This window comes from Desulfotruncus arcticus DSM 17038, from assembly GCF_900113335.1.
GTDB classification, from domain to species: Bacteria; Bacillota; Desulfotomaculia; order Desulfotomaculales; family Desulfallaceae; genus Desulfotruncus; species Desulfotruncus arcticus.
On the sequence record NZ_FOOX01000009.1, the window covers coordinates 1 to 57,671 of the forward strand.

46 protein-coding genes, 1 pseudogene and 1 riboswitch (1 of these 48 running past the window's edge) are annotated in these 57,671 nt (G+C 46.7%); of the genes and pseudogenes, 29 read left to right on the top strand and 18 right to left on the bottom strand.

Going from position 1 to position 57,671, the window contains the following annotated elements:
* From BM056_RS26645 to clpB, 5 genes and pseudogenes are all read left to right on the top strand, one after another.
* A pseudogene (locus BM056_RS26645) lies at window positions 1-260 on the top strand (IS1634 family transposase); the annotation flags it as partial.
* A 436-nt stretch (window positions 261-696) separates the two neighbouring features.
* Window positions 697-2,622 carry a molecular chaperone DnaK gene (dnaK, locus tag BM056_RS12555; protein WP_092471772.1) on the top strand — a complete coding sequence of 642 codons (1,926 nt, stop codon included), beginning with the start codon at window positions 697-699 and terminating at the stop codon, window positions 2,620-2,622.
* Between the two features lie 223 nt (window positions 2,623-2,845).
* Window positions 2,846-3,847 (top strand): DnaJ C-terminal domain-containing protein, encoded by a 1,002-nt coding sequence (locus BM056_RS12560; protein WP_092471773.1) that lies wholly within the window; start codon window positions 2,846-2,848, stop codon window positions 3,845-3,847.
* Window positions 3,848-3,878: 31 nt separating this feature from the next.
* On the top strand, window positions 3,879-4,139 hold the full coding sequence (locus BM056_RS12565) for a chaperone modulator CbpM (RefSeq protein ID WP_238456449.1): 261 nt from the start codon (window positions 3,879-3,881) through the stop codon (window positions 4,137-4,139).
* A gap of 7 nt (window positions 4,140-4,146) precedes the next feature.
* Entirely contained in the window at window positions 4,147-6,741 is a 2,595-nt protein-coding gene (gene clpB, locus BM056_RS12570) for an ATP-dependent chaperone ClpB (RefSeq protein WP_092471775.1), read from the top strand.
* 8 nt (window positions 6,742-6,749) lie between these two features.
* Here clpB and BM056_RS12575 read toward each other — a convergent pair whose 3' ends face one another.
* Together BM056_RS12575 and BM056_RS12585 are read right to left on the bottom strand one after the other, a co-directional pair.
* Entirely contained in the window at window positions 6,750-7,886 is a 1,137-nt protein-coding gene (locus BM056_RS12575; RefSeq protein ID WP_238456459.1) for a CapA family protein, read from the bottom strand.
* Window positions 7,887-8,346: 460 nt separating this feature from the next.
* Window positions 8,347-9,705: an acetyl-CoA hydrolase/transferase family protein gene (locus BM056_RS12585; RefSeq protein ID WP_092471778.1), complete on the bottom strand. Its 1,359-nt coding sequence runs from the start codon at window positions 9,703-9,705 to the stop codon at window positions 8,347-8,349.
* A 338-nt stretch (window positions 9,706-10,043) separates the two neighbouring features.
* On the opposite strand from BM056_RS12585, the gene BM056_RS12590 reads away from it, so the two are divergent.
* Window positions 10,044-11,093, top strand: coding sequence for an HD-GYP domain-containing protein (locus BM056_RS12590; RefSeq protein ID WP_131820761.1), 1,050 nt, complete (start codon window positions 10,044-10,046; stop codon window positions 11,091-11,093).
* Between the two features lie 11 nt (window positions 11,094-11,104).
* Here the strand turns inward: BM056_RS12590 and BM056_RS12595 are convergent, their stop codons facing one another.
* The gene (locus BM056_RS12595) at window positions 11,105-12,496 is read right to left on the bottom strand and encodes a sigma-54 interaction domain-containing protein (RefSeq protein WP_092471780.1); all 1,392 of its coding nucleotides are present in this window, start codon (window positions 12,494-12,496) and stop codon (window positions 11,105-11,107) included.
* 259 nt (window positions 12,497-12,755) lie between these two features.
* On the opposite strand from BM056_RS12595, the gene BM056_RS12600 reads away from it, so the two are divergent.
* The 4 genes from BM056_RS12600 to BM056_RS12615 all read left to right on the top strand — a co-directional run bounded on the left by BM056_RS12600 (window position 12,756) and on the right by BM056_RS12615 (window position 16,230).
* On the top strand, window positions 12,756-13,106 hold the full coding sequence (locus tag BM056_RS12600) for an Asp23/Gls24 family envelope stress response protein (RefSeq protein WP_092471781.1): 351 nt from the start codon (window positions 12,756-12,758) through the stop codon (window positions 13,104-13,106).
* Between the two features lie 95 nt (window positions 13,107-13,201).
* Entirely contained in the window at window positions 13,202-14,431 is a 1,230-nt protein-coding gene (locus BM056_RS12605; RefSeq protein ID WP_092471782.1) for a metallophosphoesterase, read from the top strand.
* 204 nt (window positions 14,432-14,635) lie between these two features.
* On the top strand, window positions 14,636-15,433 hold the full coding sequence (gene cbiQ, locus BM056_RS12610; protein WP_165613506.1) for a cobalt ECF transporter T component CbiQ: 798 nt from the start codon (window positions 14,636-14,638) through the stop codon (window positions 15,431-15,433).
* Window positions 15,412-16,230 carry an ATP-binding cassette domain-containing protein gene (locus BM056_RS12615; protein WP_092471784.1) on the top strand — a complete coding sequence of 273 codons (819 nt, stop codon included), beginning with the start codon at window positions 15,412-15,414 and terminating at the stop codon, window positions 16,228-16,230. Before cbiQ ends, BM056_RS12615 begins: the two co-directional genes overlap by 22 nt.
* 86 nt (window positions 16,231-16,316) lie before the next feature.
* Here BM056_RS12615 and BM056_RS12620 read toward each other — a convergent pair whose 3' ends face one another.
* Together BM056_RS12620 and BM056_RS12625 are read right to left on the bottom strand one after the other, a co-directional pair.
* Window positions 16,317-19,289 (bottom strand): ATP-binding protein, encoded by a 2,973-nt coding sequence (locus BM056_RS12620; protein WP_092471785.1) that lies wholly within the window; start codon window positions 19,287-19,289, stop codon window positions 16,317-16,319.
* 36 nt (window positions 19,290-19,325) lie between these two features.
* The gene (locus BM056_RS12625; protein WP_092471786.1) at window positions 19,326-20,858 is read right to left on the bottom strand and encodes a hybrid sensor histidine kinase/response regulator; all 1,533 of its coding nucleotides are present in this window, start codon (window positions 20,856-20,858) and stop codon (window positions 19,326-19,328) included.
* A 323-nt stretch (window positions 20,859-21,181) separates the two neighbouring features.
* Between BM056_RS12625 and BM056_RS12630 the strand changes: the two genes are divergently transcribed.
* On the top strand, window positions 21,182-21,793 hold the full coding sequence (locus BM056_RS12630; RefSeq protein ID WP_092471787.1) for a tetratricopeptide repeat protein: 612 nt from the start codon (window positions 21,182-21,184) through the stop codon (window positions 21,791-21,793).
* A gap of 39 nt (window positions 21,794-21,832) precedes the next feature.
* On the opposite strand, the gene BM056_RS12635 is transcribed toward BM056_RS12630, so the two are convergent.
* Window positions 21,833-22,930: a GerAB/ArcD/ProY family transporter gene (locus BM056_RS12635; protein WP_092471788.1), complete on the bottom strand. Its 1,098-nt coding sequence runs from the start codon at window positions 22,928-22,930 to the stop codon at window positions 21,833-21,835.
* A 269-nt stretch (window positions 22,931-23,199) separates the two neighbouring features.
* Here BM056_RS12635 and BM056_RS12640 point away from each other — a divergent pair, with 269 nt between their 5' ends.
* Complete coding sequence (locus tag BM056_RS12640) at window positions 23,200-25,116, top strand: PAS domain-containing sensor histidine kinase (protein ID WP_174549957.1); 1,917 nt, start codon at window positions 23,200-23,202, stop codon at window positions 25,114-25,116.
* Between the two features lie 101 nt (window positions 25,117-25,217).
* A riboswitch (cobalamin riboswitch) is annotated at window positions 25,218-25,409 on the top strand.
* A gap of 154 nt (window positions 25,410-25,563) precedes the next feature.
* Here BM056_RS12640 and BM056_RS12645 read toward each other — a convergent pair.
* Together BM056_RS12645 and malQ are read right to left on the bottom strand one after the other, a co-directional pair.
* The gene (locus BM056_RS12645; RefSeq protein WP_092471790.1) at window positions 25,564-27,996 is read right to left on the bottom strand and encodes a DUF3536 domain-containing protein; all 2,433 of its coding nucleotides are present in this window, start codon (window positions 27,994-27,996) and stop codon (window positions 25,564-25,566) included.
* A 2-nt stretch (window positions 27,997-27,998) separates the two neighbouring features.
* Window positions 27,999-30,080: a 4-alpha-glucanotransferase gene (gene malQ, locus BM056_RS12650; RefSeq protein WP_092471791.1), complete on the bottom strand. Its 2,082-nt coding sequence runs from the start codon at window positions 30,078-30,080 to the stop codon at window positions 27,999-28,001.
* Between the two features lie 454 nt (window positions 30,081-30,534).
* Between malQ and BM056_RS12655 the strand changes: the two genes are divergently transcribed.
* Together BM056_RS12655 and BM056_RS12660 are read left to right on the top strand one after the other, a co-directional pair.
* Window positions 30,535-30,930 (top strand): MerR family transcriptional regulator, encoded by a 396-nt coding sequence (locus BM056_RS12655; RefSeq protein ID WP_238456460.1) that lies wholly within the window; start codon window positions 30,535-30,537, stop codon window positions 30,928-30,930.
* Window positions 30,931-30,965: 35 nt separating this feature from the next.
* A complete protein-coding gene (locus BM056_RS12660; protein ID WP_092471793.1) occupies window positions 30,966-31,811 on the top strand; it encodes a zinc metalloprotease HtpX in 846 nt (281 codons plus the stop codon).
* 68 nt (window positions 31,812-31,879) lie between these two features.
* Here the strand turns inward: BM056_RS12660 and BM056_RS12665 are convergent, their stop codons facing one another.
* On the bottom strand, window positions 31,880-32,533 hold the full coding sequence (locus BM056_RS12665) for a ferredoxin-like domain-containing protein (protein WP_092471794.1): 654 nt from the start codon (window positions 32,531-32,533) through the stop codon (window positions 31,880-31,882).
* Window positions 32,534-32,755: 222 nt separating this feature from the next.
* Between BM056_RS12665 and BM056_RS12670 the strand changes: the two genes are divergently transcribed.
* A complete protein-coding gene (locus tag BM056_RS12670) occupies window positions 32,756-34,186 on the top strand; it encodes a vWA domain-containing protein (RefSeq protein ID WP_092471795.1) in 1,431 nt (476 codons plus the stop codon).
* Window positions 34,187-34,687: 501 nt separating this feature from the next.
* On the opposite strand, the gene BM056_RS12675 is transcribed toward BM056_RS12670, so the two are convergent.
* The 4 genes from BM056_RS12675 to BM056_RS12685 form a co-directional block, all read right to left on the bottom strand.
* Window positions 34,688-34,858: an aspartyl-phosphate phosphatase Spo0E family protein gene (locus BM056_RS12675; protein WP_092471796.1), complete on the bottom strand. Its 171-nt coding sequence runs from the start codon at window positions 34,856-34,858 to the stop codon at window positions 34,688-34,690.
* Between the two features lie 173 nt (window positions 34,859-35,031).
* A complete protein-coding gene (locus BM056_RS12680; protein WP_092471797.1) occupies window positions 35,032-35,232 on the bottom strand; it encodes a hypothetical protein in 201 nt (66 codons plus the stop codon).
* Between the two features lie 279 nt (window positions 35,233-35,511).
* On the bottom strand, window positions 35,512-35,685 hold the full coding sequence (locus BM056_RS26240) for a hypothetical protein (RefSeq protein WP_165613507.1): 174 nt from the start codon (window positions 35,683-35,685) through the stop codon (window positions 35,512-35,514).
* A gap of 527 nt (window positions 35,686-36,212) precedes the next feature.
* Complete coding sequence (locus BM056_RS12685; RefSeq protein WP_092471798.1) at window positions 36,213-37,361, bottom strand: mechanosensitive ion channel family protein; 1,149 nt, start codon at window positions 37,359-37,361, stop codon at window positions 36,213-36,215.
* 170 nt (window positions 37,362-37,531) lie between these two features.
* Here BM056_RS12685 and BM056_RS12690 point away from each other — a divergent pair, with 170 nt between their 5' ends.
* The 4 genes from BM056_RS12690 to BM056_RS12705 are packed head-to-tail and all read left to right on the top strand — an operon-like array spanning window position 37,532 to window position 41,912.
* A complete protein-coding gene (locus BM056_RS12690) occupies window positions 37,532-39,382 on the top strand; it encodes a spore germination protein (RefSeq protein WP_238456450.1) in 1,851 nt (616 codons plus the stop codon).
* Window positions 39,379-40,485, top strand: a complete 1,107-nt coding sequence (locus tag BM056_RS12695) for a GerAB/ArcD/ProY family transporter (RefSeq protein WP_165613508.1) — start codon at window positions 39,379-39,381, stop codon at window positions 40,483-40,485. The genes BM056_RS12690 and BM056_RS12695 overlap by 4 nt, the downstream gene beginning before the upstream one ends.
* Window positions 40,469-41,707, top strand: coding sequence for a Ger(x)C family spore germination protein (locus BM056_RS12700; RefSeq protein WP_165613509.1), 1,239 nt, complete (start codon window positions 40,469-40,471; stop codon window positions 41,705-41,707). The genes BM056_RS12695 and BM056_RS12700 overlap by 17 nt, the downstream gene beginning before the upstream one ends.
* A gap of 10 nt (window positions 41,708-41,717) precedes the next feature.
* A complete protein-coding gene (locus BM056_RS12705; RefSeq protein WP_092471802.1) occupies window positions 41,718-41,912 on the top strand; it encodes a hypothetical protein in 195 nt (64 codons plus the stop codon).
* A gap of 44 nt (window positions 41,913-41,956) precedes the next feature.
* Here the strand turns inward: BM056_RS12705 and BM056_RS12710 are convergent, their stop codons facing one another.
* From BM056_RS12710 to BM056_RS12720, 3 genes are all read right to left on the bottom strand, one after another.
* Window positions 41,957-43,099 (bottom strand): acyl-CoA dehydrogenase, encoded by a 1,143-nt coding sequence (locus BM056_RS12710; RefSeq protein WP_092471803.1) that lies wholly within the window; start codon window positions 43,097-43,099, stop codon window positions 41,957-41,959.
* A 29-nt stretch (window positions 43,100-43,128) separates the two neighbouring features.
* Window positions 43,129-44,310 (bottom strand): acetyl-CoA C-acetyltransferase, encoded by a 1,182-nt coding sequence (locus tag BM056_RS12715; protein WP_092471804.1) that lies wholly within the window; start codon window positions 44,308-44,310, stop codon window positions 43,129-43,131.
* A gap of 548 nt (window positions 44,311-44,858) precedes the next feature.
* Complete coding sequence (locus BM056_RS12720) at window positions 44,859-45,071, bottom strand: biotin/lipoyl-containing protein (protein WP_092471805.1); 213 nt, start codon at window positions 45,069-45,071, stop codon at window positions 44,859-44,861.
* A 538-nt stretch (window positions 45,072-45,609) separates the two neighbouring features.
* On the opposite strand from BM056_RS12720, the gene tig reads away from it, so the two are divergent.
* The 6 genes from tig (at window position 45,610) to yihA (ending at window position 53,997) form a co-directional block, all read left to right on the top strand.
* Entirely contained in the window at window positions 45,610-46,926 is a 1,317-nt protein-coding gene (gene tig / locus BM056_RS12725; protein ID WP_092471806.1) for a trigger factor, read from the top strand.
* Between the two features lie 72 nt (window positions 46,927-46,998).
* Window positions 46,999-47,592, top strand: coding sequence for an ATP-dependent Clp endopeptidase proteolytic subunit ClpP (gene clpP / locus BM056_RS12730; RefSeq protein ID WP_092471807.1), 594 nt, complete (start codon window positions 46,999-47,001; stop codon window positions 47,590-47,592).
* A gap of 14 nt (window positions 47,593-47,606) precedes the next feature.
* Window positions 47,607-48,857: an ATP-dependent Clp protease ATP-binding subunit ClpX gene (clpX, locus tag BM056_RS12735; RefSeq protein WP_092471808.1), complete on the top strand. Its 1,251-nt coding sequence runs from the start codon at window positions 47,607-47,609 to the stop codon at window positions 48,855-48,857.
* A gap of 199 nt (window positions 48,858-49,056) precedes the next feature.
* Window positions 49,057-50,772: an ATP-dependent protease LonB gene (lonB, locus tag BM056_RS12740; protein WP_238456451.1), complete on the top strand. Its 1,716-nt coding sequence runs from the start codon at window positions 49,057-49,059 to the stop codon at window positions 50,770-50,772.
* A 221-nt stretch (window positions 50,773-50,993) separates the two neighbouring features.
* A complete protein-coding gene (gene lon / locus BM056_RS12745; RefSeq protein WP_092471810.1) occupies window positions 50,994-53,420 on the top strand; it encodes an endopeptidase La in 2,427 nt (808 codons plus the stop codon).
* Window positions 53,401-53,997, top strand: a complete 597-nt coding sequence (gene yihA / locus BM056_RS12750; RefSeq protein ID WP_092471811.1) for a ribosome biogenesis GTP-binding protein YihA/YsxC — start codon at window positions 53,401-53,403, stop codon at window positions 53,995-53,997. Before lon ends, yihA begins: the two co-directional genes overlap by 20 nt.
* A 212-nt stretch (window positions 53,998-54,209) precedes the next feature.
* On the opposite strand, the gene BM056_RS12755 is transcribed toward yihA, so the two are convergent.
* Window positions 54,210-54,647 carry an Hsp20/alpha crystallin family protein gene (locus BM056_RS12755; RefSeq protein WP_092471812.1) on the bottom strand — a complete coding sequence of 146 codons (438 nt, stop codon included), beginning with the start codon at window positions 54,645-54,647 and terminating at the stop codon, window positions 54,210-54,212.
* Window positions 54,648-54,926: 279 nt separating this feature from the next.
* Between BM056_RS12755 and BM056_RS12760 the strand changes: the two genes are divergently transcribed.
* From BM056_RS12760 to BM056_RS12775, 4 genes are read left to right on the top strand one after another with little or no spacing between them, the layout of a single operon-like run.
* Entirely contained in the window at window positions 54,927-55,532 is a 606-nt protein-coding gene (locus BM056_RS12760) for an RNA polymerase sigma factor (RefSeq protein ID WP_092471813.1), read from the top strand.
* Window positions 55,468-55,962: an anti-sigma factor gene (locus tag BM056_RS12765; RefSeq protein ID WP_092471814.1), complete on the top strand. Its 495-nt coding sequence runs from the start codon at window positions 55,468-55,470 to the stop codon at window positions 55,960-55,962. The genes BM056_RS12760 and BM056_RS12765 overlap by 65 nt, the downstream gene beginning before the upstream one ends.
* Window positions 55,959-56,588 (top strand): B-box zinc finger protein, encoded by a 630-nt coding sequence (locus BM056_RS12770; protein ID WP_092471815.1) that lies wholly within the window; start codon window positions 55,959-55,961, stop codon window positions 56,586-56,588. Before BM056_RS12765 ends, BM056_RS12770 begins: the two co-directional genes overlap by 4 nt.
* The gene (locus tag BM056_RS12775) at window positions 56,566-57,651 is read left to right on the top strand and encodes a DUF4097 family beta strand repeat-containing protein (protein WP_092471816.1); all 1,086 of its coding nucleotides are present in this window, start codon (window positions 56,566-56,568) and stop codon (window positions 57,649-57,651) included. The genes BM056_RS12770 and BM056_RS12775 overlap by 23 nt, the downstream gene beginning before the upstream one ends.
* Here the strand turns inward: BM056_RS12775 and BM056_RS12780 are convergent, their stop codons facing one another.
* A protein-coding gene (locus BM056_RS12780; RefSeq protein WP_092471817.1) for an ABC transporter substrate-binding protein crosses the window boundary here: on the bottom strand, window positions 57,652-57,671 show its 3' end. It continues 1,054 nt past the right edge of the window; the window shows 20 of its 1,074 coding nt (coding positions 1,055-1,074); its start codon lies beyond the right edge, outside the window; the stop codon is at window positions 57,652-57,654.

Consider the following 57,671-nt stretch of genomic DNA (forward strand, 5'->3'; position numbering starts at 1 on the left):
CACATTTTACTACCTGCTTTATGTCCCTCATTATTTATCGATTATTGGAAAAGAAACTAGGAAATAAGTTTTCATGCAGTGAAATCATCAACGGATTGAAAGAAATGAATTTCTATGAGATTAAGGGAGAGGGGTATATACCGACCTATACAAGAACCGAATTTACTGATGCACTACATGAATCTTTTGGTTTTCGAACAGATTACGAGATTATAAAAAAGACACTGATGAAACAATTTTTTAGCATAACTAAAAAATAAAAAATATTACTCACTTTTTTAATAGTGCAAAAAAGCTTGAAGACCCTGCAAATACAGGGTCTTCAAGCTTTTTCATGGCTTATAACTGTCAAAGACAGGATTATAGCCTATAAATTCATTTCTTGTCAATACAAAAAAGTTTTGGCATATACTTACCTTGGTCATGGTATTTTTTTCTGGAAACAGGTTGACGGCATAAAAAATCTGGTATAGTATAAAAGTCAGAAAAGGTCAAAGTTAAAGTCAATAAGTTGCGGTCATTGCTTTAGTTTTAACAATTACATCTATGATGTAAAGTGTCCTGATGTAAAGATCAAATTGTTGACCTGGTTGCTGAGCTTGTGGTTGGCACTAACTGTGGCGGTATAATATCATCTGGTCTGATTCAAAATACTGGTAAAATAATTTAGTTTTTTCAAAAAGGAGGTTTCAAAATATGGGTAAGACAATAGGTATCGATCTTGGAACTACAAATTCTGTGGTATCTGTTATGGAAGGCGGAAAACCCGGGGTGATAGTGAATGCCGAGGGTTCCCGGACCACCCACTCTGTGGTGGCGTTTAAAGAGGACGGGGAAAGGCTTGTCGGCCAGGTAGCCAGGCGCCAGTCGGTATTAAACCCGTCCAATACACTATCCTCGGTTAAAAGGTTCATTGGACGTAAATATTCCGAAGTGTCAGGAGAGCGGGAGCTGGTGCCTTACAAGGTTGAGTCAGGTCCCAATGACGCGGTGAGGTTCAACATCAGGGGCAAGCAGTACGCCCCTGAAGAGGTATCAGCCATGGTATTGCGCAAGCTGGTGGATGACGCTTCCAAATACCTGGGCGAAAAAGTGACCGATGCTGTCATTACGGTACCGGCCTATTTCAACGACGCCCAGCGGCAGGCTACGAAAAACGCGGGCAAAATCGCCGGTCTTAACGTGCTGCGCATTATTAACGAGCCAACTGCGGCAGCTCTGGCATACGGGCTGGATAAAAAGGTTAACCAGACTGTTCTGGTCTTTGACTTGGGTGGTGGTACCTTTGACGTTTCAATTCTGGAAGTTGGCGACGGGGTGTTTGAAGTAAAATCAACCAACGGTGATACCCACCTGGGCGGCGACGATTTTGATAAAGCTGTTGTCGACTGGATGGCGGAAGAATTCAAAAAGGATTACGGTATTGACCTGCGCAACGACAAACAATCGCTGCAGCGCCTGACCGAGGCGGCTGAAAAAGCCAAGATTGAGTTGTCCACCACGCTGGAAACGCAAATCAGCCTGCCTTTTATCACTGCGGATGTGGCGGGCCCGAAACACCTGGAACTGAAGCTGGCCCGGGCCAAGTTTGACGACCTGACCCATCAGCTGGTTGAAAGATGTCGCGGTCCGGTTAAAGCGGCCCTGGCAGACGCCAAGCTTTCAGAAAAGGATATAGACGAAGTTATTCTGGTCGGCGGATCATCCCGGATTCCGGCGGTACAAAAGTTGGTCCGTGAAATGACCGGCGGCAAAGACCCGCACCAGGGGGTCAACCCCGACGAGGTAGTGGCCATTGGGGCCGCAATTCAGGGCGGAGTTTTAGCCGGTGAGGTAAAAGATGTGCTGCTGCTGGATGTTACCCCGCTGTCACTGGGTGTTGAGACTCTGGGCAGTGTCATGGCCAGGGTAATCGAACGCAATACTACCATTCCGGTGCGCCGCAGCCAGGTGTTCACCACCGCGGAAGATAACCAGCCTGCAGTGGATATACACGTGTTGCAGGGTGAAAGGGAAATGGCCAGGGATAACCGTTCTCTGGGGCAGTTTAAACTGGAGGGCATCCCCGCCGCGCACAGGGGCGTGCCGCAAATTGAGGTAACCTTTGATATCGATGCCAACGGGATCTTGAAAGTAAGCGCCCGCGACCAGGGAACGGGTAAAGAGCAGGCCGTCACGATCAGCGGGTCGACCAGCCTGGACCAGGCGGAAATCGACCGGATGGTGCGTGATGCCGAAGCCAATGCTGTTGAAGATAAAAAGCGCCGTGAGGAAGTGGAGGTCCGCAATGAGGCCGATACTCTGCTGTACCAGGTGGACCGGCAAATCAAAGATTTGGGAGATAAGGTTCCCGTACATGAAAAGGGCCGGATTGAGCAGCTGCTGGAAGAGCTAAGATCCGCGCTCAAAGAAAACGCTGCGGTAGATCGCATTCGTTCACTAAAGGATGATCTGCAGCAAGCAGCTTACTCACTGTCTCAGGCGGCTTACCAGCAGGTACAGACCGGCGCGGACACGGCCGATGGGGCTGGCTGCAGCGGTGGAACCTGCGGTGGCGGTCCCCAATATCACGGCGGTGACGACGTAATTGACGCCGAATATGAGGAACGGCCCAATGCCTAATCGCATTGCGGCACCCGGTTTCATCTCGTTAACCGCCGCTAAGACTCCCGCCTCGCATAAGGAAAGGGGACACACCTGCTGAAGCTTGGGTATTTCTCTGGGGACAGGAATGTCCCCAACTAATGGAGTTAAGCGGCGATAAACTCGAAATAAGTGCGACTAAGGTTCAGGTGGGGTCAAAACCCCACCTGAACCAAGTCTTCTTTACTGGGGGTGGTGATCTATGAGCGTTAAGTTTCAAGACTATTATCAGGTGCTTGGCGTCGGCCGCGACGCTACTGAAAAAGAAATTAAAACGGCCTATCGCAAGCTGGCCCGCAAATGGCATCCGGATTTGCACACCGGCAAAGAGAAGGAAGCGGCGGAAGAAAAGATCAAGCAGATTAATGAAGCTTACGAGGTGCTTAAAGACAAGGCAAAGCGGGCCAAATACGACAGGCTGGGCGCCAACTGGCAGGCGGGACAGGATTTTCGCCCGCCTCCCGATATGGATGGCTTTACTTTCCATACCAACTTTGGCGGCGGCGGGGAAAGCGCTTTCAGCGACTTTTTTGAAACGCTTTTCGGCGGCGGTGCCGGATTTCGTCGCGCCGCCCGCCCGTCCCGGCGCGGTCCGGCCCGCGGCAGAGATATTGAAGCGGAATTAGAGCTTTCCCTGGAAGAGCTTTACCGGGGAGGGGAAAAGAACCTGCAGCTTTCGACCCGCGAGCTTTGCGCCGCCTGCGGCGGAGCCGGACATGACGGCAAATCTTTTTGCAGCGTCTGCGGAGGCACCGGTGAAAAAAGCGGCGTTAAAACACTGACGGTGAAAATTCCTCCCGGCGTAAGCGAGGGCAGCCGCATCAGGCTGAAAAACCAGGGCGGTGCAGGCTTAAACGGAGGAGGCTCAGGTGACTTATATCTAAAAGTACGGTTGCTGCCGCATCCGGCTTTCAAGGTTTCCGGCCAAGACCTGGAAACTGAGATTACTTTGCGACCCGAGCAGGCCGTTCTGGGCGACAGGGTTTCTGTTCCCACTCTGGATGGCCCGGTTAACCTGAAGATACCTGCCGGCATCCGGGTGGGCAAACGCCTGCGTTTAAAAGGCAAGGGGTTACCGGTCCGGGGCGGCAGGGGGGATGAGTACGTGCGGGTAAAAATAGATCTTCCTGAAAACCTGTCGGCGGAAGAAGAAAATCTTTACCGTCAAATAGCCGAACTCAGGAAAGGGGTGCAGGGGCAATGAAGAAATATTATTTAGAACTGTATCCCATACTTTGCCCGTAACAGAAGATGAAACATTAGTCGATCTGGAGTCACTGGAATTGCACCCTGAAATTATTGAATTATTGGCCGAGTTCGGCGTTCTTGAATTGCACCGGGGAGGTATCCGGGCCGACCACGCGGCCAGGGCGGAAAAAATAATGAGATTACGCCGTAACCTGGGGGTTAACCTGTCGGGAGCAGCCATTATTCTGGAGCTTTTGGAGCGCATTGAGCAGTTGCAGGATCAAATTGAACATTTAAAGAGGAGGTGAATGCTCAATGGATATTAATCGCTATACGCAAAAATCAAGGGAAGCGCTGGCTGCCGCCCAGCAGCTGGCTGCTGAAAAACATCACCAGGAAGTTACCGGCAAACATTTGCTGGCTGTGCTGCTGGCACAGGAAGGCGGCATGGTTCCCCGGTTTGTGGAACATGCCGGAATGAACCCTGTTGATCTGGCCGGCAAGGTTGAGGCTTTATTAAAAAGAATTCCGGTGGTAACCGGCTACGAGGGTACGCTGCACCTGGGTTCCGGGCTGGCCAGAGTTTTGGCGCGGGCGGAAAAAGAGGCCCGGGATATGAAGGACGACTACGTGAGTGTCGAACACCTGCTTTTAGCACTGGTGGAAGAAGGCGAGCCGGAAACCGGGGAAGCCCTACGCCAGTCCGGGATAACCAGGGCTACACTGCTTAATTCCCTGCGCGCGGTCCGGGGGAACCAGCGGGTAACCGGGGAAAATCCCGAGGAAACCTATGAGGCGCTGGAGCGTTACGGCCGGGACCTGACCAAACTAGCGGCAGAAGGAAAACTGGACCCTGTTATCGGCAGAGATAATGAGATTCGCCGGGCTATTGAGATACTATCAAGGCGTACCAAAAATAATCCCGTATTAATCGGGGAGCCGGGCGTTGGTAAAACCGCTATCGTGGAAGGTCTTGCCAGGCGCATAGTGGCGGGTGACGTGCCCGAGGGGTTAAAAGACAAGCTTATCATTGGCCTGGATATGGGATCGCTGCTGGCCGGGGCCAAATACCGGGGCGAGTTTGAAGAGCGGCTCAAAGCGGTGCTGAAGGAAGTGCAGCAATCCCAGGGCAGGATTATCTTGTTTATCGATGAACTCCATACCGTGGTGGGGGCCGGCAAGGCCGAGGGCGCCGTGGATGCGGGCAATATTTTAAAACCCATGCTGACCCGGGGCGAGCTGCGCACCATTGGTGCCACCACGCTGGATGAATACCGCAAGCATGTTGAAAAGGACGCCGCATTGGAAAGGCGGTTCCAGTCGGTAATAGTTAACCCTCCCTCCGTGGAGGACACCATCTCAATTTTGCGCGGCTTAAAGGAGCGCTATGAGGTGCACCACGGTGTGCGTATTCAGGACGGCGCGCTGGTAGCCGCTGCGACACTTTCAGACCGGTATATTTCCGACCGTTTCCTGCCCGACAAGGCCATTGATCTGATGGACGAGGCGGCGGCCCGGCTGCGCACTGAAATCGACAGCATGCCGGCGGAGTTGGACCAAATTACCCGCCGTATTATGCAGCTTGAAATCGAAGAAGCCGCGCTGAGTAAGGAAAAGGATACCGTCTCCCGGGACCGGCTGAATAAAATCAAAAAACAGCTGGCGGAATTACGCGGCGAAGCCGATGCCATGAAGGCCCGGTGGCAGGTGGAAAAACAGTCAATTTCCAGAGTGCGCCAGATTAAAAAGGAAATTGAAGAAACCCGCCAGGAAATTGAGCGCGCCGAGCGGGATTACGACCTGAACAGGCTGGCGGAACTGAAATACGGTCGTTTGAACGACCTGGAGCGGCGCCTTAAAGCGGAAGAAGAGAATTTGGCAGGCAAGCAAAAGCACGGTATGCTGCTTAAAGAAGAAGTAGATGAAGAAGATGTGGCCAGGGTAGTCAGCCGCTGGACCGGCATCCCGGTGAGCAAATTGATGGAAGGCGAGAAAGAAAAACTGATCCACCTGGATGATGAACTGCACAAGCGGGTCATTGGGCAGGACGAGGCGGTACGGGCGGTGGCCGATGCCGTTCTGCGGGCCCGGGCCGGCATCAAAGACCCCAACCGGCCCATTGGCAGTTTTATTTTCCTGGGACCCACCGGAGTTGGCAAGACCGAGCTGGCGCGGGCGCTGGCCCAGTCACTGTTCGACGACGAGCGCAGCATGACCAGGCTGGATATGTCCGAATACATGGAAAAACATGCTGTATCCCGTTTAATCGGGGCCCCGCCCGGCTATGTCGGCTACGAGGAGGGCGGGCAACTGACGGAGGCGGTGCGGCGCAAGCCTTATTCCGTAATCTTGCTGGATGAAATAGAAAAAGCCCACCCGGACGTATTTAATATCCTGCTGCAGCTGCTGGACGACGGCAGGCTGACTGACGGTCAGGGGCGCACCGTTAACTTCCGGAATACGGTGGTAATTATGACCTCCAATCTCGGCAGCCAGGAAATATTAGGTCAGCAGGAGCGGGGCGGGGATTTCGACCAAATGAAGGCCAGCGTGTTGGGCATACTGCGGAAGCACTTCCGGCCCGAATTCCTCAACCGGGTGGATGAAATTGTAGTCTTCCACGCCCTCAACCAGGCCCAGGTACGGCAAATTGCCGGCCTGCTGCTGGAAAAACTGGCTATGCGCATCACTGCCGGAACGGGCATAAAATTTAGGTGGGATGACAGTGCTTTAAACTACCTGGCCAACAGAGGGTATGAGCCTGCCTATGGCGCCAGGCCCTTAAAACGGCTGATCCAACAGGAAGTTGAAACGGCGGTCAGCCGGATGATTATCAAAGGCGCGATTGCGCCGGGAGATACTTTGACACTTAGTTCCGATCAAGGCGAACTGCAATTGATTAAAGAATAACAACATTATTATCTTGCTGCTGATTCTAAACTACTGTCCAGGGAAAACAAAAACTCCGGGCTCAACTCGTCAGCCACCTGCTTTAGCCGCTGGTAATCATCAGCGGTTAGCAGCGGGTCGGCTTTGTTTTCATAATCTTTAATGGCTTGATTTACCTCCAGTATTCTGTAATGCTGCTTGCCGCTGACCCGGTAGGTATCCACCCAGGTTGGTATCAGTTTGATTTCACGCAGGGTTGTTAGGCCGCTGCCAAGATCTTTATCAAGTGCCAGGTTGATTAGTAAGCCACTGTCTGAGTACCTCCAGCGCTGGTTGGAAATAAAATTGCCCAGTGAATAAATAACGAATTTCTTCTTTTCAATGTTATCTTCGGTCATAGTTCTAATTTCCGCCGGCTCAACAACATGGGCGTGGTTGCCCAGAACAACATCAACACCGGAGTCAAATAAAAAATCAACCAGTTCCTTTTGCTCTTTGTCGGGATAGCGGCTGTATTCGATGCCGAAATGGATACAGGCGATAATAATATCCACCCCGGCATCTTGTATAGCTTGCAGCTCTTTTAATATTGCCGGGCGGTTCACAACATTAACCAGGTAAGGTTTGTCAGCCGGCACAGGAATACCGTTGGTGATAGTGGTATAGTTGATGATTCCCACCCGAATGCCTTTAATGGTTTTAATTAAAGGTTTGCTTTTGGCCTCTGCGCTGCTGTATGTTCCGACATGGTCCAACCCCGCGGCCTCAATATTGCCAAGGGTGGCGATAACGCCGCCCGTTCCCTTGTCCAGGCTGTGATTGTTGGCGGTGAGAAAAAGGTCAAAGCCAACTTTTTTCATTTCTCCGGCCAGATCGGCCGGGCAGTTAAAAACGGGATACCCTGAATAGCCGTATTCCGCGCCGGCCAGGCGGGTTTCCAGGTTGGTGATACTGTAATCGGCGTTTTCAATCAGCCCCTGCACCGGCGTAAAGATGTGGCTGAATTCATAGCTGCCTGATTCCGGGTTTTTAACCGATTGGATTACAGGCATATGCATCAGCAAGTCACCCACCGCCACTATATGAATGCTTACCTGGCGTGGTTCAGGCGGGGGGGCTGTTTTAACGTTAGTGGCAGGTTCGGCCGAACATCCGGTCAATAACACCAGCAAATATAGTAAAAATCTTTTGTTAATGATAAACCCCTTCTTTAAAAAAGTATAAAATCATAATAGCTAAAACAAAACCCCGGCAGTCCGGGGTTTATTGTCTTTTAACTACAACACTTGCATTTTCCCGAATGGGATTCTCCCCATTCGTCAGTGAGCTGTTTTTTACTGACAAAGTCGTCACAAGGCCTGCTGCTGGTTTCGACAGGCTTATTTGTTTTTTCACACATTGCGGCCTCAATAGCCTTCCATTGTTTAAAATGCAAGCAATCTTTACAGAGCATTATTTCACCCCTGCCCCTGCGAATAATTAGTTAGCCTTTCTAATTATAAACAAAAAAAGGGAAATTCGCCAGATATAAACCGCAGATAAAATAAATAATAAAAAGAAAACCCCGGGCATTATATCCCGGGTTAATTTTTATGCGGTATGCCTTCTTTCCTCAGAGGTTCTTTTCTATGATGCTGTCTGGCAGGCAGTTGGTTTTTTGTTGGACTTGGTCCAGATCTTCATTTTTTCAGCTTCTTTGATCAATTCTTCCTGAAAGTTCGGGTGAGCCAGGGAAATGAGCGCCTCAGCCCGCTCCCAGGTTGATTTGCACTTCAAGTTGACCATTCCGTTTTCCGTTACAAGGTACATTACCATGGAGCGGGGTGTGGTTACAATGGTTCCCGGACTTAGGGTAGGTTTAATGCGGGAATGCAATTCACCGTTTTTATCTTTATAAGTTGACGGCAGGCAGAGAAATGCTTTACCTCCCCTGGAAAGATAAGCTCCTTCCACAAAATCCACCTGCCCGCCGGTGCCGCTGATCTGGCGGCTGCCGGTTGATTCTGAAGCCACCTGGCTGAACAGGTCCACTTCGAGAGCGCCGTTAATGGACATAACCTTATCGTTTTGGGCAATTATATGCGGGTAATTGGTGTAGTCCACAGAATATGAGGCTACGCTCGGGTTGTTATGAAGAAAATCATAAAGTTTTTTACTGCCCAGGGCAAAGGTGAATACCATTTTACCGGTATCGATATTTTTACGTTTTCCGGTAAGCTTGCCTGCCTCCCACATGTCCAGGTAGGCGTCACAAAGCATTTCGGTGTGGGCTCCCAGGTCTTTGAGGTCGGACTGAGCAATCAGCTTGCCCAGTGCATTCGGCATGCCGCCTATGCCCAGTTGTATGCAGGCTCCGTCTTCCAGCTCATTCATTATTAACATAGCAATTTTCTGGTCAACCTCTGAAATAGGGATCTCAGGTATAGGGGGCACGTTCCAGTCTGCTTCCACTATCATATCTACTTCGGAAATATGAACACATTCATTATTTCCGCCCGGTACCCTGGGCATTTGGGGATTTACTTCAACTATTACTTTGGGGGCTATGTCCATAACAGCTCTGGTGAAAGTATTGGACAGGCCGAAGTTAAAATAGCCGTGCTCGTCCATTGGGGCAACGGATACCATAGCGACGTCACTTCTGGTATAATTGGCATAACTGGGGCATTCTCTAAAAAGAATGGGAAGGAAGTGACAAAGCCCGTAATCGTGCACCCGCCTGTCAATTAACGTAAAATGTCCGCTGTTAAAATTAAAGCTTTCACCCTGCGGGTCTGAAAGCACAATCATAGGCGGTCCGTAAACTCTGGCTGCGGAGCGGATGTATACATCTTTTAATTCCGGCTTGCGTTTGGCCAGCGCTTTGTCAATTTCTACCACCTGGTTGGCAAAAGTTCCGTAGTCAATCAGGTCTCCCGGTTTAATTACTTTTACCGCTTCGTCGGCGGTGCGCAGCTTGTACTTATACTCCTCATGATAATTCATTAAAATCCTCCCCCCAAAACGTATTTGACTAAAATCGCAGCAAGAACAATACCAGTCTTTTGATGTCAGTATTATCAGTCTATTTGCGCGCTTACGCTATTTAATAACACATAGTTTATATTTTTGTGTCTTAATTTTGCGTCTAAAAAACCTGCGCAGGGCTATGAAAACAACAGTTTGGGGTTGTGTCGCAAGTGTTGCGAATAAGCGACATGAATGGCCTGGTTTTAATTATTGGCGGATTAGTTGTATAGTTATTTAGACGGTTAATATTAGTTTTTTATGTTAAAATAATAAGGTATTTTTATTTCCAGTTCTGTAAATTGAGGTGAAACAATGTGTTGTGCTCAGTTGAATTGTTAAAGCCGGGTATGGTTTTGGAGGAAAACGTATATGATTTGGAAAGGGTGCTCCTTCTTTCTGCCAGCACTGTTTTATCACCTGAGAGTATTAAAATAATTATGCGGCTTGGATACACTGAAATTAATGTTCAGGGCGATTCAAGCTTGCCGGATACCGCGGGCTACCGACTTGACAAGGCTAAAGTGGAGCAATTTCAGAATACCTATGCCGAGATGGAAAACGAGGTTGCCGATATTATTAAATATATCAGTGACGGCAACCATATTGATATGAACCAGGTGTTTGATGTTCCAAGTAAGCTAATGGGGGAAATAGGCAGTAATATAGGTGATGTTTTTGCGTACCTTAATCAAGTCAGCATGCTGGATGACCATACTGTGGGGCACAGCATCAATGTATCTTTGATCAGCGGTGTAATATGTGACTGGATAAAAATAAAGCAAACCTTGAAGAGGGATGTTATTTTAGCCGGGATGCTGCATGACATAGGAAAAAGTATTATACCGCAAAGTATATTAAAAAAGCCCGGTTCACTTTCTCGGGAAGAATGGGAGCAGATTAAACAGCACCCGGTCAATGGTTATAAAATATTGAAAGAGGCCAAGGCCCCCGATTCAGTGCTGATCGGCGCACTTATGCACCACGAGCGCGGCGACGGCAGCGGCTATCCCCTGGGTTTAAAGCAGGATAAAATACCGCTGGTTGCCAAAATTGTGGCTATTGCGGATATTTATGACGCTATGACCTCTGAAAGGACTTACAGAAATAAAATGTGTCCTTTTCATGTAATCAGGCAGTTTCAGTTTAATTATTTTGGTGTTCTGGACACCCGAATTTTAATGACGTTTTTGACCAGGATTGCTGAGTGCTATATAGGAGAGTTGGTAGCGCTGACTGATGGGACAGCAGGGGAAATAGTTTTTATACACCCTGGTGATCCCGCCAAGCCGCTTGTTAAAACTAAATTCGGGCTGATAAATTTACAGGATCAGCCCGGCCTGGAGGTTGATCATATCATCATTTAAAATTAAATACTTTAATCTATACGCTCCAGTTTTCGATATAAAACTGAGCGGTGTATCTCTAGTAAACGCGCCGCTTCTTTTTTATTGTTATCTGTAGCGTTAAGGGCTTTTAAAATGGCTTTTTTTTCTGCTTCTTTTACTACTTCATGTAAGGGCCTGACGGTGCCGGAGACAGAGTGGCCTTCTAATTGCCTTTGCAGGCGTTTATTTAAAACGGGAAAATCAAAACGATAAAGAATTTTATTCTCTGCCAGGTTAATCGCCTGCTCCAGAAGATTTTCCAATTCGCGCACATTTCCGGGCCAGTCGTAACTGAGAAACATTTCCATTGTTTCCTGGTTGAGACCGGTGATTGCCGCTCCAAGTCGTTTATTTAGCTTTTTAATCAGCTCCGAGGTCAGGCCGGGAATGTCCTCTTTGCGTTCTCGCAGCGGAGGAACCTGAAAAAGAACTACATTCAGGCGGTAGTACAAATCCTCCCGGAACTGGTTGGTTTGCATCATTTCTTCCAGGTTGCGATTAGTTGCAGCTATAACTCTGACGTCCACCGGCACGGGCTTGGTGCCCCCGATTCTTTCAATCTCCTTTTCTTGCAGCACCCTGAGCAGTTTAGCCTGCATCGACCTGTCCATATCGCCAATTTCATCGAGGAAAATTGTACCACCTTGGGCAATTTCGAATTTGCCAAGCTTACCGCCCCGTTTGGCTCCGGTGAAAGCTCCTTCATCATAGCCGAAAAGCTCGGATTCCAATAGGTCCATTGGTATAGAAGTGCAGTTAACCCGCACGAAAGCCCGGTTCCTGCGGTTGCTGGCGTTATGAATGGCGTGGGCAAACAGTTCCTTTCCCGTGCCGCTATCACCGGTAATCAGCACAGTGGAAGATGTTTTAGCCACTTTGAAAATTCTATTTTTGAGTTTTAGCATTTTATCGCTGTTACCAATAATTTCATCAACTTCATATTTGGCGCGCCTGGCATGGTCCAGTTCGGCACGGTAACTGGCGAGTTGTTCTTCCAGCTTTTTTATTTTTTGGGCGAAATCAAGGGCCAGTGCTATTTCGTCGCGAAACATACTCCGCCCCAGCACACCAATAATTTGTCCGTCTTTCTCTATGGGCAATCTGGTCACCACCACTCTTTGGCCATTAATTGCCCAAATATCACCGTATTGCGGTTTGCCGGTTTTAAGAACTTCCAGTAATTGCGTTTGAGGAACAATTTCAAGGATATGACGGTTGACTAGTTGTTCGGGCCGGTATCCCAGAAATTCTGCGTAACCTTCGTTAATAAGCCTGATTATCCCTCCTGTGTCGACAAATATTATTGCCTCATGAGGGGTTTCCACCATTGCTTGTAGTAATTCTTCCCTGGTAAAGGATTGATTGCTTATTTTATTGGCCATATTGACTCCCCCTGAAGTGATTATTCGACATATAGTGCGTATTTCCTTGCTTAGATCAGGAGCTGTTTATAGTAGTACCCCAATCATAACCGCAGACTGTCAAGCGCTTGCCTGCCGTTTAAAAGTCACATTTAAGAATCACAGGCCCGGCAGGGTGATTTTTTTTGGGCAACGGTAGTATTGGTCATTGATATACCTCGTCGAAATGGTTTATATTTAAGGAAAGGGGACAAAACGTCGGAGTTAGGAGGACAAATTAATGAAAGTTTATCCTTCCGAAAAAAATAATATGGGAACCATTAGGTACAATGAAGATGTTCTTAAAACCATGGTCGGCATCGCCCTGTCACAGGTTGAAGGCGTTGCAGGGGTTGAAGGCCGGGTAACGGGCAGTATTCTTGGCCGCAAAAACTACTCTTATATTCATAAGATCACAGTGGAAGAAAAGAAAGTCATCGTGGATGTTTCTATTGTTGCAAAATATGGAATGCTGCTGCGCGAGTGCGCTCAAACTGTTCAGCAGAAAATTAAAGAAAACATTGAAGAAATGACTGACTTGTATGTTGCTGCTGTAAACGTGACTGTGGCCAGTCTGGATCTACAGGAATAATTATTGGGTAAAGACATGTAAAAGAACTAAAACCAAATATAAGCCGGCTGCATAATCTGTTTATTAATAGATTATTTTTTGAGGAGTGTTAGTGCATGCCGGCAGTGGTGGCGATCAGCGATCTGCATTTAGGCGAAGAATCCTCTGCTTTGAACCCCCTGCTGAGAGAGGCCGTTCCCCCAATTCTAAAGGATGATAATGCTTTCCAAAACCCACCGCAAAATTCAACCCCGTATGAGTTGAATATGCTTATGCATAATATCGCCTGGGAAACAGGTGGCATAGCTGAAGTGGTTTTAGTCGGAGATATCATTGACCTGAGCCTGGCTTCCTACAGCGATTGCCTATTGCAAGCGCGGGAATTCTTTAGCCTGCTGTTTACCGGCCTATCGCCAGGCGCGGTAGTATGGGTTCCCGGAAACCATGACCATCATATTTGGACGCAGGTATGCGAGGATGAGTATATTAAAAGACCGCTGCTCAATAAACAGCTGCCGGGCGAATACCCCAGAATTACCGGACCGGGTAAGGGAACAGGCGCCTTTAACAGCATGAACTTTGGGGTGCAGTTTTTGCTTAATTTATTGCCCCCCTTTTTAAGGGGGCGTTTCTGGCTTGCTTATCCAAATTATATAACTAACTGCGGTGATCAAACAATTTTATTCCACCACGGACACTTCTTTGACCACAAGCAGTCCTGGATCGGTACCAATGTAATTCAGGCTCAAAACCTGTCCGAATTGGAGATGTTTAATTCTTCTTACCTTGAATTCATCATGTACGGCAGCGGCCAGTCCGGCCGGCTTTCAGAACAAATAGAAAATGCTTTTGAGGAATTTCGCTGGGCTTTTGAAAGGTTGGGCCATATCTTTGATTATATTACCATGGGGAAGTTTTTCAAAAGGCTGTTTGGTGATGTAAAAAAAGGCGGCGATCGCAATGCCTCTTTAGGGTCCGGGTTATCATCGCGCGTTGCCAAGTACCTGCAGTATATTGAGCGGGAGCGCGAGCTTGCTCCGGAAGCGTATCCACAAGAATTCAGCCTTGTTTTTGGCCATACTCACCGTCCCGTGTACGGGGAGCAAGTGGGGAACTGCCAGGTTTACAATGCCGGAGGGTGGACTGTGGATGAATTGTGGCCGGGTCGGGATAACCTGCGGTCACATGTATTCATTGCCGTACCGGATAGACAGTTTGAAGTCCGGCCACTGGTGATAAAAAGGGATATTTATGATTTTTGCCATAATCTGAACGCCGCGCTGAGAGACGCCGTAAAAATTAACCTTGGTGCTCCGGTCGGAGCCCCGGAGCCAAAAAATGATTGACCGGAGTTGGTGGATTTTATATAATTATAATGATAATGCAGCCATGAAGGCTGTAAGCTGGTTATTGCGAGCGTAGCGAAGCAATCTTAATATGGATTTAAATACATAATTTAAATAATTTAATCCAAGAAATAAGGACCACGGAGGTTCTGCCGGGTAATGGCAGTTTTTCGTGGTTTTATTTTTTCTTCGGGGGGCGCGGTCATGGATTTTTTGTATTCCGTTAATAATAACACTTGGATGGGCCGGTTGGATGCCAGAGTAAAGATTGTTTCACTGGCCGGGTTTATTTTCATCATGACCTCATCGGATTCAATGGCAGCCCTGCTGTGTGGGATGGTATTTTTAGTTTTATTGGGTGCGCTGGCCGGGGTTTCCTTTACCATATTCGCCAAAAAGCTGCTCTGGATACTGCCTTTCGGAGGGACCATGGCAGTCATTTTACCATTTGTGGTGGCTGGAGCGGCAATTGCCCGGGTTCATCTGGGGGCACTGGAGCTTACAATGTCAGATGAAGGTCTTATCCGGGCGGTATTACTGACGTTGCGCATGGGGTTAGGGATATTTGCCGTTACACTTTTAGTTGCCACTACCGGTTTGGGCCGGTTAATGTTGGGGTTACGCCAGATGCGTGTGCCATATGTTTTTGTCGCCCTGGTCGAATTTACTGTCAGATATATTAATGTGTTGCTTGACGAGCTCAAAACCATGTCTCTGGCCCGCAAGGCAAGAGGTTTTGAATCCGGCCGCAGTTTCCTGCACAGACGCACTTTTACAACTCTGGGCAGTCAGGTCGGGGTGCTGTTTATGAGGGCGGGCAACCGGGGTGAGCGGGTTTACCAGGCTATGCTGTCCCGGGGGTACTGCGGTGAAACCGGAGCTGTTCTTAGCAGCGGGATCAGGCCCCTTGATATCGGCCTGGGCTTTGTGATTCTGGCTATGGCCATGTTTCTTCAAGTATATGACGCTGGGGGTTGGCAATGGCTTATATCATTAAAGTAAAAGACTTGTTTTTTACGTATTCGGATGGAACCAGAGCTTTAAACGGAGTTTCTTTCGCCATAGAAGAAGGCTCAAGGGTGGCTATGCTTGGACCTAACGGGGCGGGCAAGTCCACCCTTCTTTTGCACCTTAACGGGCTGCATTTGCCTCAGCAGGGCTCTGTATCAGTGCGGGGCCGGGAGATCGGCAAAAAGACCGAAAAATGGGTGCGAACAGCTGTCGGGATGGTGTTCCAGGACCCCGACAATCAGGTTTTTTCATCCACCGTTTGGGAAGATGTGTCATTCGGACCGATTAATATGGGACTGAACAGTGCTGAAATTAACAACAGGGTCAGCAAGGCACTTCATGCCGTTGGGATGTACGAATACAAGGAAAAACCCCCGTATCATTTAAGCTACGGGCAAAAGAAAAGAGTTGCTATTGCCGGTATCCTGGCCATGGAGCCGGGGGTTATTGTTTTGGACGAACCCATGGCCTACCTTGACCCGTCAGGTAAAGAACAGGTAGTAAATATTCTTGACGACTTGCATCAAAGGGGGATAACTATAATCATAGCCACTCATGACGTAGACCTGGCGGCCGAATGGGCGGATCACATTATTATTGTTAAAGATGGGCGGGTATTGGCCAATGGCGGTTCGGAATTGCTTACCCAAAAGAAAATTGTGGAGGAAGCAAGTCTGACCTACCCGCTGGTGTCGCGTATATTCTTAAATATACCGGAATTGGCAGTAGCAGTGCCAAGAACGGTAAACCAGGCTGTTGAAGCAATACGGAATTTAATTAAAAGGTGAATGTCCATGCCGCCGGCGTGGCACCAGCAGAAGGATGAAAATTGCCATTGCCGGGAGCGAAGCGACGTGGCAAGCTCATACTTCCTTTAAAATCTGGATTCCAGATAGTTCCTTTCCTCTTGTGTAAGATTCTTTGAGGTAAGAATAAAAATATGCAGATCTCTTACCCAGCTTTCCTCTCCCAGTTTATCCATAACCTCAAAACCGTTAGCCCCGGGCATGATAATATCGAGGATAATGATATCCGGCTTTTGGTCACAAGCTTTTTCAATACCTTTCAAGCCATTGCTTGCCTCCAAAAATTTATATCCTCTGGGCGCTAAAACAGCGGCAAGGTAACCCCGGATCACAGGGTCGTCGTCTATTACCATAACGGTGAGGGGGGCACCCGCATGTTGATGTTGAATCCTCTCTAAATGTTCAAGGAGAACGGCTTTATCCACTGGTTTTTGTAGGAACATTATGGGGGTGCCGATAGATTTACTTTTTATTTGGCTTTCTGCGTGGGAAGCTTCCCGTTGTCCCGTTAAACCGGCCAACCCTACATCAACCAGAGGCAGGGTAAAGGTAAATGTGGCCCCTTGCTCTTTGGCGCTGCTCACAAAAATTTTGCCGCCCTGCAATTCCAATAGCTTTTTGGTAATGGCCAGTCCTAAACCTGTCCCGATTGTCCCGGATGCATTCTCGCCTTGCTTAAATTCTTCAAAGATAATATCCTGGTCTTTCTTGTCTATCCCAATCCCGGTGTCGGCAACCCAAAATTCAACAACCAAATTATTTACCCGGGCTCCAATAGTTATTTGGCCGCTTTTAGGTGTAAATTTAACAGCGTTGGTCAATAAATTAAGAAATACCTGTTTTAATCTGTCCCGGTCTGCAGCAACCAGGTATGAGTGGGGTTTAATAGAATTAGTTATTACAAGCCGATTGCGGGAAATATCAGCGCTAACCATGGTGATCGCTTCTTCCAGCGGCGCGGACGGGTCAACTTCCTCTATTTTCAGTTCAAGTTGGCCGGCTTCGATTTTGGAATGGTCCAGCAGGTCGTTGATTAAATTTAACAGGTGCTGCCCGCTATTTAATATTTCCCGCAGGTATTTCTCCTGTTGTTGGTTTAGCTCACCCATTACTTTGTCCAGCAGCACGTCGGAAAAACTAATTACGGCATTTAGCGGCGCCCTTAATTCGTGGGATAAGGTAGCTACAAACCTTGACTTTTGTTCTCCAACCCTTTCCAATTCATGATTCTTTTTCTGTAACTCATCGGTAACGCCCAGTAATTCCTCGGACTGGGCCTGCAGTTCTTCGGTTTGAGACAGCAATTCCTCACTCTGGGCGTTTAGCTCCTCATTTTGCTGCGCCAACTGCTCATTCAATTCTTGTAAATTATGAGATAACCGCTGAGTTTCTTCATGGGATAAATTATTATTAATAGCTACACCGAATAAATTCCCAATGTCCGTCAATTCGTTAATATCCCGCTGGTCAATGCCATTAACCGAAGCCAGGCTGATTACGCCCAGGGTCTCAGAACCAAACGCCACCGGGATCGCCACAATAGCGGCCGGCTGCAGGCTGCCTCCCAACCAGTTGACTGTATAAACCGTATCTTCTGTTATACCTGTAACCAATTGTACTCCCTGAGTAAGAGCCGCAAACCCTTCCAGTCCTTCGCCCATTTTAATTGCTTCCTTTCGGTTCAGCTTTTGTCCCGGACAGTACATGGCTTTGCACAACAGCGTTTTCTTCTGGTCATCAACCAGAAAAATAGCCCCTACGTTATAGCTGTAAGACCGGCAGATTATATTCAGACCTCTGTTTAATATATCACACATGTTGAGGTTGGAGGACAGTGCCACAAGCACATCCTGCCTGGTTTTTTGAACTTTAAACTGCTGTTCCAGGTCGTCTGCCATAGAGTTTAGTGTCTGCCCCAGTACCCCTATTTCATCTCTAGATTGAATTTGGGTCCGCCGGGATAAGTTTCCACGGGAGATATCCCGGGCTACATCCGCCATTTCTTTTACGGGCTTTAAAAAGCGACTAAAGGTAATGTACATAATTAACAGCATAAGCAAGAGCGCGGATAAGCCGGTTATGGTAAATCTTAAGGCATTATATTTAACGGGGCCATATATCTCTGATGTTTCCTGGCGTATAATGATGCCCCACCCTGTTTGGGGCAAATAGCGATAAACAGAAACTATCTCCTGGCCATTATACCCTAATCCTTTTAGTAACCCTTCTTCACCTTGGGTAACTTTTAAGGCGGGTTCGCTCTTTAAATTGTAGTTTAAGGCCGAGCCCGGGCGATTCCGTAATTCCGTAATGGCCGTATTATTTTCGTTAATTAAAATTACCTCTCCCGTTTTTCCCAGGTTAACCTGGCTTTCCAGCATAGGTTGGAGTACCGTTTGAATGTCGATCCGGCACACCAGAACGCCGGCATAGCCGGCATTTTTTGGGTGATTTTGGCTTAAATTACGCACCGGAGTGGAGTAAGCAATGCTCGGCTTATTATTATAATAAGACATGTAAGCATCCTGAAAGTAGATGCTTCCTGTTGTTAGCGGTTTGTTAATTATAGCATCCTGCGGGCGCAGGATATGCTCACGTTCAGGGTTGGTGGAAACCATGATTTCTCCGTCTTTGGAAACAAAATAAATCTCATCGTAAACTCCGTATTGCGCCTTAACCTCCATCCAGTAACGCAGCAACTCTGTTCTTGCCCGGCTGGAACCGGCACTGCCTGACATGATGTCGCTCAGATATTGTTGAATCAGCGGATTAGCGGCCATGGAGGCAACATCATTTTCCCGGTAAGTCAACCAGCGATTTGTATCGTTTTTTAATATATCTGCCAGTAATGAAAAGTTATTATTCACTTGTTGATTAAGCCGCTTTATTTCATTTACGTAATTAAGATACAAAAACAGGGCGACAAAGACGCTGGTGATGATAATTACAGTTGTCATCAGCTTAAAGCGAATACTATCCTTAAAGTTAATATTTAGCTGCTGAAACGACTGTTTGTATGGGAAATGGGTTTCCGGTTTCATTAATCCACCTTCTTCATTGGCTATTTCTTTAAATCCTTATCTGACCGGGAGAAAAACGGAAAAAGTGGTGCCGCGGCCCTCTTCACTTTGCACATTAATCCGCCCGCCATGCTGTTCAACGATGGAAAAGACTATGCTAAGCCCCACGCCGGTTCCTTCAGGTTTAGTAGTATAAAAGGGCACGCCCAGGTTTTTAATTTTGTCCCGGGGAATCCCGCAGCCCGTGTCATGCACATCGAGACGGATTTCCTTTGCGGCATGTAAATATTTTGTTTCCAAAGTTAGTTTACCGCCTTTATCCATGACTTCCAAAGCGTTTTGAGTCAGGTTTAAAACAACCTGTTTGATCTGGCCGGGGTCCATTAGACTTTCCGGGATCATAGAATCAGTTTTTAGCGAAGTTTCAATGCCCTTTAGAAAGGCTTGCGGCCCGATAATCGAAGTTATATCGTGAAAGAGTAGATTTATATCTGTTCTTTCGAAATTCGGGGCTTTGGGCCTGGCTAATTGAAGAAAGTCCCGAATTACCTGACTCATGCGGTTTATTTCATCGTCCATAATAGTTAGATATTCTTTAATGGTGGGGTCTTTAATCTTGGTGGACAGCAATTGGGCAAAACCCTTAATGGCGGTGAGGGGGTTTTTAATTTCGTGGGCCATGCCGGCAGCCATTTGCCCGATGATGGTTAATCTCTCCCGTTCTTTGAGCAGTTTTTGAAAATTTCTCTGTTCCGAAATTTCATCAAATACTGCCAGAACGCCTATTTTGTGCCCGTGATGGTCAAAAAGCACATCAGTATTTACGGAGAAGAGCAGATCTTTTTCTGGTCCCTGGTGGGCAACCTCAAATAACCGAAATCCTTTTTCATTGATCAGTGTTTGTTTAAGGAGGCTGTTTTTTTTTAAATCAGGGAGGGTCGCATAAAAATCTTTGCCCAAAACATTTTGGTTTTCCAGGTCAAAAAACTTTAAGGCCGCGTAATTGATCATTTTAATACGTAAAAGATTGTCCAGGGCTACAACGCCGGCTGACATGCAGTGTAGGATTGAATCCGAGCTAACTTGAAGCTCTTCGTAGGCAGTTTGCAAGTTGGAAATAGACTTTGCCCGGTAATTAAGTTGTCGCTGCTTGACTAAAGCGTGTTGTACCACACTGGTCAGCTCACTGTATTTCACAGGCTTTCTGATATAATCCAAAGAGCCGTTCTTCATGGCCGTGGCAGCAATTTCCTCGCTGCCAAAAGCGGTCATTACAACCACACCAATTTGCGGGTATTGGGCGCGGATTTTAGCTAACAAATTCAGGCCACTTTCACCGGGCATAACTAAATCCAAAAGGACCAGTTCCGGTTCCTCGGCTATTAATAATTCCCAGGCATTTTTAATATCCGATGCGCAAAAAACCTCGAAGCCCGATTTTCCCAAGTAAAGCTTGGCTGTTTCAAGATGTAATAGCATATCATCGACGATTAAAACTTTTTCCTTTCCCCCGTTGGTTTGTTCATTAACTAAATCGGTTTGTCCAAATTTATTTTTACCAGTTTCTGTTGATGATGAATTATCATCCATAATACAATCGCCTCCAAGGTACCCCCTTGCTTATTTTGGCAGTGATTATATCGAAAAGGGCTTTGTGAATAAAAAAACTAAAGAACTTACCATGCGGAAATATCACATAATTCTTAATTATTTACTTTGTTTTAATACTACATGAATTTACTAACTCCTCCAGTAATTAACGTGGGGTATAAAGTAATCTTTTCAGCAATTAATATAAAACGTAACTTCCATAGAGACAATTATTTTACCATTGGCCCCAATTTGAGCAACAAACTGTCTTGCCTCTGCGTAAAATGTAGAAAAGAATCCACGGAGGTGAGGTTTTTCTGAACATGAACAAGCATATTATTTTCATCATTACTTCAGTTGCAGTTGCCGGCATTGCACCTATGGTGTTTAAAGATAGCAGCCGTTCCTTGGTTTTTCTTGCCTTGGTGTTGGTTGCTTTATGGTTGCAAACGTATTGGCGGGACATTTTAATTCAGTTTTTTATTGCCAGGGGGCAGTTTGCTGTAAGAAAAGGCAACCGCGAGCTGTTGGAAGCCTCTTACAGAAAAATATACCGGTTGTCACCTACCGGTTTTGCCGGGAAAATGTCCGCCGGGGTAATCTATACTCTGTATGGTAATTGGAAACAGGCGGAGACCTTTTTTCGCCAGGCACTTTATCTAAAGCCAGGCAATCTTTATATTTGCCTTAACCTTGCTGTAGTTTTAATTAAAAGTGAACAATATATTGAAGCAAGGAAAATGCTGTATAGTTTAATTTTTTCCTACCCTCGTTGCGTTCAGGCATATCTAATGATGGCCGAGGCCTACTACCGTTTGGGTGAACTATATGAAGCTAAAAAATACCTTTTGGTTGCGAGGATATTGGATCAGGGGAACATTGAGATTAAAGAATTTTTGCTAATCATACAGCAGGAATTGGAAAAGGCCGCCTGAATATGTTGTTTGCTTAAAGAGAAGCCATTGGGCTTCTCTTTAAATTTTTGGCGCTAGTTTCCTTTTTAGGAGGGCGATGATTAACAGCATGATGGGAATGCCGAATTGGAAAAGAAACAAAGAATAAAAGGGCCATATATTAGCCAGGAAGCTTGAAATTTCAAGGGTGTTATCGGCTATAATCATAGACAGTGCAATTAAGATTGCTCCAATTGGCAGGACCAAAGGCCGGTAATCCTTCAGTTTAAGCCATTGGGCCAGGCCCAAAACGATAACAAAATAAAAAATTGCTATTTTCATTATCCCGCCTGCGACCCAAACAACCATTATTATCGGTTCCGGCCGTTGAAGAAATTCTGCGATATTAATCAGGCGAGCTGCATTTAGTACGGGATAGGTCATGGTTGAAATTAAGGCTCCAAATACAAGCAAGCTTCCTATTACATTAAACAAGAAATTTAACCCCACCAGTATAATTGATACAGCTGCAACCTTAAAAGAATGCCGGGGTTTGGTTAAAAAGGGAATGAACATGGCAAAAGTAAATATTTCTGTCATCCAGCCCATAGGCACCAAGGAGCCTTTAAATATGCTGATAGTATTCGAATCATAGATGGGTAGTAACCTATTTATATCCATGTTAGGGATTAATAAAAGAAATATTAAAACAACTGATATGATTATCCACGGAAAAAACACTTCTAATGTTCGGGCTATCACCTCCAAGCCTTTCTTAACAGCATAGGCGATAACCAAAGTGGTCATAACCGGGAAAACAACCAACGGTGTTTCCGGCATATAAACGTCCGTAAGAAACTCTGAGTATTCTCTGTACATGATAGATGTAATGTGAATGAACCAGAGGAGGTAAAGAAAAGCTAAAACCTTCCCCGGCCATAACCCTAAAATCTCTTCAAGGTATTCGATTAATGTTTTTCCAGGATAGAGAGAACTCAGCTTACTTATTATCCAGGCTATTGGTAAGCTTAATAAGGTGGCTATTAAAAATGAAATCCAGGCATCTTGTTTAGCTTTCTCGGCGACAAACGCCGGTGCGCTCAGCCAACCCGTGGCGATGACCAAAGTAATGTTGATATAGATGGCCTGTTTGCTGCTGATCTTGATATCTTTTAGCAATCTAATCCTCTTTTACCGTTTATAATTTGATAATATTAGTAATGTGTTAAAGGTTGAACATTTATGAATTTTTATCAATATAATCCAGTTTTATTTGTTATAGCTTAAACAATAAAGGTCTATTCAATTTGCGATGCCAAGCGGAAAATTTTGAATTTTTAATAATATTTCAATGTTCGACATAATATCCAAAGGTATTTTGTTTATAATTATCAAATAGATGATTATGTAGAATAATTGCCTCATGACTGTCGATGGGGGTATGCATAATGAATGATGAGGAAAAGACAAAGGATCAGCTGATTAAAGAATTGGTTGAGCTGCGCAGCCGGGTCGCTGAATTACAAACAGTTCAAACACCGCGCAAGCAAACTGAGGAGAAGCTTGAACGAACGTTACGGGAACAGTATCATTTTCTGCAGCGGTTAATTGATACCATACCGAATCCCATATTTTATAAAAATGTTCACGGACTATTCACGGGCTGCAATGCAGCTTATGAGGCATATGTCGGTTTAGCCAAAGAGGATATAATAGGTAAATCGGTTTTCGAGGTATATCCTGACGATTTAGCTGAAATTTATCATGAAAAGGATACAGCTTTGTTTACCGAACCTGGTGTCCAGGTCTTTGAGACTAAATTTAGAGTTGCCGACGGAACACGGCGCGATATGGTTTTTAATAAGGCTACATATGAAAGCAGCGTTGGCACCCTGGCAGGGTTGGTGGGGGTAATCACAGATATTACGGACCGTAAGCGGGCGGAAGAGGCGCTAAAGGAAGAACGGCAAAGGCTTTTTTCTCTTCTTGATTCTCTTCCCGCGCTTGTCTATTTGCAGGCACAGGATTATTCAATTAGTTTTTCCAACCGCTACTTCTGGGAGGTATTCGGTAAACCTAAAAAAAGACCCTGCTATGAGATTCTGCATGGACGAAAACAACCATGCAGCGAGTGTTCAACTTTCCGTGTCTTTGATACTAAAACTCCACAAGTATTGGAGGAGGATATGCTTGCCGGCCGGTATTACCGGATTTACCTTTACCCGTTCTCCGATATTGACGGTTCTCCGCAGATTCTGGTTTTAGGCATTGACATCAACGATCAAAAACAAGCTGAAGAAGCAATGAGGCTGTCGCAGGAATTATTTTTCAAAGCCTTTAACGCGAGTCCAAGCATGATGGCAATAGCAAGGCTTGCTGATAATAAAATTATCAACGCTAACGACAGTTTTCTTAATGCTGCCGGTTATCGCCGCGAGGAAATTGTTGGCCTGACCGCATGTGATTTAAACCTCTGGGAAAGTACGAAAACCCGGGTAAAAATAGTTGAGATGCTGCATCAGGGAAAACCGGTGCGTAATTTTGAATGTAAATTCCGCGCCAAGTCCGGTAAGGGGCGCGTTGGTTTAGTATCCGCTGAATTAATTGAATTTGGCGGAGAGCCATGCTTGCTGGCTGCTGTCAATGACATTACCGAAAGGAAGCAATTGGAGCAGGAAATGGCCAGATTAGACCGGCTTAACCTGGTGGGTGAAATGGCGGCCGCTATTGGTCATGAAGTCAGAAATCCAATGACTACGGTGCGTGGTTTTTTGCAGCTGCTTGGGGAGAAAGCCGGTTGCATGCTATATAAAGACTATTTTAATCTTATGATTGATGAGCTGGATAGGGCAAATTCTATTATTACACAATTTCTGTCACTGGCCAAGGATAAGCCTGTAGACAAAAATGAACAAAACCTCAATACCATAATCAACACTATATTCCCTCTTATCCAAGCAGACGTTTATAAATCCGACAAATATGTAAATTTGGAGCTTAACGATATTCCAGATTTATTTCTGGATGATAATGAAATCCGTCAATTAATACTAAATCTCGTTCGTAACGGTTTGGAAGCAATGCAGTCCGATGGAATTCTTACAATAAGAACCTACGCTGATGCTGATAAGGTGGTTTTGGCCGTCCAGGATCAGGGATGTGGCATTGAAGCAGGTGTTGTTGATAAGTTGGGTACTCCCTTTTTTACCACTAAAGATAACGGGACCGGATTAGGTCTGGCAGTTTGTTATAGCATTGCTGACAGGCATAACTCAAAGATTGTAATAGAAACTGCCCCAACAGGGACCACTTTTTATGTGCAATTTCCGTGTAGTGGAGAGATTGCTACGCTGAGCTCGCAATGATAACCTTGCAATCCATGTCATTACGAGAAGCAAAGTGACGTGGCAATACCTGTTTTTTTTGTTGGACAATTAATTGGGTTCATGATAAAATGTTCGTAATTAAATAAAGGTTAAGGCTAAGGTTCCCCTGGGGTCCAACCAGGGGTTAAAAGGGAACCGGGTGTAAGTCCCGGACGGTCCGGCCACTGTGAGTGGGGAGCAGCTCCCATGAGCCACTGGGTTTAATGCCTGGGAAGGCGGGAGGTATGCGGTGAACCATGAGTCAGGAGACCTGCCTGGTCAAATTGGTATCGCCTTCCGCGCAAAGGCATGGTGCTTTTCGATTATTATTAATCCAACGATTAAGCCCGGCTGTTGTGGAACAGACGGGCTTTTAAGTTTATGCCCAATTACTTTTACTCCATACTTTTAACCGGCAAATTTTCGCCGGTTACTTTTTGGGCAAAATTAGCCTCCCTGGTATACCTTGAGTTTATCGCCAAGCGCGGAAAAATGTTCCAGCCACTCCCGGGCATCAGCATTTTCCTTTGCTTTTTTAGCTTGAACCGGATAAATAGTTTGGAGCAACCCATAATAAACGTTTTGCATTTTCCAAAGGTCCACTTCAAAGGGCAGGGAGCGGGCCAGTCCGGTTATCAGGTCCAGATTTTTCAGCAAATTCAAGTCCATGGGGTTTTTGAGCCAGTGTGCAGCCAATCGCTCCATTGTTTTCGCCAGGATATAGCTTAACCCGTCGTTATCAAGGCTAATTTCCAGTTCTTTTGCTTCCTTCAACAGGCCGGTGATATATTCTAAGTCAGGGGTTTCATTAATAAAGGATCGCCGCAGGCTGTTATTTAAGTGAAAATCAGCGGCGCAAATCAACGCATGAGGCAGCGGGGTACCCATATCTTTTAAAAACCGCATTAGAAAGGCATGGTGCTCGTAGATTTTTCGGTAATCCGCCTCAACTTCATCCAGCGTTGAATTCAGAATTATATCAAGTATATTGCGCTGCTGATCCTTAAATATTTCCTTAAGTGAATAAATAACCCCATCTTCAAAATAAAAATCAAGCAACCGGATTACCTCTGGTAAATCTGCCCGGTTAAACGCCGCTGTTGTTTCTTGTTTTAGCTCCCGGTAAAGGTTCTCGTTGGCTAAAGCACCAACACCACAAATTACGTTATGATAGCCGAAATACACTACTCCATAACAAACCGTAGCTGATTCCCTGGTAATTTGGGAAGTAATCCTCGCCCGGCCCACTTCTAATTTTGCTTCACCTGTTATAGCCGCTTGTTTTTCCAGCTGATCTATGTTATAGCAAAAAATTTGAGTTTGCTTGCCATACTTTGCAAACAAGGAACTTATTGCATAATGGGCGCCAACTTTAGGTAGGTCCACCATTGAAGGTTTGATGTATTTTTTGTATATGTCTGATCCGTTGCCCAGTTCGCTCCGGTTGCTTTTGGCCTGGGATAATATTTCAAGAAAATCTTTCTCCAACCCGGCGCCGAATAATTCTTCTGCAAGTTGAATTACCCGTCTTGCGTATTGCAATATTTGAATTGTTTCAATTCCTGAAATATCGTCAAAAAACCAACCGCAGCTGGTGAACATCAGCATAGCGTTCCTTTGCATTTCCATTAATTTAAGAACGGCTATTTGTTCACTTTCGTTGAGCCGGTGCGCAGCGTGATTATTGAAAAACTGGTCTATGTTTTGGGGTGAACGGTTTAAAATGACTTTGATATATTCGTTGCGCGCAGTCCATGGGTCTTTAAGATAGCGGCGGGCGTCCTTTTCATAAAGTGGAGTCAGGTTATTGCGCAGCCAGTTCAGAGAATGGCGCAAAGGTGCGCGCCAGGCCTGATTCCAACCGGGCTTTAAACCTGAATGGCAGCCGCAATTGTTTTGCCAGCGTTCCACCCCGTGGGCACAGCTCCAGGCGGTTAGCTCTTTGATTTCAACCCCATGGGTTGGGGGGTGTAAATCAAGGTACTCACCATAATTGGTAATCCGGGCTATTTTATGTGTTTCGATATAATCAAGAGCGTAAGCCAGCGCCATTTCCCCGTGACGGTGGTGGTGGCCGTATGTTTCCCCGTCGGTGGCAATATGCACAAGCTGGGGGCGCTCCTTTGATTCGTTAAAACCGCCCGCCAGCCGGTGGGCAAACAACTCGCCGTTGGTGAGCAGGTTTTCAAAGGCAACAGCCTGAGATATGGGCCCGTTGTAAAAAAATATGTTAATATGCCTGTTTGAGCCGGGCAGGTTCAAACGGTAGGGCATAGTTGAGTCGATACCTTCAGCGCCTACTTCAATCCAGCCTTCGGTGCCCAATTTGCGAAACCGTCCGGCCTGATACTGGCTGAGGATAGTGAAGCGAATGCCCAGTTCTGCCATTATATCCAGAGTTTCCAGGTCTACGGCTGTTTCCGGCAGCCACATCCCTTCGGGAGAACGGCCAAATCTTGCTTCAAAATCGCGAATGCCCCAGACTACCTGGGTGTATTTATCCCGGTGGTTGGCCAGTGGCATGATCATGTGGTTGTAAGCCTGGGCCATGGCGGAGCCATGGCCGGAAAAATGCTTAATACTTGCCTGATCGGCTTGGATGATCGCCTCATAAACTTCCGGCTCATTGGATTCCATCCAGTCAAGCAGGGTCGGGCCGAAATTGAAACTGATGCGTGAATAGTTGTTAAAGATTTTTTTAATCCAGCCCTTTCCGTTTAAAATCCTCGCCGCGGCATTTGGCGCATAGCATTCAAAGCTGATTTTTTCGTTCCAGTCATGATAAGGATAGGCCGGATCTTGTACCTCTATGGCTTCAAGCCAGGGGTTTTCCCGCGGTGGCTGATAAAAATGGCCGTGAATACAGATGAATTTTTCCATAGTTATTCCTCCTTGTAACGGAACAGGGCGGTGGGTTTAATTCCTTTTCTCAGGTTATTTACTTTTAAAAGCATTCTTTTAACCCTTGGCGAAACAGTGAACTCCTCAACACTTTTGCGGAATTTACGGCGCCAGTTTGGATATCCGCCGGTTGTCCCGGGAACATTTTGCGGTGATTTTTCCAGCCATAAATCCTCCAGATTGACTAACATTATTTTCGCCGGTCCGGAGGACAAATAATTCAGGCAGCAGGTTAAAGCACCTTTGATGTTTTTTCTTCTGGCCCCAATTTGTTTCCGGTTGTGAAAATATCTGATCAGGGCAGTGCGATCTGCTGCTTTACTGCCGCGCCAAAAAGCTGCAAAAGGCTGCATGTCATGTGTATTCAGGCAGGCCAGCGAGCCGGCGGGCGCCTGGTTTGGTTTTAATTGCCTGCCTGAACGCTTTAGTTCAAACGGCAAAACGAACATGCGTAAAATTTTTTTCTTTTTCATATCTTTCCTAACGGTGTCCGGGACTAAACCCAGATCTTCGCCCACCAGGACGGTTTTTTGCCTGTTCGATTCCAGTGTTAAAATAGCATAAAATTCTTTAGCATTGTAGCCTACATAAACACCGTTTTTCGCTGTTTGGCCGGCGGGGATCCAAAATAAGCGGTGAAACCCCATTACATGATCAATCCGCAGAATATGGGCCTGTTTCATGTGATGGCGCAATACGTCAATAAAATAGTCATAATGCTGCTGCCGGATTTGTTCCGGGTGCAAGGGAGGAAAATCCCAGTTTTGTCCCCCTGAATTAAGCAGGTCGGGTGGAGCTCCGCAGCTGGCATTAAGCACAAAAAGATTTTGCCTGCTCCAGACATCATAACCCGCCGGGTGAACTCCCAGGGGCAGGTCCAGGTACAGTCCGGGCCATTCTTTATTGGCTTGCGCGGCTGCCGATTGCAGTTGGTTATGGGCCAGCCACTGAACGTAAAGGTGATATCGTTCTGCTTTGGGGTCACAGTCTTCTTCCCGGAGCTTCCCGCTGCGCATACTGTCCGGCCACTGCTGCCACGGGGCGTTCCTTTTTTCCATGGCTGCCCGGAATCTGGCGTAACGTTTTACTTCGGGATTAGCCTCAGTCCACCGGCATAGTTCGTCATGCCGGGAGGAGTCCGAATTCGCAAGGCATTCGGATAATAGCTCCAGCAGGTTTCGTTTAAGACTCATAATGTGCCGGTAATCCACCAAGCGGCTGGCGCGCAGCTCCGCCAGCCGCTTGTTAAAAGCCCGGGAATTAAGCAAATCTAGCGCTGAGGGACAATGTTTTAATTCAGCCACCCGGTTTATGTTCAGGTAAAACTCATTCCAAAATAACCGGCTGGCCGGCGAGTACGGGCTTGGTTCAAAAGGCTCATTTAAAAAAGAGGCCAATAGGGGGAGGGTCCCAACAAAGCTGCCGCCAAGGTCACCTGTCCACTTCAGTATATTTTCAAGGTCCCCAAAATCACCGGCGCCCCAATTATCCTCCGAGCGAAGCGCGTATAGTGGCATGAATGTTCCCCAGCTGCGCTTGGCTTTCATTTCTAATGGAAAATATGCTTTAGGCGGCGTCACTATGAGCAATAATTGATGTGTGCTGTGGGGGAGATTTAAAGTGCAGCGGTGATAGCCTGCGGGCAGTGCTTTGGGTATGGGTATGAATCTGGTAATATAATTTACACCGTCCACTTTTGTTGCCTGCGCGGCAAATTGATCCAGGCCACAGTTCCACCGGTGCAGTTCGCCGTTTTCCAAATGACAAGCCAATTCCACGCAACCGGCAGTTCCGGCCGGCAAGCGCAGCTCAATGAAGCCCGGGGACCCTTGACAGACAGCCACTACAGGCTCGCAGCAGCGCCGCCATAGCTCTTGCTTTCTATGGTGCAGCGCCTCTTTTAGGTCATGGGGGCTTTCTATTTTAACCCCCAGTGCGTGCAATATCGCCAGCAGGTTATGTGGCTCGGTTTCCCGGCAAGCGCCCCCTGCAGCGGTGTATTTTGTTTTTATGTTATATAGTGATGCCAGCTGTTGCAGGCTATAATATTGTTGATAATCCATTTTTATCAACCTCTTTTAACTGTTTCGGGTGTCACACGGATTGTTGCTATTCAGGTATTCAGAGTTCAGTAGTCAGAATTCATAATACTTCGAAACGATAAACTGTTTTATCATTCTGACTCCTTTATTACACGGATTATTATATGTGAGGCCGCGGGTTTTTAAGCAAATACTAATGCTGGGAACGACTGATGGATTAATTTTATCTGAATAAGCTGCTGTTTCATAGCTAAAGTTTCGTGGGGACGGTTGGCCCTGGCCGTCACACAACAACAAGGTGCCAGGTAATATAATTTTTAATTTTAACATAAACTGACAAAAACAGTGTAACGTTGAACTGTACAGTATTGTTGTTGTGGGTTATAATAATACTGGTGGGGTGATGTAAATTGGGGAGTTAAATAAATATAGGATTGGCGAAATTGCCCGGCTGGCAGGGGTCAGTAAACGGACGATAGACTATTACACCAACCTTGGTTTGCTTGAACCGGTTCGGTCTGAGAGTAATTACAGGTTTTATACAGATAAATCGCTGCTGCAGCTTAAGATTATTGAAGTATTAAAAACAAACAGATTAACCCTGGAAGAAATAAAGTTGCATTTAAGCCAGCTCAATGAAGAACCATCACTTTCTCATGATAGTGGCAATGGTAATTGCTCAGTAACTATTGACCTTCTAAAGAAGCAGTTTAAGCAAATTGAATCCCAGTTAGCTCAGCTGCAGCCGGCTGCGGCCGCAAGTCTTGACGCCAATCAAGCGGTGCAGATAAGAAATAAAATTATGGTGCAGGGTATTACGCTGGTTCAATCTCTGCTGGTTTATCTTAACGAAGTAACATCAAGTCTGTAATCCAATAGTTTATAGAAAGGGAGGTTGGTCAAAAGATGAATACATTAAAAGTATGGCTGTTGATGGGCGGTTTATCTGTTTTGCTGGTGTTGATGGGGAACGCGCTGTTCGGACAGTCGGGCGCAGTGATGTTTTTCTTTATTGCCATGGCGCTAAACTTCTTCAGTTACTTTTACAGTGATAAAATTGCCATTAAAATGACTCGCTCTTACCCGGTATCCGAGGCTGAGGCTCCCGACCTTTATGCCATAGTCGGAAGATTATCAAATCGGGCCGGAATTCCTATGCCCAAATTATTTGTAACTCCGTCGGATCAGCCCAATGCTTTTGCTACCGGACGTAACCCGGCCCATTCCGCTGTGGCTGTCACTGAAGGGATTATGCGTCTGTTGAACCGTTCCGAAGTTGAGGGTGTGCTGGCGCATGAACTGGCCCACATCAAGAATAGGGATGTGCTTATCGGAACGGTTGCGGCTACCATTGCCGGTGCCATATCCATGATGGCCAGCGCTTTTCAATGGGCGGCTATATTCGGGATGGGCAGGGGAGATGACGATGAGGGCGGCGCCGGACTCATAGGTGGTCTGGCGATGGCTATCATAGCTCCAATTGCCGCTATGATTATCCAGATGGCCATTTCCCGTTCCAGGGAATACTCGGCGGACGCCACCGGCGCGCGTCTGGCCGGGTCCCCGGACGGATTGGCCAACGCACTGTTGAAACTGGAATCGGCTGCTCACCGCATTCCCATGCAGGTAAATCCTGCTGCGTCCCACCTTTTCATTGTCAACCCGCTGTCAGGCGCGTCTCTGGCTAAACTGTTCAGTACTCACCCGCCTATTCAGGAAAGGGTCAACAAACTGCGCAGTATAAAATTTTAGGCGTGAAAACTTGGATGTTTTGTAAAAAAAGAGACTGTTTACGGCGTAAAGCCGACAGTCTCTTTTTTTTACAGCAGGGCTTTTTTAATCTCTTCGATGCCGGTGCGGTCCACAAACCGGGCTGTTCTCTCTCTGTTCTTAGCGTTGGCCCTGTAATAATCAAAGAATTTGTGGGCGAGAGCGATAACTTCCTCACTGGTGAGGTTTTCCGCTAATACATCACCAATTCTGGGCCTTCCGCCAGAGTTGCCGCCGATAACCACCGTCCAGCCGGATTTTTTTCCGAAAACCCCAAAGTCTCGTACATATCCTTCTGAACAGTTCATGGGGCAACCGGACACGCTGATTTTAGTTTTGGCGGGCGTTTCCATGTTGACAAATAATTTTTCCAGCTCTCCGGCCAGGGCAAGCGAGTCCTGAATTCCATATTTGCACAAAGTAGTGCCGGGGCAAGCCTGAACATAATGAACGCATAGACCCACTGCCGGGCCGACATCTATGCCCAGGTCCCGCCAGACTTCCTCGACAGACTCCGGTTCCAGTCCCACCAGGGCCAGCCGTTGGCCTGAGGTGATTTTAATCACCGGTATGTTATGCTTACGGGCTACGCGGGCGACATTTTCCAGAATATCAGGTGTTACCAGGCCCATGGGTGACCTGGGTACTATGGCGTAAGTCTTTTTATCTCTTTGGATAAAAGCTCCCCTGGGTGCGTCATTCATTATTACTTCCTCCTGACAATATAAAGGTTTTAATTTCAATTAATAACTATCTGTGTTATATTCCATATCAGGAGCGGTTTTTCCTTGTATAATAAAGAAGACTTGGTTCAGTTGGGGTTTTGACCCCAACTGAACCTTAGTCGCACTTATTTCGAGCTTACAGCCTGTTAATCCCCGACCGAAGAGGGCGGGGTCTTACAGGCTGTGTGAAGATAAAAAGTAATGGGTGATGATATGAGCAAAATGGGAACAGTTTATACAGGGAATAATATTAGCCCTGTCGCGTTCTTTGAACGATTGTCCAAATTTATAGCCGTGCTGCGCAGTTTGGGTCTGAACACTGGAACCTCGGAACTGAGCGATGCCATCAGAGCGCTGGCAGCAGTGGATGTTTTGGACCGGAAACAGTTTCGCTTGGCGCTGAGGGCCACACTGGTAAAAAAGCAGCGAGACGCCAGGGTGTTTGATCTCGCTTTTGACAGGTTTTTCGCACCTGACGAAGTTAAGGAGCAGTGGCGCCGGCAGGAGGCGGAAGAGGCTGTGGAATTGGAACAGTTAATGCAAAGTTCAGAAGAAGAGATTATGGCTGGTGTTTCACGCAGCGGAGGAGAATGGGCCGGGGGGGCTGCCGAGCAGATTAAGCTTACCGAACAACAGTTGGAAACCTATACCCGCTTGCCGGAAAATGAGCGCAATAGAATCCGCAGTTTATTGGAAAGTTACCGGGGGAACCCAGTAAACGACCCTTCCAACTTAATTGCCCAGGTAGTGGAGTCATCACTGGATTACTGGCGTTATCATTTAAACAAGAAGGAAGATGAGCAAGGGGAAACCCGGCCGAATTATGATGTTGGTTATTATGGTGACCAGGAGGCGGATGAAGTAATCAGGTCGGTGGCCCGGGACCTGGTACGGGAACCAGAGGAGTCACTTTTGGAAAAGGATATGCGGGCAATAGGCGAGCAGGATATGCCGGCGGTCACCGTGCTGCTGAAAAAAATGGCCCGCCGCCTTGCCACCGGATTATCACGCCGTTACCGGGGCAGCAGAAAAAAACAGGCCATTGATATCAGGCGCACTGTGCGCGGCAGCATCCAATATGGAGGTATCCCATTGTATCTTCGTTACAGAAGCAAGCGGGTGCAAAAACCAAGGCTTGTTTTAGTATGTGACGTATCCGCTTCGATGGCCCGTTACGCCCGCTTGATCATTCAGTTTATTTACGGCCTTACCGATGTGGTCAAGGATATTGAAACATTTATATTCTCCGAAGATCTGGAAAGAATCACGCCACAACTCGCAAGGCGCCTGGGCTTTGCGCAGACAATGTCCGTAGTGATGTCGGAAAGCGGCCAGTGGGGCAAAACCACCAATCTTGCGGCTTCCCTGCGTACATTTACGACCAATTACCAGCACCTGCTAACCAGAAACACTTTTTTTATTATCGTGAGCGACACCAAGACTCTGGAGCCTGAGAACACTGCTTTGTTGCTGGGAGAAATAAAAAAGCGCGTTAAGGATGTTCTGTGGTTGAATACGCTTCCCCACAGAGAGTGGCAGGATGTCCGTACCGTGGAGCTTTTGGGGCAAACGGTTAGGTTGCTGGAGAGCAACACGTTGTCACAGCTGGAACGCTCGATGAAACGACTGTAAAAACAAACCAAGCCCTGCCGATAAGGGCAGGGCTTATAAACATCAATGAAAGTTTTGACAATTTAAAATATTATAGAACTGTCATCTTTGAGAATACTGTGTCATATAGTTAGTTTAGGGTTTAATTACGGGTACGAGATTACAAAGCCAAAAGTTATTTTCCACCGGAATTTGATTAACATTAAAAGTGGTGGAAAGGAAAGCAGCAAAAAGGCAAGCATATAATCACCTCCTTCCATAGACGATGTGGCGCCTACTACATCATATGGCTGAGGTTTTATATGTATTCCTTTATTGCTGTTTTTCCATAAAAATTAAGTATCGATTAATCGGTAAAACTACTTATTGAGCCCCTGGCCAGGTGCCGGAGTCTTTTTATCTCGTTAACCGCCGCTAAGACTCCCGCCTCTACAGGCGGGAGTCTTAGCGGCGATAAACTCGAAATAAGTGCGACTAAGGTTCAGGTGGGGTCAAAACCCCGCCTGAACCAAGTCTTCTTTATTATAAAGCCGCTTTTACTTCCCGCTGATACTTATTAATCAACTCATCCAGTTGCTGGCTCACCTGAAGCAGTTTTTTAAAATTGGCCGGGTCGTTTTTTGATACCTCATAAAGCTTACGCCTTTCAAGCTCTATTTGTACTAAAAGCCTTCCCCAATTTAAAAGATTCAAAGAAAATCACCCGAGTGCAATAATAACATATTATTACAAATAGTTAAATACAATTACAAAAATTTGTATTTATTATCCAAAATACCGGAGTTTTTATTATCCCTTCAAGCCAAAACGTATGTTTGGTATAATTACATGATGAATGCCCCGCAAGGGGACAATTACTTCTTTTTTCAGCCAAAGTAAAAGGGGAAAACTTTGGTTTCTCTGACCCACCTTTCAATGCTGAACGGTAATATGCTAAATGGGTCATATCTGATTTTAACTTTATCCCCAATAATATCCACCTGTTCAATACCTGGTTTGCTTAATAGCTTTTTTACTACTTCTTCTCCGGTTTTTTTTCTGGGAATCTCCAGTGTAATTATAGCCAAAAATGACACCTCCGAATATAATAGGGGGTCAGGCTCTGCCATTTATAAGCGTAACTTGATTATCTTACCTTGGTTTGTGACAGTGATTCCGGCAGGGGTCGGGAAAAGACTGCCCGGGCTAAGTTATAATAATATATTATGTAAAATAGAATTGAGTCGTGAAAAGAAAAACACGCACATATTGAAATTCAATTAGCGTGCGCGTTTGTATAATATTTTGGAAAAGCATGCCTGGCGTTTATAGTCATTTTGTATAAAAATTAAATTATGCATTATGCTTTAGATGCTGGCAGGTTGCCATAGTCCGTCGATTAGTTGCTCAATGCTGATTTGCTTGCCCAGGTTTTGATAAGTTTGAAGGTAAACTTGGACCAACCACCTGGAATAGAGGTGGTATTGCCTGTTTTCTCCGTCACTGTTAATGGTTAACCGATATGCCGTATTGAGTTTCATAAAACCACCTCCGCGCTTATATTATGCATATTATACACAAAGGTAATTAATAAAGCAACAGCTTTTAATGTAAAGTTTAGGTTAATTTCTGGTTAGTTGTTTCGTGGAGGCACTCCGATTTGGTAATTTTAACTGCAAAGAACGGTCGATACCATGGTTTAACATAATTGTTAACTTATAATTAATATCTTTTTTACAAATTTTCATTTAATTTTTAACACATTTTAGTTATAATAAGCATATCATTTTTCTTAGGTACTTTTAAAAGGAGGTGAGGTATGGTAATGACCAAAGAATTAATTGACCAGATCCTGAGAGATATTGGTCTGGAAAAAATCGAAGTTGAACCCGATGAAAAGCGGGAAACCCTGTCCGAAGACAGGAAGTGATGAAGAATAACTTAAGGAGGTTTTTAAGTTGGTAACGGAAAATAATTAGCCGGGGGCTGGAGTTAAGCAATTAACCCGCCCCCGGTTTCGGTTTTATTGTATATTTCATTCTGTATACCTGGGTTGAGCCAATGCCTGCTACCCTTCATATTGTTGGTCTTTCAGGATATGAATATCCTCTTCCCGCTGGTACAGTACCCGGCGGGGATAAGGGATTTCAATACCGGCCCGGTCCAGTGCATATTTAAAACGACGCCGCAACTCGCGTTCAATAACCCATTGCTCACCGGGAGCAGTTGGGGCAACGGTGCGGATATTAACGGAGGAATCGGCAAGCTCAGTCACCCCTTGGACCTGGGGTTCATCCAAGATTGTTTCGATATCTTTATAAGCGATATAGCTTTCCTGTTTTAACACCTCGATGGCCCGGTCAATGTCTTCCTCGTATGCAATTCCCACAGTTACCACAGCCATCATATGTCCCCTGTTGTAGTTGGTCACCCTGGTTATTTCTCCGTTGGGAATAATGTGCAGCTGCCCCGTCCACTGCCGGATCTTGCAGGTGCGCAGGCCGATTTCCTCCACTGTTCCGATGATTCCTGCGGTTTCAACGAAATCCCCAACACTAAATTGATCTTCGAATAGAATAAAAAACCCGCTGATGATGTCTTTAACCAGGTTCTGTGCTCCGAATCCGACGGCCAGACCCAGTATGCCTGCGCTGGCCAGGATGGCACTGGTGTTGACATTGAAAATTTCCATAATCATTAGTGCGGCCAGAAAAAAAATTATATAGGTAAGCACATTGCGCAGCAGTGCTTCAAGAGTTTGGGCCCGCCGTTGTTCATTTAGTTTATGACGTTCGAAAATTTGTTTAACCGTTATCTGGCCGATATTAACGGCAAGCCTGGCTCCTACCAGAACTCCTACAATTTTAATAATTTTAACGGCTGCGGTTTTTAAGTCGTCAACTGAAATAACTTTTACTTGAAAGATTTGAAGGATCAAAATAGCAGCAAAAAAATATCCTCCGTAAAGTAACAGTGTTTTTAATAGAACCCTGGTTGAACGGATTAAATTATCGGATATAAGACGATTGTCTGTTTCGCTATCAGTGTTTTCTTCGTTGATGTTCCTTTCTTTTATCACCCTGTCTATGATTGAGGACAAAATTTTGATAATTAAGTAGGTTGTAAATAATACTACCGCTGATAGCCCAATATTGATCAGTAAAGCTTGGATGTTTGCCGGAGTCGCTATCCAGTTTCTGATCTGGTCGGTAGTCATCTGGAGTTGGTCCTGTATAATTTTTATCACCCGCTCTAAGGTACTTTTGCAGGATATTATAACACATCTAATATATCCACATAAACCACTAACTGCCAGGGTATTACTAATATTCAAATTTAAGAGCTTTGTTCAATTTATTAATTTAAGCCTGACTCTGGGGTGATGGTGTGGAGTTGTTGAAGTATCTACTTTACAGGAAGCCAAATTCTATCCCGTCTCTTTTTGAATCAGGGATAGAAGACCGGATGGATGAAGATGGCAAGCAATCCGGTAAGAATAAAAATAAATGGCCGGACAAAGAATCCTCAGCTGGCCAAAAGAACAGTGGTCGGCAGGGGCAAGATGCCCGGGACGGAGGAAAATCATCAGGTGGTGGAGTTAAGCCCAACCCTGCTATTGAAAAAAGATTTGCCGATAAGATAGCGGAAAACAAGGCTATTGATGACATAATGAACAATAAAGTTAAGCTTTATCTGGGCTTGGATAATAATAAACAGGTGCTGGAGAAAATTTTTCGTGTGCCCGAGAACAAGGACCCTGTTTTCAGAATTATCTCCATCGGTACTAAACCTCCCACCAGGGCCATGCTGCTATACCTGGACGGAATTACCAATACCCAATTGCAGAATACCACTGTATTGCAGCCGCTGATGCTTCTTTCGGAGCTGAGAGATGTTCGTGCGGATGGGGGGGCAGCCGATGCTAAAAAAATTGATGAAGACTTTATCGAGCGGATAAAAGCTGCGGTACTCCCCAGCAACCAGGTTGCTGAGGCTGAAACCTTTGAACAAGTGGTTAATGATGTGCTAAACGGCAACACCGCATTAATTATCGATGGTTTTGACCGGGCTATACTGATTGAAACCAAGGGCTGGCAGTACCGGAGCGTGGGTAAGCCCCAGGTAGAGGCTGTAATCCGGGGGCCCCAGGAAGGGTTTACCGAATTAATCAAAATCAATACTACGCTGGTACGCAAGATAATCTATCGCCCTGCTTTGGTTACTGAGTACGTAAATGCCGGCGCTGTCGGGCCAATGCAGTGTGCTGTGATGTATATGGCGGATGTGGTTAATCCGGATTTGGTTAAAGAAGTAAAAAGAAGGCTTGAATTAATTCGCGCGGATTATTTAAGCGAACCCGGTCTGGTGGAGCAAATGATTGAGGATTCGCCCGGTGTTCCGGTTCCTCAGGTGCTTACCACCGAGCGGCCGGACCGGGTGGCAGCTAATTTATTAGAGGGTAAGGTGGCTATTTTTGTAAACGGTAATCCTTTTGTTATGCTGGTGCCGTGTACTTTTTTCAATCTAATGCAGTCTCCCGAAGACGCTTACATCAGGTGGCCCTCCGGCTCTTTTATCAGGATTATCCGCTACCTGGGACTGTTTATGGCGTTGCTGCTCCCGGCTCATTATGTGGCTATCGTTGCTTATCACCCGGAATTCATCCCCACAGACCTGCTGCTGGCCATGACCGGGGCCCGGGAGAAGGTGCCGTTTCCGTCCATCGTGGAGGTTCTGCTGATGGAAACCTCCTTTGAATTGATTCGGGAAGCAGGTATTCGGATTCCAGGTACTGTCGGTACTACTCTGGGCATCGTGGGGGCTTTAATTCTGGGTCAGGCGGCAGTATCGGCCAATATTGTCAGCCCTATCCTGATCATTGTGGTGGCGGTAACGGCTTTGGGGTCGTTTGCGATACCTAATTATTCTTTTTCTTTATCCATCAGGCTATTGCGGTTTGTTTATATTTTGTTGGGTTCAGTTATGGGTCTAATGGGTATTCTGATTGGGGTGTATATTCATGTGGGGGTAATGGTTACCTTGAAGTCTTTCGGGATACCTTTTATGGCGCCGGCCGCGCCGGTAACCATTAAAGGTACGGATTACTTCATGCGTGGACCGGTATGGCAACAGGAAACCCGGCCGGATTATTTAGATCCGCTAAAAACCCGGCGCCAGCCCCCAAAAAGCCGCAGCTGGTTGCGGCGCGGCGGCAAGCGGGGCGGGGGTGGCAAATGAGCCGTTTTAAACCTGTTATTGGCGCTTCCGAAGCGATAACGTTACTGTTCATTTTTATTTCGGCCAAGATTTTTTTAACCTATACAGTTTTTTACTATCAAAAAGGTTTGAATGCCTCATGGGTGATTCCTCTGCTAACCGCTGCTGCCGGCATTGTCGTCGTGCTGCTGCTGGTTGCTCTGCTTAACCGGTATCCGGGCCGGGATTTGGTTGAAATTGGCGAGGGATTGGCGGGACCGTATATTAATCTGCTGTTTGCTTTTTTTTATCTGGCTGTGCTGTTGCTTGGGGCAGGGATGACCCTGCGGGGGATCAGTGAGCGGGTGGTGTCGGGGTTCCTTACAGACACGCCCATCAGCCTGGTAACCGCTTTATTTGTCACCGGAACTATGGTGGTGAGCTACCTGGGACTTGAGGCTATAGCACGTACCGCCAGGTTTCTGGCCTCGGTGATGGTTGTTACAGCCCTGATTTTGATTGTTTTAACCACCCCCATGTGGCGCTGGGACGCGCTTTACCCGCTGCTTGGCCCCGGTCCGCTGAAATTATTGCTGGGGAGCTTTAATTTTACCGGGGAGTATGTGCAAATTTTATTGTTGGGTCTGATCTGTCCCTTTTTACCGGCCGGTAGGATCAAGGCCATTGGTATCGGGGGGACGCTTATAGCGGGGTTTTTCCTGTTTGCATTTACAGCAGTTCCTATTTTGGTTTTTAGTTTCCCGCCCGTGACCGAATTAATGCTTCCTTCTTTTGAACTGGCCAGAATCATCAACATTGGCAGGTTCGGACAAAGAATGGAGGTTCTGTTTGTACCATTATGGGTTTTTGGCAATATGATTTTTCTTTCCATTTCCTATTATGCCGCGGCTATGGTGTTAACGCGTATTTGTAAGCTGAGAGATTACCGCCCGTTTGTATTGGCAGCGACGGTGTTAACTGTTGTTATTGCGTTTATTCCGCAAAATGCGCTCCAGGTGACCTACTGGGCCCACCAATATTTAAGCCGTTACAGTTTAGGCCTGCTGGTAATAGTTGTATTGTTATTGCTGATAATTGCCAAAATCAGGGATGGGGGAGGCGGCCTTAATGAAAAGAGCAATTAGTCTTTTATTAATCGGTTTTCTTCTTTTGCTGATACCCGGCTGCTATGACTACAATGACCCCGATGAAATTGCCTGGGTACTGGCGATTGGGCTCGACAAGGGCAAACAAAACAATCTTACCATAACCACTGTTGTTGCAGTGCCGAAGAATATCGCAGGCGGTGGTGGCGGCCAACCCGCCTCGGGAGGAGGGGGCGGAGGGGGCTTTTTTACAGTTTCAATGGAGGCGCCGACTTTTTTAAGCGCCCTGGAACTGCTGGACTCCGTGGTGGACAGGCGGGCTGACCTGAGTCACATCAAGTGGGTTGTTTTTTCCCGGGCACTGGCTGAAGAAGGCCTAACAAAATATATGGATACTCTGGTCCGGTTCCACCAGTTTCGCCGAACCTCATATGTAATCATTTGCGAGGGCGGGGCCGAAGACTTCCTGTCGAAGGGCGTGCCCAAACTTGAGGATAACGTGGGGAAATATTATGAATTGCTGCAGAGGGGTTGGAGGTATACCGAGTTTATACCTTTTGACAATTTTGAATATTTTTATATTAAATCCGAAATGCCCGGTGTTGCTCCTTTAGGCATCTTAGCCTCTCTTAACCGTGAAGCTCCCGTTTACAATAACAATTCCCCCAAGGCAAATGGTATTTACCAGGCGGGAAAGATTCCCCGTGAGGGTGGCGGTGAGCTGGAATTTATGGGAGCCGCTATCTTTAAAGAGGGAAAAATGGTAGGTACCTTAAACGGGAATCAGGTTGGCGTGCAGAAGATTTTTGAAGGTACTATGAAACGAACATTTATTGATGTGCCTGATCCTGAACACCGGAATGATTATATTATTGTTGAAGTCAAGCCCCGCCAATCTCCAAAGGTGAATGTGCAAATTGTAGACGGTTATCCGCACATAGCCGTTGATGTCCAAATGGAGGGGGGGGTGGTTGGTATACAGAGCCGGGAAAATTACATTACCCCGGCCAGATTGTATATTATCGAAGACGCGGTTGAAAAGAGTTTATATAGAGATATTAACGAAACCATGGTTAAAAGTATGGATTTAAAAGCTGATTTTCTGGGGTTCGGTCTTCACGCCAAAAAGTTGTTTTTAACCTGGCCGGAATGGGTGGCTTACAACTGGGACGAAAAATACCCGGAAGCGACTTTCGATATCAAGGTGGATTACAAAGTTCGCCGGGCCGGATTGCTACATGAAATAGTTCCTATTCAATAGGGGTGGTTATATGTATTATGCAGTGATTCTAACAGTGGTTGGCCTGGTATCTCTGCATATTGCCAGTTACGGGTGGTATGCTTGGAAAGAGGAAAAAAACCTGCGCGGTGCGCTGGGGGCTTTTTTTACCGCAGGATTGACTTTTGCGGCGCCGGTGGCATTAATAATCTATTACGCCTACTTTGTTGATAAAGTCAACGGGTGAGGCGACGCAGGCAAAATAAGCAAAGGAGGGGGATACCCCTCCTTTTAGCTGTTCAGCACATGCTTGGATATTACAATCCTTTGTATTTGGTTGGTGCCTTCATATATCTGGGTGATTTTGGCGTCTCTCATATAGCGCTCAACAGGATATTCCCGGCAGTAACCGTAGCCACCCAGGATTTGTACTGCGTTGGTGGTAACCTCCATGGCAGTGTCAGTGGCGTACATCTTGGCCATTGAGGACTCCTTGCTATAAGGCAGGCCCATATCGCGCATGCGGGCGGCCCTGTAAACCAGCATGCGGGCGCAATCTATGCGGGTGGCCATGTCTGCCAGCATAAACTGGATAGCCTGGAAGCTGGCAATCGGCTTGCCAAACTGCACCCTTTCTTTGGCGTATTCTTTGGCAACATCGAAGGCCGCCTGGGCAATACCCAGACCTTGAGCAGCAATGCCGATACGTCCTCCGTCCAGTAGGGCCATAGCGACTTTAAATCCTTCGCCTTCTTTTCCTAAAAGATTTTCTTTGGGAACCACGGCGTTGTCAAAAATCAATTCAGTGGTTATATCGCCGTGCAGCCCCATTTTTTCCTCTGTTTTGCCTATGGAAAAGCCTGGCGTATCTTTTTCCACCAGTAGGCAGGTAATGCCCTTGTGTCCCTTGCTTTTATCCGTGGTTACGAAAGTAACATACACACTGGCCTCTCCGCCGTTAGAGATAAAGATCTTGTTGCCGTTGATAATGTAGTGGTCCTCCTCCAGCCTGGCGGTAGTGGCAAGATTGGCTGGATCGGAGCCGGCGTTTGGCTCGGTAAGTGCGAAAGCGCCGATATATTCTCCGCCGGCCAGTTTTGGGATGTACTTTTGTTTTTGCTCCTCGGTGCCAAAGTACAATATGGGAAAAGTGCCAACCGAGGTATGAACTGCTAAAATAACGCCGGTTGAGGCACAAGCCCGTGATATCTCCTCAATGGTGATGATGTAGGAAAGGAAGTCGCAGCCAGCTCCTCCGTATTCCTCGGGAATTGGCACGCCCATCAGGCCCAGTTCGGCCATTTTTTCGATATTTTCCCTGGGGAATCTATGATCCCGGTCGATTTCCGCAGCCAGAGGGGCAATTTCATTCTGTGCAAGTTTTCTAACCATATCACGCATCATTTTTTGCTCGTCCGTAAGTAAATAAGGCAATGCAGGCACTCCTTTCTTTTAAACTGGTTTTATTCCACCCTGACCATCACTGCATCACCCTGGGCGGCGCCGCTGCAGATTGCGGCCACGCCGATGCCGCCACCGCGCCGGCGGAGTTCGTATACCAGAGTCATCAGGATGCGGGCGCCACTGGCCCCAATTGGGTGTCCAAAGGCAATTGCGCCGCCGTTGACATTAACCCTGTCGGGGTTCCAGCCTGCGATTTTACCGCTTACCAGTGCAACTGCAGCGAACGCTTCATTTACTTCCAGCAAGTCTATCTGGTCGATGTTCATATCTTTTTGTTTAAGCAGTTTATTAATTGATAAGCCGGGAACGGTGGCAATGTATTTAGCGTCCTGTGACACTGAAGCGTGCCCCAGAATAGTGGCCATGGGCTTTAAGCCCAATTCGGAAGCTTTTTCGTCGGACATCACCACCAGGGCTCCTGCACCGTCGTTAACACCGGGGGCGTTGCCTGCCGTTACGGTATTGTTGGGATCGAAAACAGGCGGCAGTTTACGCAAAGCTTCAATGCTGGTATCGCGCCTGGGACCTTCGTCCGTGTCTACTACCTTGGGATCGCCTTTCTTTTGGGGAATATTTACAGAAACAATTTCTTCTTTCAGCCGCCCGCTGTCAATGGCGGCAACTGCCAATTGCTGGCTGCGCAGTGCCCATTCATCCTGTTCCTCCCGGCTAACCCCATATTCTTTGGCGACTTCGCCACCGTGAATTGCCATGTGCCGGTCATAGAATGAGCACCACAGTCCGTCGTTTACCATCAGGTCAATAAATTTAGTGTCAAACATACGCAGGCCCCAGCGGGCGTTTTTAACAAAGTAGGGGGCATTGCTCATGCTTTCCATGCCGCCGGCTACGATTATGTCGGCATCTCCCGCCCGGATAATTTGGTCTCCAATGGTTACGGCGCGGAGGCCGGAGGCGCATACTTTATTGATAGTTTCGGAAGGGGTTTCCCAGGGCAGTCCGGCTTCACGGGTCGCCTGGCGGGATGGAATCTGCCCGCAGCCACCTTGCAGAACCTGGCCAAATATAACATTTTCTACGTCATTGCCTTCAATACCGGCTCTTTTTATTGCTTCAGCTATGGTTATACCGCCCAGTTTTGTCGCCGTGATGGTTTTAAGCGCACCACCAAGCTTGGCGAATGGTGTTCTGGCGGCGCTTACTATAACAGTTTGACGCATCTTTTTACTCCTTTCTAAGGCTGGATTAGACCTTAGGAAAATCTGATTATAAGATTCACCTGTCCTCAAGCACAATTTTTAAGGATAAGATAGGGTAAAATCAGACTGATTTTTAATGTTCAACGCGGTCTTAACACGGTATTACTGCAAAAACCATGCCAATTTTATGCGCCAAATTGTGTTTGTTCCAACGCTTGCTGCTTATTGGGCTGATCTTATAAAGAAGACTTGGTTCAGGTGGGGTTTTGACCCCACCTGAACCTTAGTCGCACTTATTTCGAGTTTATCGCCGCTTAACTCCCGCCTATAGAGGCGGGAGTCTTAGCGGCGGTTAACGAGATTAATGACCGGGCTATGAAAGGCGTTTACTGTACTTTAATGTAGACAGTGGCTATCTTGGGTGTAAACAAAAAAATGCCCCGGCAAATGCGCGGCAACAGTAAATTATTATAAAAAATTAAAAGGCCGCATTCCTCCGTAAAGCTGGCGGGGAAATTGGCCACATAAATAACCTAATCAACACATATAAAAGGCCGGATAAAACAGAGCTATTCGAGGGTCATAATTACAGTGTCGGTATTAACAACATCGCCGGCAGCAGCATTAATTTCTTTAACTGTGCCATCAGCGGGAGCATAAATTTTAACCATCATTTTCATGGCTTCGATGGTAGCAACGGCATCGTTGGCTTTAACCGCATCGCCCACTTTAACATCAACAGATACGAGTTTTCCAACCATTGGTGATACAACATTAGTCATAAGAGTAACCTCCTTATTTGTTCTTGATTTAATTAAACTGCCGGTAAGATGCAACACGACCGGTAGCTTAGGATATCCTGATACTATTTTCCGGCTTGTCCCATAGGTTATTCTTCCCTGAAAACGAGGCAAATAATCTTAGCTGATAAGGCACAACTGCCGGTTGAAAAAGTGCCCCCTCTCCCCCCTTGTCTCTCTCCCTATCTCCGGCCATCCAAAAAAATATTTTTTTGTATACCGTATGTACTAGAGAAAATTATTACATATTTCAAATGTTACGTCAATTCGAAATGTAAAAAACTTTTGCCTGTGAGTTATTGCAGTCAAGGCAAAAGCATGTTAAAATTAAACGTCAATTAGAGTTTGATGCCGGCGTTATAACACCGGCTATTTGTTTTTATGGTTTTATTTAGCAAAAGTAAAAGGAAATATTTAAGTCATTGTAGAATAGCATTGTAATTATTAAGGTTTTGGATAAAATATTACTGTGCGATGGAAAACATTACATATGACAACTTAAAAGGGGGAGCACATTATAATGAAGGCAACCGCGGAACGGTTGGAGAATAACCAGGTAACAATTGAAGTAGAGGTCGATGCCGAACAATTTACTAAAGCCATGGATCAGGCATACCGCAAGCTTGTCGGAAAAGTTACGGTACCGGGCTTTCGCAAGGGGAAAACACCGCGGGTGGTTTTTGAAAACTTCGTCGGCAAAGCAACCCTTTATAACGAAGCAGTTGAATTAGTTGTGCCTGATGCTTATATGAAAGCAGTTAAAACAACAGGGGTGGAACCGGTTTCCCAGCCTCAGCTTGATCTGGTGCAGGTTGAAGAAGGTAAGCCGGTGGTCTTTAAGGCTACCGTTCGCGTTAAACCGGATGTTAAGCTGGGCCAATACACCGGATTGCAGGTAACCAAACCTGTTTCAGAAGTAACCGGTGACGACATCGAGAACGAGTTAAAGAAGTTGCAGGAAAGACATGCGCGCCTCAATAACCTGGAGGAGGGAACCGTTCAACAGGCTGACATTGCGCTAATAGATTTTGTGGGACGCAAGGACGGAGTTGAATTTGAGGGAGGCGCGGGCACCGATTATTCACTGGAAATCGGCTCCGGCTCCTTTGTGCCGGGTTTTGAGGATCAACTGGCAGGTGTCGCCATTGGCGAAACCAGGGAGGTTACCGTAACTTTCCCCGAAGATTATCCCAATGAAGACTTAAAAGGCCAGGAAGCGGTGTTTACCGTTACGGTTAAGGGTATTAAACGTAAAGAAACAGCTGCTCTTGATGATGAATTTGCCAAAGATGTAAGCGAATTCGATACACTGGAGGAATTAAGGGCTGATTTATCGAATAAATTAAAGGAAGCGGCCGAAAAGAGGGCGCAACAACAAATAAACGGTGAAGCGGTTAGTAAAGCTGTGGAAAACGCGGAAGTGGATATTCCGGATGAAATGATTGAAACCAGGCTGGAAGAAATGATTGAAAACATGGAAAGACGGCTGATGCAGCAGGGTATGACCATGGAAAATTATTTTAAATATACCAATTCCAATCTGGACGATTTGAAGAAAAGCCTGCGTGATGATGCAGCAAGGGGAGTTAAAACCACTCTGGTGCTGGAGACTATAGCAAAACAAGAAAACATTGAGGTCAGTGACGAGGATCTGCAAAACGAAATAGCCAGAATGGCCGAAAATTACCAGCAGGAGCCTGAGGTTTTACGTAAAATACTTGAAGGACAAAACCAGTTGGAGTATGTAAGGGACAGCCTGCAGCAGCAGAAAACTATTGAATTTATTGCAGAAAAAGCCGAGCTTGTTGAGGGAACAAACCCGGAGGAAGCAGAATAAGTTATTCACAAAGGGGTTATTTATAGTGATAATCCTGTAACCATGATTGTATAATTGTTAGGAGGAGATCTCGTGTCTTATCTTGTTCCCATTGTTGTTGAACAAACAAACCGGGGAGAAAGATCATACGACATATATTCAAGGTTATTAAAGGACAGAATTGTTTTTATCGGTGGCGCTATCGATGATAACGTGGCAAATCTTGTAATAGCTCAGCTTTTATTTTTAGAAGCCGAAGACCCGGAAAAAGATATCAATATTTACATTAATTCCCCCGGTGGCGTGGTTACGGCCGGAATGGCAATATATGATACCATGCAGTATGTAAAACCGGATGTTTCCACTATCTGTCTGGGGCAAGCAGCCAGCATGGGTGCATTTTTGCTTACGGCAGGTGCCGCCGGCAAGAGGTTTGCACTGCCTTACGCCAGGATTATGATTCACCAGCCTCTTGGCGGCACCCAGGGGCAGGCTACGGATATAGAAATTCAAGCCAGAGAAATTTTGCGCACTAAAGACGTTATCAATGAGCTTTTGGCGAAGCATACCGGACAGCCCAAGGAAACCATCGCCCGGGATACAGAACGTGATTTTTATATGTCGGCTGAAGAGGCCAAAGAGTACGGCGTTATAGATAAGGTGTTTGTACGGGCGAAGCAAAGCTAAAAGAGGTGTAAATTATGTTTAATGAAAAAGGTCAGCTGAAGTGCTCCTTTTGCGGCAAGCTCCAAGATCAGGTTAAAAAGCTAGTGGCCGGGCCCGGTGTCTATATTTGCGACGAATGCATTGAACTTTGCAATGAAATCATAGAAGAGGAATTAAATGAGGATATCGGTCTGGACCTTGGCGACGTTCCCAAGCCTAAGGAAATAAAGTCGATCCTGGATCAATATGTTATTGGCCAGGAAAGCGCAAAAAAAGCATTGGCCGTGGCTGTTTACAACCATTACAAAAGAATAAACCTGGGCGGCAAAATTGACGATGTGGAACTGCAAAAGAGCAACATTGTTATGCTGGGCCCGACCGGCAGCGGGAAAACACTGCTGGCCCAGACGCTGGCCAGGCTTCTTAATGTGCCCTTCGCCATTGCCGATGCCACATCGCTTACCGAAGCCGGTTATGTGGGTGAAGACGTAGAGAACATTTTACTGAAACTAATCCAAGCTGCTGATTATGATGTTGAAAAAGCCGAAAAGGGTATAGTTTATATTGATGAAATCGACAAGATCGCCCGTAAGTCTGAAAACCCCTCTATTACCAGGGATGTTTCAGGTGAGGGTGTTCAACAGGCTTTGCTGAAAATTCTTGAGGGAACTGTGGCCAGTGTACCGCCCCAGGGCGGTCGTAAACACCCGCACCAGGAATTCATTCAGCTGGATACCACCAATATACTGTTTATTTGCGGAGGGGCCTTTGACGGTATAGAAAAGCTTATTCAGAACCGTATCGGGCAGAAAGTCATGGGTTTTGGGGCTGAAATCAAGCCCAAACAAGAACAGCGCATTGGTGAGATTTTGGCACAGATACTGCCGGAAGATTTATTAAAGTATGGATTGATTCCGGAATTTGTTGGCCGATTGCCAATCATTGTAACCCTGGACGCGCTGGATGAGCATGCGCTGGTGCGCATATTAACCGAGCCCAGGAACGCGCTGGTGAAGCAGTACGAAAAGCTGTTTGACCTGGACGGGGTCAACCTGGAATTCCAGCATGACGGTTTGATCACCATTGCCCAGGAGGCATTAAGGCGCAAGACAGGAGCCCGTGGCCTGCGCTCCATCCTGGAAGATATTATGCTTGAAATTATGTACGATATCCCGTCCCGCGAGGATATTGCCAAATGTGTAATTACCAAGGATACCATTTTGAAAAAGGAAAAACCGCTTATTATAACTATGGAACGTAAGAAGAAAAAAGAAGAATCAGCTTAACCGAGGAATAAAAAGCCACCCGCAGGGGTGGCTTTTTATTACCGGTTTGTGTTATTTGTTAAATTCCTTAAAAAGATTAAGAAAGATTTCCTGCAATTGAGCCCTAGCATGCAAATTTATCTGATGCACTTCATACCGGATAAAATATACAATATCTAGCAATAATATATAGCAATAATATTTTTACTGGAGGACCATAATGGAGCTGTCAGGTGGAATTGCGAGTTTCATAACATTTATCCAGGTTTTTTTCGCTGTTATTATCGGCTTGTACTTTTGGAACCTGCTCAAAGCACAGCAGGGCAATAAGTCGGCGGTGGACAGGGAATCCCGCAAGGAATTGGAAAAATTGCAGAGATTGCGGCAGGTCTCTTTGACCGAGCCTTTGGCGGAAAAAACCAGGCCCAATAAGTTTGCAGACATTATTGGACAGAGGGAAGGGCTGAAATCTCTGCGGGCAGCACTATGCGGCCCCAACCCGCAGCATGTTATTGTTTACGGGCCACCGGGGGTTGGAAAAACAGCCGCGGCCCGATTGGTGCTGGAAGAGGCCAGGAAAAACCCCACCTCACCGTTTAAAGAAAAAGCCCGGTTTGTTGAGGTTGATGCTACTACTGCTCGCTTTGACGAAAGGGGCATCGCCGATCCTTTGATTGGTTCCGTACACGACCCCATCTACCAGGGAGCAGGTCCAATGGGCATGGCAGGCATACCTCAGCCCAAATCCGGTGCTGTTACCAAGGCACACGGTGGAATTCTTTTTATTGATGAAATCGGAGAATTGCATCCGATTCAAATTAATAAGCTGCTAAAAGTTATGGAGGATCGTAAGGTGCTGCTGGAAAGCGCCTATTACAATTCCGAGGATGCCAATATACCCAGCCACATCCATGACATCTTTCAAAATGGGCTGCCTGCCGATTTTCGCATGGTAGGCGCAACTACCCGGATGCCGGAAGATATTCCTCCGGCTATCAGGTCACGCTGTCTGGAAATTTTTTTCCGGCAGCTAATGCCTGCTGAAATTGAACAAATTGCGGTGAATGCTGCCAATAAAATTGAGTTTCCTCTGGATCCGGAAGCGCTGGAAATCGTTAAAAAATATGCCACCAACGGACGCGAAGCAGTGAATATAATCCAGTTGGCCGCAGGCATTGTAATTACGGAAGGTCGGGGTGAGATCAAAGCCCCCGATGTGGAATGGGTGATCAACAGTGGGCAATACGTTCCGCGCCCCGAAAAAAAGATACCTTTAAAACCCCAGGTTGGCCTGGTCAATGGCCTGGCAGTTTATGGGCCCAACATGGGCATGCTGCTGGAAATTGAAGTGGGTGCAATACCGGCCCCCAGGGGGCAGGGCAAAGTGGTTGTAACAGGGGTGGTTGATGAAGAGGAATTAGGGGGTCGCGGTAAAACCATTCGTCGTAAAAGTATGGCCCGGGGCTCTGTTGAAAACGTGCTGACAGTGCTTAGACGCACTATGGATGTTGATCCGCGCGATTATGATCTGCACGTTAATTTTCCGGGCGGCGCCCCGGTGGACGGCCCTTCTGCCGGTGTGGCCGTTGCCACCGCGGTCTATTCAGGCATAACCGGTATTCCTGTCGATAATACGGTGGCTATGACCGGCGAGGTATCCATCCGTGGCTTGGTTATGCCGGTTGGCGGCGTGGTGGCCAAAGTAGAGGCGGCCAGACATGCCGGAGTGCAAAAAGTTTATATTCCGGCGGACAACTACCAGGAGATTTTTAAAGACATGCCCGGCATCCGGGTAATTCCCTCGGATAGCCTGGCGGAGGTGATCAGGGGGGCGCTGCTTACCAATTCGGAAAAGAAATTAGTGCTGGCTGACCAGCGGGAAACCGTCGGGTCCGGAGTTTTTGTTCCTGCGGCCGGGGCGCCGGCTGATATATAAGTAAAAATGCTAATAAATCAAAAACAAGGAAAAAGAAAGTTGTAACTGCTAAAAACCATTCATTTTGCCTGTATTTCTCTGTATGCTCGCTTATAACCGGTTTCCTTATGGCATGGGACTTATTGCTATGGTAGCACCCATTGTGTTATGTTACAATAAACTAGTATCTGCACATGCATATGTTATAATAATGGTTAAAACTTTCAACGAGGAGGTGCTTCATGAATCCGGTTCAAACACGGGTTTTACCTCTGTTGCCACTAAGAGGTATTTTGGTTTTTCCCTACATGGTCATACACCTTGATGTGGGCAGGGAAAAATCGGTTCAAGCCATAGAGGAAGCCATGATCAATGAAAGGTTAATCTTTTTGGCTACCCAAAAAGAAGCCCAGACTGATGATCCTGGCGAGGAAGATATCTTTACGGTCGGCACCGTGGCAGAAGTCAAGCAGTTGCTTAAGCTGCCCGGCGGAACCATCCGGGTGTTGGTTGAAGGCATCGCCAGGGCCGAAATTAAGGAATACGTCAGCAAAGATCCGTACTTCAAAGTAGAGATCGACCATTATTCCGAAGAGTTTGCCAAGAATCCCCAGGTTGAGGCATTGATGCGCAATCTGGTTACACAGTTTGAACAATATGTTAAGCTGAGCAAGAAAATTCCTCCCGAAACTGTTGTCACTGTTGTCAATCTGGAGGAGCCGGGCCGGCTGGCGGATATCGTCGCCTCACACCTGACTCTGCGCATTGAAGATAAACAGGAAATTCTGGAAGCAATTGATATTGTTAAGCGTCTGGAAAAACTTTGTGCGATAGTGGCCAGGGAACTGGAAATTGTGGAACTGGAACGCAAGATTAATGTTCGCGTCCGCAAACAGATGGAAAAAACCCAAAAAGAATATTACCTGCGCGAGCAAATCAAGGCCATTCAACGTGAATTGGGAGAAAAAGACGACCGCATGGCCGAGGGCGAAGAATTAAGAGAAAAAATCGCCAAGGCCAAGCTGCCCAAGGAAGTTGAGGAAAAGGCGCTGAAAGAGCTGGAGCGGCTTGAAAAAATGCCTCCTATGGCTGCCGAGGCCGCGGTCGTCAGGAATTATTTAGACTGGCTGCTTGCTCTGCCCTGGTCTAAAGGCACCAGGGATCGTCTGGATATCAATCTGGCCGAAACCATTCTGGATGAAGATCACTACGGGCTAAAAATAGTTAAAGAGCGCATTCTGGAGTACCTTGCTATCCGCAAGCTGGCCAAGAAAATGAAAGGCCCCATATTATGCTTTGTCGGACCTCCCGGTGTTGGTAAAACATCGCTGGGTCGTTCCATCGCCCGCGCCCTGGAGCGTAAATTCGTCCGCATTTCCCTGGGTGGCGTGCGTGATGAAGCGGAAATCAGGGGACACCGGCGCACTTACGTGGGAGCCATGCCCGGCAGGATTATCCAGGGCATGAAGACCGCAGGTTCTAAAAACCCGGTTTTTCTGCTGGATGAGATTGATAAAATGAGCATGGATTTCCGCGGCGACCCGTCTTCGGCTTTGTTGGAGGTGTTGGACCCCGAGCAAAACAATACTTTTAGTGATCATTATATTGAAGCCCCGTATGATTTGAGCAATGTTATGTTCATTACCACCGCAAATGTGCAGCATAACATCCCCAGGCCGCTGCAGGACCGGATGGAAATTATTTATATCTCAGGTTATACGGAAGTTGAAAAAGTGCAAATTGCATTGCGGCATTTGCTTCCCAAACAGATTAAAGAACATGGTTTAAATGATAGCATGGTGCAGATATCAGAGAATACCATTAAGAGAGTAATCAGGGAATACACCAGGGAAAGCGGTGTCCGCAATCTGGAGCGCAATATTGCCTCACTTTGCCGCAAGGCAGCCAAGCATATTGTTTCCGGTAAGTCGGAAAAGGTTAAAATAACCGCGCAGAATCTGGAGCAGTTTCTGGGCAAACCAAGGTTCCGCTACGGTATGGCTGAACAGGAAGACCAGGTTGGCGTGGCAACAGGATTGGCCTGGACTGAAGTGGGCGGCGATACGCTGGCTATTGAAGTTACTATTTACAAGGGCAATGGCAAGCTTACATTAACCGGTAAGCTGGGTGATGTAATGAAAGAATCCGCCCAGGCCAGCTATAGTTACGTAAGGAGCAGGGCTGCCGAACTTGGCATTAAGGAAGAAATGTTTGAAAAATTTGATATCCACGTTCATGTTCCCGAAGGGGCGATTCCCAAGGACGGTCCATCCGCCGGGATTACTCTGGCCATAGCCCTTGCTTCAGCTTTGACCAACCGTGAGATCAGGCACGATGTGGCTATGACCGGTGAAATAACCTTACGGGGACGGGTGCTGCCGATAGGCGGGCTTAAGGAAAAAGTTCTGGCGGCTCACCGCGCCGGGATTAAGATCGTAATGTTTCCCGTAGATAATAAAAAGGACCTTGAAGAGATCCCGAATAACGTGAAAAAGCAGCTGGAGCTAATACCGGTGGAACATATGGACCAGGTGCTCAAGATTGCCTTGCGCGAGTCTAAATTTTCACCTGAGCCGGCGATGATTGACCCGCCGCCGGAAGTCTCTTACGGGTCTGTGATGGAAACGGAAAGAGGAACTGAGTTACCTAATGAAAATAACTTCAGCTGATTTTGCAACAAGTGCAGTAAAATTAGAACAATGTCCGGCCGGGAGCTACCCTGAAGTAGCCCTGGCCGGTCGTTCCAATGTCGGAAAATCCAGCCTCTTAAACTCCTTAATTAACCGAAAACGTTTGGCCAGGACCAGTAATACGCCGGGCCGGACCCAGCTAATAAACTTTTTTCTGATCAATGACAGTTTTTATCTGGTTGATCTGCCCGGCTACGGGTTTGCGAAAGTTCCGGCCCGGGTTAAGGCCGAATGGGGCAAAATGGTTGAAGGTTATCTTTCCCAAAGAAAACAGCTGCGCGGCGTTGTGCAATTGGTAGATATCAGGCATGCTCCCACCGCTGACGATCTGCAAATGTATAACTGGCTTAAGCACTATGGTATTCCCGCTGTCGTTGTAGCTACCAAAGCCGATAAAATCAGCCGGGGGCGCAGTAAACAAAACCTTGCTGTGGTGAGGAAAACTATGTCTTTGAATGAGGAGGACCCGTTACTTCTTTTTTCTGCCGTCACCGGGCAGGGGAAGGACGAGATCTGGAAAGTTATAGGTGAATGGGTGCAGCAGGTTGGAAGTTAGAAGTCTTCAAACTTCCAACTTCCGCTTTCATCTTCGCACAGCCTGTAAGACCCCGCCCTTTTGGGCCGGGGATTAACATGCTGTAAGCTCGAAATAAGTGCGACTAAGGTTTAGCGGTCAGGGGACACACCTCTGCTTATGGGTCAAACTTTTGGGTCGAGGAATGTCCCCAACGTATGGGTCAAAACCCCACCTTAACCAAGTCTTCTTTATCAGTGCCATTCAACATCAATGGCTTTATGCTGCCCGGGGGTTTCCTTGGGCATCTTTATTTCCAACACCCCGTTGCGGTAACTTCCCTTAACGCCCTCGGGGCTTACTTTGGCCGGCAGGGTTATGCTCCGCTGAAACCTTCCGTAAAAACGCTCGGTGCGGTGGACTTTATTTTCATCTTTAACCTCATTGGTCCGGTTAATTATACCTGAGACAGCCAGGACGTTATCATGGATGTTGATATTGATATCATCTTTTTTTTCAACGCCGGGTATTTCACATAAGGCTACAACATCATTTTCGGTTTCGTACACATCGACCCTCGGGCCACCGTTAAACTCTTCTCTGAAGCCAGTAAAAACGGGAGATAAGAACCTGTCCATTTCCCGCCTCATTAAATCCACGGCACGAAAAGGATCGTACGGTACCAGTGCCATAATCAATCACCTCCGGTTTTTTTCAATATGTTATTATCTGCAGTATCAAAAAAAATATTTGTAACTACTCAGGAGACAGGAGGCAGGAGTCAGAATAGTTTTTGAGTACAATTTATGTGGAATGCAAGAAATCCTACTGAATTCTGCCTACTGACTACTGGATTCTAATTTTATTAATTCTGACTACCAGAATTAATAAAATTATTTCATGATCTGGTGAAAGAAAAGAGGAAATTTATCGTCTAAACAATCAGAGGCACACGAGAGAGGAAGTCTTAATTGATTGCGGATGAGATACTGGTAAAGAAAGCACAGGGCGGTGATACCGCCGCTTTCGGGGAACTGGTGCGCAGGTACCAGAATAAGGTTTACGGTTTTACGCTAAAAATGTTTGCCGCTCCCGAAGACGCCCGGGATGCTGCCCAGGAAATATTTATCAGGGTTTTTAGAGCCTTGCCCGGATTTAACTTGCGATCCAGTTTTGCAACCTGGCTTTACCGTATAGCAACCAATCTGTGCCTTGACCTGCTGCAACGACGTGCCAGAGATATTAAAAGACAGGTGCCGCTGGAGGATCATTGGCAAGATGGCTCGCCCGGACCGGAGGCGGATTTATTGGAGAAAGAAAGAGCCGGTGCAGTTAAAGAAGCGGTTAACGAACTGCCGGACGGCTACCGGGTGGTACTTGTGCTGCATCATTACCAGGGCTTAAGCTATAAACAGGTTTCCGCAGTAATGGAACTGTCGGAAAAAACTGTGGCTACCAGAATTCACCGGGCTAAAAAAATGCTGCGGGAAAAACTTGTGGGAGGTGAGGACGGTGCGCTGCCGGAAAGTAAAGGAAAAACTAGGCCGGTTCCTGGCCGGGGAATGTCGGTCCTCTGAATTCAGTGCAATTGAAAAACACCTGTCCCACTGCCCGGGGTGCGCCGCAGAATTGAATGAACTGCAGCGGCTCGATCTTTTGCTGGACCAATGGGAACCTGAACCAGCCCCGCCGGATTTTTGGAACTCAGTAATGACCAGGGTGGCTGAAGAAAGCGTGAATCTGCACGGCAATAACAGGCGGATGGGCTATAGCAAACGCCCGGTATTGCTGTTGCGCGACCTGGCGGTGGCAACTGCGGTATCGTTAGCCCTGTTTTGGAACGCAGGGCCGTGGTTTAGTGGAAGTCAGGTGCTTGTTGCCGGAAAAAGTGTCAACGGCGCGGTGGTAACCTATACCAGAGTTACGGATACGGCGCTGACGCGGTTAACCGAGACTGCGGGAGCATATACCCAAAAGATAATATTTGAGGAGTGGAAGCTGAGATGAAATGTATCAACCATCCTGAAAAGGAGGCCGAGGTGCTCTGTGTTGTTTGTAACGCACCGATATGTGCTGATTGCCGCGTTACCCTGCGGGGTAGGGATTTTTGCCGGGCTTGCCTGGAAGAGAGGGTGGAATCGGTAAATAGCGGCATCAGCACCCCCAGGAACAAATTGCTGGCCTTTTTTCTCTCCCTGGTGCCCGGGGCCGGCTATATGTATCTGGGGCTGATGAACAGGGGATTACAAACAATGATTATCTTTTTCGGCACCATATTCGTGTCTGTGGTGACCAGGCTGGATTCGTTGGCTCCTTTTGTAATGCCTGTGATACTGTTTTATAACGTATTTGACACGCTGCAGCTGGCCGGTCGGATGAATGAGGGGGTACGGGTGGAGGATAAACCTCTGGTGGATCTGGGAGGCCGTGCCGACTGGCATAATCTATTGGGTTACGCACTGGTCGGGCTTGGTTTGCTGGCGCTGTTTAACAACTTAATTCCCTATGTCTTTCATGATTTTTATATGCTCCAGTCGCTGGTGGCGCCATTAATCATCATTGCCATAGGTGTATATATTCTTTATCAAAATCTTAAAGGGGGGCGTAAAGATGGCGGCGAAGGGAATGTCTAAAGCCGGCCCTGTTACACTGGCCCTGGTACTGGTGCTGGGAGGCCTGGCGCTGCTGCTGTACAACTTTGGGGCCTTATCCAACCCGGGCTGGTTGTGGAAGCTATGGCCTCTGGCACTGATAGGTGTTGGGCTGGAGTATTTTATTAAAAAGGCTGTTAACCGTGATGTTGATGTCCACTTTCACGTACCCAGCGTCTTATTGATTGTTTTTGTGATTTTTGCAGGTGGTGCCTTATACGCAATAAGTAACGTCGGCAGGAACCTGGATAGTTTTTTTGATGGTTTTCCTTTGCACCAGGCCAGACTTGATTATAGCCGCTCCTGGACGTCTGACCCGGTGGAGGTAAAGGATGAGCGGCAGTTGCTGATTCAAAATGAGACCGGCCGGGTTGTTTTAAAGCCTGCCCCCGGGCGCGCCCTCGGCGTTGAGGCAATTATTCAATCTCCGGATAACGGGCCGGCCAGGCAAGCGGCCGACAGTATTAACCCTGCAATTAAACGGGAAGGGGCGGTAATCACAGTTTCCGTTCCGCAAACAGAAAACCAAGCTGCTGATAGAATTAACAATTATATAGTTACTGATCTGGTTGTTGCTGTTCCTTCCGGCCTTGATGTTCGGGTTGAAAGCGGCACGGGCCGGGTGCAGGCTCAAAACATTGACGCAGCCCTTGCGATCAACGGCAATACAGGGACAGTGGAGCTTAGTGATATTAAGGGCGATATTACCGTAGATAACAATACGGGCCGGGTAGAGGTTAGAAATCCGGGCGGTAATGTAACGGCTGATACTAATACCGGAAGCATCGAGCTGTACTCCGATAATCCGTTAGCAGGTAATTATCATTTGCAAAGCAGCACCGGAGTGGTTAGTATGCAGCTGCCCAAAGGGTCGGACTTATCCATTAACGCTGAATCCCGCACCGGGAAGGTTACAGTTTGGGGACTCCCCGAGCACCAAACCAGCGCAGGAGCGAATAATCAATACAGCTATAAATTTGGATCGGGTAAGGGGTTGGCTGAATTAACCGTTGGAACCGGCGCTGTAAAAATTACGGTTAAGTAATTAAAAAATTCTTTTGATTG

What these genes read in the sequence shown, in the direction of transcription:
- dnaK (WP_092471772.1), top strand. Translation starts at nt 697, where the DNA reads ATGGGTAAGACAATAGGTATCGATCTTGGAACTACAAATTCTGTGGTA.
- BM056_RS12560 (WP_092471773.1), top strand. Translation starts at nt 2,846, where the DNA reads ATGAGCGTTAAGTTTCAAGACTATTATCAGGTGCTTGGCGTCGGCCGC.
- clpB (WP_092471775.1), top strand. Translation starts at nt 4,147, where the DNA reads ATGGATATTAATCGCTATACGCAAAAATCAAGGGAAGCGCTGGCTGCC.
- BM056_RS12585 (WP_092471778.1), bottom strand. Translation starts at nt 9,705, where the DNA reads ATGAATTATCATGAGGAGTATAAGTACAAGCTGCGCACCGCCGACGAA.
- BM056_RS12595 (WP_092471780.1), bottom strand. Translation starts at nt 12,496, where the DNA reads ATGGCCAATAAAATAAGCAATCAATCCTTTACCAGGGAAGAATTACTA.
- BM056_RS12600 (WP_092471781.1), top strand. Translation starts at nt 12,756, where the DNA reads ATGAAAGTTTATCCTTCCGAAAAAAATAATATGGGAACCATTAGGTAC.
- BM056_RS12605 (WP_092471782.1), top strand. Translation starts at nt 13,202, where the DNA reads ATGCCGGCAGTGGTGGCGATCAGCGATCTGCATTTAGGCGAAGAATCC.
- cbiQ (WP_165613506.1), top strand. Translation starts at nt 14,636, where the DNA reads ATGGATTTTTTGTATTCCGTTAATAATAACACTTGGATGGGCCGGTTG.
- BM056_RS12615 (WP_092471784.1), top strand. Translation starts at nt 15,412, where the DNA reads ATGGCTTATATCATTAAAGTAAAAGACTTGTTTTTTACGTATTCGGAT.
- BM056_RS12620 (WP_092471785.1), bottom strand. Translation starts at nt 19,289, where the DNA reads ATGAAACCGGAAACCCATTTCCCATACAAACAGTCGTTTCAGCAGCTA.
- BM056_RS12625 (WP_092471786.1), bottom strand. Translation starts at nt 20,858, where the DNA reads ATGGATGATAATTCATCATCAACAGAAACTGGTAAAAATAAATTTGGA.
- BM056_RS12630 (WP_092471787.1), top strand. Translation starts at nt 21,182, where the DNA reads ATGAACAAGCATATTATTTTCATCATTACTTCAGTTGCAGTTGCCGGC.
- BM056_RS12640 (WP_174549957.1), top strand. Translation starts at nt 23,200, where the DNA reads ATGAATGATGAGGAAAAGACAAAGGATCAGCTGATTAAAGAATTGGTT.
- BM056_RS12645 (WP_092471790.1), bottom strand. Translation starts at nt 27,996, where the DNA reads ATGGAAAAATTCATCTGTATTCACGGCCATTTTTATCAGCCACCGCGG.
- malQ (WP_092471791.1), bottom strand. Translation starts at nt 30,080, where the DNA reads ATGGATTATCAACAATATTATAGCCTGCAACAGCTGGCATCACTATAT.
- BM056_RS12660 (WP_092471793.1), top strand. Translation starts at nt 30,966, where the DNA reads ATGAATACATTAAAAGTATGGCTGTTGATGGGCGGTTTATCTGTTTTG.
- BM056_RS12665 (WP_092471794.1), bottom strand. Translation starts at nt 32,533, where the DNA reads ATGAATGACGCACCCAGGGGAGCTTTTATCCAAAGAGATAAAAAGACT.
- BM056_RS12670 (WP_092471795.1), top strand. Translation starts at nt 32,756, where the DNA reads ATGGGTGATGATATGAGCAAAATGGGAACAGTTTATACAGGGAATAAT.
- BM056_RS26240 (WP_165613507.1), bottom strand. Translation starts at nt 35,685, where the DNA reads ATGAAACTCAATACGGCATATCGGTTAACCATTAACAGTGACGGAGAA.
- BM056_RS12685 (WP_092471798.1), bottom strand. Translation starts at nt 37,361, where the DNA reads ATGACTACCGACCAGATCAGAAACTGGATAGCGACTCCGGCAAACATC.
- BM056_RS12695 (WP_165613508.1), top strand. Translation starts at nt 39,379, where the DNA reads ATGAGCCGTTTTAAACCTGTTATTGGCGCTTCCGAAGCGATAACGTTA.
- BM056_RS12700 (WP_165613509.1), top strand. Translation starts at nt 40,469, where the DNA reads ATGAAAAGAGCAATTAGTCTTTTATTAATCGGTTTTCTTCTTTTGCTG.
- BM056_RS12705 (WP_092471802.1), top strand. Translation starts at nt 41,718, where the DNA reads ATGTATTATGCAGTGATTCTAACAGTGGTTGGCCTGGTATCTCTGCAT.
- BM056_RS12715 (WP_092471804.1), bottom strand. Translation starts at nt 44,310, where the DNA reads ATGCGTCAAACTGTTATAGTAAGCGCCGCCAGAACACCATTCGCCAAG.
- BM056_RS12720 (WP_092471805.1), bottom strand. Translation starts at nt 45,071, where the DNA reads ATGACTAATGTTGTATCACCAATGGTTGGAAAACTCGTATCTGTTGAT.
- tig (WP_092471806.1), top strand. Translation starts at nt 45,610, where the DNA reads ATGAAGGCAACCGCGGAACGGTTGGAGAATAACCAGGTAACAATTGAA.
- clpX (WP_092471808.1), top strand. Translation starts at nt 47,607, where the DNA reads ATGTTTAATGAAAAAGGTCAGCTGAAGTGCTCCTTTTGCGGCAAGCTC.
- lonB (WP_238456451.1), top strand. Translation starts at nt 49,057, where the DNA reads ATGGAGCTGTCAGGTGGAATTGCGAGTTTCATAACATTTATCCAGGTT.
- lon (WP_092471810.1), top strand. Translation starts at nt 50,994, where the DNA reads ATGAATCCGGTTCAAACACGGGTTTTACCTCTGTTGCCACTAAGAGGT.
- yihA (WP_092471811.1), top strand. Translation starts at nt 53,401, where the DNA reads ATGAAAATAACTTCAGCTGATTTTGCAACAAGTGCAGTAAAATTAGAA.
- BM056_RS12755 (WP_092471812.1), bottom strand. Translation starts at nt 54,647, where the DNA reads ATGGCACTGGTACCGTACGATCCTTTTCGTGCCGTGGATTTAATGAGG.
- BM056_RS12770 (WP_092471815.1), top strand. Translation starts at nt 55,959, where the DNA reads ATGAAATGTATCAACCATCCTGAAAAGGAGGCCGAGGTGCTCTGTGTT.
- BM056_RS12775 (WP_092471816.1), top strand. Translation starts at nt 56,566, where the DNA reads ATGGCGGCGAAGGGAATGTCTAAAGCCGGCCCTGTTACACTGGCCCTG.